The organism is Derxia gummosa DSM 723, from assembly GCF_000482785.1.
GTDB lineage: Bacteria > Pseudomonadota > Gammaproteobacteria > Burkholderiales > Burkholderiaceae_E > Derxia > Derxia gummosa.
Window position 1 is genome coordinate 1 of the sequence record NZ_AXWS01000001.1, and the last position, 56713, is coordinate 56713.

The window sequence follows — 56713 nt, forward strand, 5'->3', positions numbered from 1 at the left end:
TGGAGAAGGCGGTGCGCCCGCCGTGGGTGGTGGTGTCGGCGGTCGTGCCTTCGAGGCCGGCGGTGGCGCCGGACTGGTCCCAGGCGCGGTAGGTCAGGCTCGCGCTGTCGGCGTTGTTGCCATCGGGCACGAAGCGCAGATGGTCGCTCGCGCGCAGCAGGAGGGCGGCCGAATCGCTCACGCTGCCGACGGCGGTCCAGGTGGTGCCGTCGAGGCTGTATTCCCAGCTGCCGTTGCCGGCGTCGAGGCCGGTGATGGCGATGCCCTGCACCGCGCCGGTGTTGCCGTCGGTCACGCTGCTGCCGAGCAGGTCGGCCACGGTCTGGCCGGCGTTGGCGCTGTCGTCCTCGGTGATGCCGGTGAAGGCGGGCGCCGTCGGCGTCAGCACCGGCGCCTTGGGCGATTCGGTGACCGTGACCGACACCGTGTCGGTATTGCTGCTGAACGCCGACGAAGGCCCGGTTCCGAGCGTCAGCGACCAGCCCGCGAGCGTGCCCACATCGCCACCCGTGTCATCGACGATGTACAGGCTCCAGTTGCCGTTGACGCTGCCGCCCTGGAACGCCGACAGCGAGGTGCCGAAGCTGCCGCTCACGCCGGTGAAGGTATCGACGGCCAGGCCCACATTGGTCGGCCGGTAAGTGCCGCTGCCCGTGGCCGAGATCATCGTGCCCGCGGCCGAATCGCTGAAGGTGAGGTTGGCGTTGGACGGCCGGCCGCTCACGTCGGACATCAGGATCACGCCCGTGCCGTCCGGCCCCACGAGCAGGATGTCGAGGTCGGCGGCGAAGGTGTGGGTCAGGCCGGTGAGCGTGACCGACACGTCGGTGATCGTGCCGACGCCGCCGACGCTGATGGTGAGCGGATAGGGCGAGGCCGGCCCGGACGTGCCGCTGACCGGAATGACCGCGCCCGAACTGGAGGTATAGGTGGTCGAGTGGGTCAGGTCCGCGCGGCTGCCGGCGCTGCCCTCGGTGCCGTCCCAGGCATGCAGGCCGAGCGCGGCCGACGTGGTGCCGGTGACGCCGGCCGAGGTCTGGAAGAACAGCCGCGTGCTGCCGTCATTGGCCAGCAGCAGCGCCGACGATTCGCTCACCGCGCCGAGCGCGTTCCAGCTGCCGCCGCCATCGGTCGTGTAGTACCAGGTGCCGAGCGCCTCATCGGCGCTGCTGATGGCGACGCCGAGCGGCGTGTCGCCGTCGATGTCGCTCACGCCGCCCATGAAGTCGGCCAGCGACGAGCCGACAGCGCCGACCGGGGCGCCGGAGTCTTCTTCGACCGTGAGGGTGAGCGTGGTGTCGGCCAGCACCGGCGCGTCGTTGACCTCGGCCACGCTGATGTCGGCCGTGAGCGTGCCGGTCGAGAAGGCGGTCGAGGCGCCGGTGTCGGCGGTGGCGGGCGTGCCGTTGACCGAGGCGCTGCCGGTCGAGCCGTCCCAGGCGACGAAACTGACGCTGGGCCGGGTGACGGTTTCGCCATGCACGCCGTCGCCGACGTAGCGCAGGCGGGTGGTCGCGTCGAGCAGCACGGCGGCGCTCGCGCTGGCGCTGCCGACGTTGGTCCAGCTGGCGCCGTCGGTGCTGTACTGCCAGTGGCCGTTGCCCGAGGCGGCGGTGATGGCGATGCCGAGCGTGTCGCCGTCGGCGTCGGCGGTGCTGTAGTTGCCGAGCAGGCTGGCGACGGCGACCGGCGTGGAGGCGGTGTCCTCGTCGGTGGACGGCAGCGAGTAGCTGCCGCCCGAGGCCGTCGGCGCATCGTTGACCGGCGTGACGGCGATGTCGCGCGTCTGCCTGCTGCTGCCGGCCGCGTTGTCGGCGACGGTCACGCTCAGCGTGCGGGTCGCGCCGCCGGGGTTGTCGCCGCTGTTGCCGAAGGTGAGGGCGCGCACGATGGCCTGCACGTCGGCATCGGTGGCGCTGGCGTTGAGAGTGACGACGAGGCTCGCCGCCGCGCTGCCGCTCACCGTGGCGCCGCTGAGCGTGCCGCTGCCGGCGGAAAGCGTGCCGACGGCGGTGCCGCCCACGCTCACCGTCGTGCCCGCCAGGGCGACGCTGCCGCTCGTGTCGAGCGCGAGCACGTCGCTGCTGTTGCCGTTGGCCGTGAGGGCGAGCGTCACGCTGCCGCCGTTCCAGTTGCTCTCGGCATCGCTCACCGTCGCGCCGCCGCTCACGGCGATGGCGCTGCCGTTCTCGGCGAAGCTCGCGTTGCCGCTGTCGAGGACGAGCGTGGGCGCGACGTTGGGCGTGGCGATGGTGATGACCAGCGCCTGGTTGACGTAGTAGCCGCCGCTGTCGGTGGCCCGCACCATCACGTGATAGGTGCCGGCGGCCAGCCCGCCAGCGCCGACGCGCAGCGTGTTGCCGCTGATGGTGAACAGACCGTTGTCGGCATCGTTGCTGCCGTTGCCGAGCGCCAGCGAGAAGGTGAGGGTGTCGCCGGCGTCCGGGTCGGTGGCGGTGAGCGTGCCCACCGTCGCGTTCGCCGTGGCGGTGCTGGCGTCGAGGCCGCTGCTGCTCAGGCTGACCCGCGTCGGCCCGTCGTTGACGTTGCTCAGCGTGACGGTGAAGGTCTTGTCGGTGCTCAGGCCGCCCTGGTCGGTGCTGCGCACCGTCACGCTGTAGCTGTTCTGCGTCTCGTAGTCGAGCGTGGCGCCCGAGGCGAAGCGCAGCGTGCCGCCGCTGATGTCGAAGCTTGCCTGGTCGGCGCCGCCGACGATCGTGTACGTGAAGGTATTGCCCGAATCGGGGTCGGTCGTGCCGAGCGTGCCGACCGTGGCCGGCGTGCTGCTGTTCTCGGCCACCGTGGTGTTGCTGAGCGTGATGTCGGTCGGCGCGTCGTTAGTGGGCGTGACCGTGATGCTGCGGCTGGCCGAAGCGCTGGCGTTGAGCGCGTCGGCCACGGCCACCGTCACGGTGCGTGTGCCGCTGCCCGGATCGTCCGAGCTGTTGGCGAAGGTGAAGGCGCGTACCAGCGCCTGCACCGCCGCGTCGGTCGCGCTGCCGTTGAGCGTGACCAGCAGCGCCGAGCTGGCGCTGCCCGTGACCGTGCTGCCGCTGAGCGAGCCGGTCGCGGCGCTGAGCGTGCCGATGGCGGTGCCGCCGTAGCTCACGGTCGTGCCCGACACGGTGATGCCGCCGCTCGCGCCGATGCCGAGCACGTCGGTCGCGCTGCCGTTGACGCCGAGCGAGAGCCGCACGGTGCCGCCGTTCCAGTTGCCGTCGGTATCGCTGGCGGTGGCGCCGCCGCTGACGACGATGGCGCTGCCGTTCTCGGTGTAGCTGGTGCTGCCGCTGTCGAGCGAAAGCGTGGGCGTGTGGTTGGGCGCGGTGATGAGGCCGAAGCTGCCGGTCGTGGTGCCGATGGAATTGGTGGCGGTCTCGGTGGCCGTCAGGTCCACGCCGTTCCAGTTGTTGCGGTCGGTGATGCGCGCGAGCCAGCCCGCGCGGTCGGTGCCGACGGTGCTGCCGTTGTACTGGAGGTTGTTGTTCAGCGACTGCTGCGGAAAGCCGACGGCAGTGCTGCCGTTAACCAGGGCGTTCTGGCTGCCGGTGCCGTTGGGCAGCATCGACAGCGCGTCGCCGTTGGACGACACCTGCTGATTCCAGCCCGAGCTGTCCACCGTGTAGGGCGAGCCGCCCTGCGAGGTGTTGACGCCGAAGATGAAGTAGGGATTGGCGGGCGAGTCCTGGTAGATGAAGACGCTGTCGCCGTTGGCGTTGAACACATAGTTGGAGTTGGACCAGCCCGAGGTGGCGTAGTCGCCGGCCGAGATCGTCGTGCCGTCGGTGATGTTGGTGATCGCCGCGCCGCCGCTCGACGGATAGATGAGCACCTTCACCACGTCGCCGGCCTGGAGCGTGCTGCTTAGGGTCCAGACCAGCCGGCCTTCGCTGGTGTTGGGGCTGGCCTGGAAGGCGCCGGTGCTGTTGTCCCAGCCGAGGTCGGTCAGGGCGATGGTGGTGCCGGCCGGCACGTCCACCAGCGACATCAGATAGACCTCGCCCTGGCTGACGGGATTGGCGCGGCCCCAGCCGATGATGACGATGTCGCCCGCCGCCAGCGTGTTGAGCAGATGGTCGTAGCCGGCGGCGCTCGTGGCGTCGAGCAGCTGGCCGTGGTTGATGTCGCCGTTCGCGTATTCGAGCGTCCAGTTGCCGCCCAGCGAGGCGGCGCCGGTCCAGTCGGTGGAAGCGGCCACGTCGGCGCCGGTGAGGCGCGCGAATTCGTCGATGAAGGCACGGCCGTCGGCGCCGTCGGCGGTCTTGCAGCCGTACACGAGGATGTCGCCGTCGGCGGCGAGCGCGGCGCCGATCGCGGCGAGCTGCGTGGAGTGCGCATCGAGCGCGGTCCGGTCGACCCAGGTGTTGCCCAGGCGCAGGGCGGCGGTCGTGCCCTCGGTCACGATCTGGATCGAACCGATGCCGCCGCGCCCGGCCAGCGCGGCCGAGAGCTGGGCGAGGCCGTCGCTGTCGGCGTTCAGGCGGATGACCTCGGTGCCGGCCGGCAGGGCCGCGACGATGGCGTCGGGCTCGTCCACCGAGGCGTCGATGACGACGATGGCCGTGCCCGCGTCGGATTTGCCGAGCTGCAAGGCGTCGGCGCCGAGCGTGGCGAGGCTGGTGATCGTGGCGGCGGTGGTGTCGGCGCGGGCCGGCGTGTCGGCGCCGCTGCTGGTGTCGGTGGCGCTGCGGGTGGCCTGGTCGTGGCCCGAGCCGCTGGTGCCGCCGGTCTGGTCGTCGGCCGTGCCGGCGATGGTCGCGCCGCTGCCTTCGGCCACGTTGGCGTCATGCGGCCGCGCGGTGCTTCCAGCTGCCGCGGTGACGGCGTCATGCGTGGCCTCGGCGGCAGCGTCGGCCACGACCGCGACCGACGCGTCGAACATCATGCGCGGCTCCAGTGCCAGCATCAGCGGCCCCCGAGGCGGGCTGGCGGTGCCGGCAGGTGTCTTGCACCGGCTTCCGGCGTCGTCGGACTTGCCGCGTGCGTGCTTGCTGAACCAGCTGGCCATCGTCTTGCTCCTGCGCATCCTTGCGCGCCGTGCCACCGTGCGTCAGTGGCTCCGTCGTGAAAATCGGGTTGGACGGCCGCTACGCCGGCGGCCGTCCGCCGCGGTCAGCCGCGGCTCGGGAAGATGCCTTGCAGGGCGATGATGAAATTCACCCCGAGGTAGGGCGGCAGCGTCGGGATCTGGGTCGAGGCCGGGCCGCCGGTGGCCTGCTGCACCACGACCGAGTTGGGCGCGAGCGTGACCTTCTCGGGGCCATCGGGGGCGAAGCTCGAATAGACGACGCCGTTGTCGGTGTCGGTCGCGCCGGCGAGGTAGCTGCTGGCGTCGGGCTTGTTGGAGCTGCCCGCCGGGAGCACGGCGCTGGCGGCCGCGTGGGTGTGCGGGCCCACGGGCGTGTTGCCGGCGGTGAGGGTGAAGTTCTCGCTGCCGGCCTTCTCGCCGAGTTGGCGCGGCGTCAGCCCGGGCGGCGCGCTGGACAGCGTCGCGCCGATCGGCACGCGGCTGCGCAGGTCGGGCAGACCGAAGGTCTGCACGCCGTTGCCGCCGAAGCTGGTGCCGAGCAGCGCGAACAGCGGCGTGTTCTGCGCGATGGACAGCAGGCTGCCATCGCAGAAGGCCCAGCCGTAGGGGGCGAAGTTGAATCCGGCCATGCGGATCTCGCCGATGAAGGGTTCGCTCATGTGTTGTCTCCTGATGCTTGCGACACGTGGGTGTGGACGACGGCCTCAAGTACCGGCCGCCCATCGGCGCCGGGTCGCACCGGCGTCAACAGCAGTTGCCAGACCTCGCCGTCGGGCGCGGTCACGCGATAGTTGGCCTGCATGGCCCATGCGCCATCGACGACGAATTGCGCGCGGTAGCAGCGGTACCCGGCATCCATCGGCAGGCCGTCGGTCACGTGGTCGAGCCGGGCGGCGAAGCTGCCGGCCCCGGGTGCGGCGAAGTCGAAGTCGCGGCCGATCAGCGCGCGCAGGCGGGAGGCGTCGGGCAGGTTCATGCGGGGCGAGCAGGAGCGTTGGTGGGCGCCCGGCGGGCCGCACGCAACATGCGCAGATAGAAGCCGCTGTCGTCATGCGGCGCGAAGCCGTGGCGCTCGTACAGGCGGCGCGCCGGATTGTCGGGTTCGACCGCGAGCGACATCTCCAGGCCCGCGTCATCGGCCAGTGCGCTCAGCCGGCCGAGCAGCGCGCCACCCAGGCCCTGACCGCGCGCGGGCGCAATGAGGCTGATGTCGATGAGCGTGAGCACGCCGTCATGGATGCGGGCATACAGCCGGCCGATCGGCTGGCTGCCGCGTTCGAGCATCAGAAAGGCCGCGTCGCCGAAATGCGCGTGGTAGTAGCGGTGCTGGCAGAGGAACTGGTCGGCCAGGAAAGCCTGCTGGCGCGCCGGGGTCCAGCCGGTGGCGGCGACCTCGCGGGCACGCAGGCTGGCGTAGAGCGCGGCGAGGAAGGGGAGGTCGGCGTCGGTCGCGGGGCGGGCAACGAGGCCGTTCAGTGGCGGGGTTTCCGAGCAGAGTGAGTGCGCGAAGACAATGTCGTCTGCGAGGGCAACGGATTCGATCGAGAGCAAGGAAGAACTCGGTGCGGGCGAAAACCAGCGCACTCTGCTTGCCACTGCTCCGCACGAGACGTGCAGAAATTCACACTTTTGCCGAGATTGCGGCAGTTACTGTGTCTTTTCCAGAATTGTAACTTTGCTTGATTTTATGAATGCAATTTGCCGCATGGCGAGCTTTGCCGTGGCGGCGACTTGCCGGCCGACGGGAAGCCGGCCGTGCCATCGGAGGCTGCCGGGAGCGCCTCGCCGCCGATGGCATTGCCCGCCTGATGGCGGGCAGAGGCAGCTCAGGCGCCAGCAGCGCGCGCGCGGGCGATGAGGCCAGCCGTCGAGCTGTCGTGCTTGCCGGCGACGGCGCCAGGCAGCAGCTCGGGCGCAATGCGCGCGGCGAGCTGCTTGCCCAGTTCGACGCCCCACTGGTCGTAGCTGTTGACGTCCCACACCGCGCCCTGCACGAACACCTTGTGCTCGTACAGCGCGACCAGCGCGCCGATCGCGCGCGGCGAGAAGCGGTCGACCAGCAGCGTCGTGCTCGGCCGGTTGCCGGTGAACACCTTGTGCGGCACCAGCGCCTCGACCTCGACCCCATGCTGGCCGGCGGCCGCGAACTCGGCGCGCACCTCGTCGGCGCTCTTGCCCATCATCAGCGCCTCGCTCTGCGCGAAGCAGTTGGCGAGCAGCAGGCGATGGTGGTCGGGCAGGTTGTGGCCACCGTCGAGCGCAGCGATGAAGTCCACCGGAATCACGTCCGTGCCCTGGTGGATGAGCTGGAAGAAGGCATGCTGGCCATTGGTGCCCGGCTCGCCCCAGATGACCGGGCAGGTGCCGGTGCTCACCGGTGTGCCGTCGCGCGTCACGGCCTTGCCGTTGCTCTCCATCTCCAGCTGCTGGAGATAGGCCGCGAGCCGGTTCAGATCCTGCGCATAGGGCGCGATGCACTGGCTCGTCGCGCCGAAGAAGCCCCGGTACCACACGCCCAGCAGCGCGAGCAGCGCCGGCAGGTTGCGCTCCAGCGGCGCGGTGCGGAAATGCATGTCCATCTCGTGCGCGCCCGCCAGCAGCTCGTGGAAGCCCTGGGCGCCGACGGCCAGCATGATCGGCAGGCCGACCGCCGACCACAGCGAATAGCGCCCGCCGACCCAGTCCCAGAAGCCGAACATGTTGCGCGTCGCGATGCCGAATTCCTCGACCTTCTCGGCGTTGGTCGACACGGCCACGAAGTGCTTGGCGATGTCGGCATGCGTCGCGCCGCTGGCGAGGAACCAGTCGCGCGCGCTCTTCGCGTTGGTGAGGGTTTCGAGCGTAGTAAACGTCTTCGAAATGACCACGAACAGCGTCGTCTCGGGATCGAGATCGCGCAGCGCCTTGGCCAGATGCGCGCCGTCGATGTTCGACACGAAGTGCATCGTCAGGCGCGGATGCAACGACGAGCGCAGCGCCTCGACCGTCATGCACGGACCGAGATCGGAGCCGCCGATGCCGATGCTTACGATGTCGGTGAAAGGCTTGCCGGTACGGCCGGTACGCGCGCCCGAGCGCACGCGCTCGGCAAAGCCCGCCATGCGGTCGACCACCTCGTGCACGCCGGGCACCACGTCCTCGCCATCGACGCAGATCTGCATGCCGACCGGCGCGCGCAACGCGACGTGCAGCACGGCGCGGTTCTCGGTGTGGTTGATCTTCTCGCCGGCGAACATCGCGTCGCGCAGCGTCTCGACGCCGCGCGCGCGGCCGAGGTCGGCCAGCAGCTTCACCGTCGTCTCGTCGACGTGGTTCTTGGAGAAGTCCATGAACACGCCGGCGGCTTCGAGCGAGAACTTGTCGAAGCGCTCCGGGTCAGCGTCGAACAGGGAGACGAGGTTTCGGTCTTGCCATTGCGCGTGATGGTCGCGCAGGGTCTGCCAGGCGGCAGACTGGACGAGCGGTGTCATGGAGGTTTCGGAAGAAGGGACTGGGGAATGCCGTAAGTCCGCGAATCTTGAGGGATGGCATGAGGAAACACCATGTCGTAGTGGCTACTCATGACAAGCGGACGTGCGGCCTGCCGCGAGCGCGCGTGAGTGAACCCGCGCGTAAACCCGGTGGTACTCGCGGGCTGGCGCGTCCCAGCCGAATTCGCGCTGCATCGCTTCGCGCTGCATGCGGCCCATGCCCGGCCGATGGTTGAAGGTGAGCAGCGCGCGCCGTACCGCGCCGAGCAGGCTGCGCACCGAGCTGTCCGGAAACAGAAAGCCGGTGACGCCGTCGTCGATGGTGTCGCGCAGGCCGCCGGTGCGGTGCGCGATGGGCAAGGCACCGAAGCGCTGGGCATACATCTGCGTCAGGCCGCAGGGCTCGAAGCGCGAGGGCATCAGAAAGAAATCGCTCGCCGCGAACAGGTTGTGCGCGACCGGCTCGTCATAGCCGATGCGCACCGCGACGCTGCCCGGATGCCGGTGTGAAAGCGTATGCATGCGGCGTTCGAGCGCGGCGTCGCCGGTGCCCATCACCACGAGTTGGCCGCCGGCGCGCACCAGCGTCTCGCAGGCGTCGATGACGAGATCGACGCCCTTCTGCCAGACCATGCGCGCGATCAGGCTGAACAGCGGCGCGGGGCGCTGGGCGAGGCCGAGCCGCTGACGCACGGCGCGCGCGTTGCGCTGCTTCTCGTCGCGCGTGGCGAGGTCGAAGCGGCGCACGAGATACGGGTCGTCGCGCGGATGCCAGCTGTCGTCGGCGCCGTTGACGATGCCGGTGAGCCGACCGGTGTCGCGCAGCCCGCCGAGCAGGCCGTGCAGGCCGCAGCCGAGTTCGGGCGTGGTGATCTCGTCGGCATAGCTCGGGCTCACGGTCGTGACCTCGCTTGCGTACCAGAGCCCGGCCTTGAGGAAGCCGAGCTGGCCATGGAATTCGGCGCCCTCCATGGCGAAGCCGGCTTCGGGCACGCCGAGCGCCCCGAGCCGTCCCGCCGGGAACAGTCCCTGGTGCGCGAGGTTGTGGATGGTGGTGACGGTGGGTACCGGCTGGCGGCCATCGTTCCAGGCGACATAGCCGGGCGCGAGCGCGGCGGGCCAGTCGTGCACATGCATGACGTCGGGCTGCCAGTCGAGGCCGGGCAGTCCGTGGGCAAGCTGTGCCGCGGCGAGCGCGAGGCGGGCGAAGCGGATGTCGTTGTCGGCCCAGTCGCGGCCGGCGAGGTCGGTGTAGGGCGTGCCGGGCCGGTCGTAGAGCCCGGGGCAGTCGATGACGAGCAGGTCGTGCCCGTCGGGACCGCGCGCGCCGAGCAGACGTGCGGGCGGAATCTCGGCCAGGCCGGGCAGGTCGGCGACGGGCGCGGCCTCACGCAGGCCGGCGAGCACGCCGGGATAGCCCGGCAGCAGCACCCGCACTTCGTCGCCAGTCACCTGCTCCAGCGCGCGAGGCAGCGCCGCGCTCACATCGGCCAGCCCGCCGACCTTGACCAGTCCCGCCAGCTCGCTGGTGACGAAGAGGATCTTCATTGGAGGAGTCGTCCCGTAATCGCAGGCCCACTGCCTGCGTCGCGATCGTTATCGCATCGGGTTGCAACTCCCTGTATCCGCCGACATGTCGGCGTGCAGTGGGACGACGCCTACCGCGTGTAGGCGCGCGTGCGTCGGACAGCGAGGCAGTCCGACAAGACGCGCGGCCGGCTGCGTCAGGAGGTCCGCGCGGCGCGCCGCCGGACGGACCAGCGCGCCGGCATCGCGCCGGCCGCCGCGCGCCTCAGCGCTGCTCGTCGCCGATCTCGCCGACGTTGAAGTACTGCGCCTTCGGGTGCGACAGATAGAAGCCGCTCACCGACGACGCCGGCGTCATCGCGAAGCTCTCGGTCAGGCCCATGCCGATCGCGGTGGCGTCGAGCGCGGCGAACATCTCGCGCTTGACCTCATGGCGCGGGCAGGCCGGATAGCCGGGCGCGGGGCGGATGCCGACGTACTTTTCCTTGATGAGCTCTTCGTTCGTGAGCGCCTCGTCGGGCGCATAGCCCCAGAGATCCTTGCGCACGCGCTCGTGCATTGCCTCGGCGAAGGCTTCGGCGAGGCGGTCGGCCAGCGCCTTGACCATGATCGCGGAGTAATCGTCGTGAGCCGCCTCGTAGCGCTCGGCGAGCTTGTCGGCGCCGAGGCCGGCCGTGACGGCGAACACGCCGATGTAATCCCGCACGCCGGAGTCGAGCGGCGCGATGTAGTCGGCCAGGCACTTGTTCTCGACGCCTTCGCGCTTGGCGGTCTGCTGGCGCAGGTTCTTCCAGCGGAACAGCACGTGGGCCTCGTCGCGCGCGTCGTCATCGGTGTAGAGCGTGATGGTCTCGGCGCCGTCGCTGTTGGCGGGCCAGAAGCCGACGACGGCGCTGGCATTGAGCTGGCGGCCGTCGATGAGCTTCTTGAGCATCGCCTGCCCGTCGGCGAACACCTTGCGCGCCGATTCGCCCACGACCGGATCGTCGAGCAGCGCGGGGAAGGCGCCGTGCAGATCCCAGGTCTGGAAGAAGGGGCCCCAGTCGATGTAGCGCGCCAACTCGGCGAGGTCGTAGTTGCGGAACTCGCGGCGGCCGAGGAACTTCGGCTTGACGGGCGCGGCGGCGCGCCAGTCGATCGCCGGCTTGTGCGCGCGCGCCTCGGCCAGCGGCAGCAGCGGCGTGGCCTTCTTGTTGGCATGCGCGGTGCGCACGCGGTCGTACTCGGCCTCCAGCTCGCTGATGTAGCGCGCCGCGCCTTCGTCCGACAGCAGGCTCTGGGCCACGCTCACGCTGCGCGAGGCGTCGGGCACGTACACGACCGGCCCGTCGTAATGCGGCGCGATCTTGACGGCGGTGTGCACGCGCGAGGTGGTCGCGCCGCCGATGAGCAGCGGGATCTTCTTCACGCGGAAGAAGTCGTCGCGCTGCATCTCGGTGGCGACGTAGGCCATCTCCTCGAGGCTCGGCGTGATGAGGCCGCTCAGGCCGATGATGTCGGCGCCCTCGACCTTGGCCTTGGCCAGGATTTCGGAGCACGGGACCATCACGCCCATGTTCACGACCTCGAAGTTGTTGCACTGGAGCACGACGCTGACGATGTTCTTGCCGATGTCGTGCACATCGCCCTTCACCGTGGCGATGACGATCTTGCCCTTGCTGCGCACATCGCCGCCGGCGGCCTCGATCTGCCGCTTCTCCTCCTCGATGAACGGGATGAGGTGGGCGACGGCCTGCTTCATGACGCGCGCGCTCTTCACCACCTGCGGCAGGAACATCTTTCCCTGGCCGAACAGGTCGCCGACCACGTTCATGCCGGCCATGAGCGGGCCTTCGATCACCTCGATCGGCCGGCCGCCGCGTGCGGCGATCGCGGCGCGGGCTTCCTCGGTGTCTTCGGTGATGAAGTTGGTGATGCCGTGCACGAGCGCGTGCGAAAGACGCTGCTCGACCGGCACCGGGTTGTCGGGCGTGCCGCGCCAGTCGAGGTTTTCTTCCTTCTTGCCGCCCGCGCCCTTGAAGCGCTCGGCAATTTCCAGCAGACGCTCGGTCGCGGTCTTCGGCTCCTCGCCTTCGGCCTGCTTCGGCACGCGGTTGAGGACCACGTCCTCCACACGTTCGCGCAGCTCGGGGTCGAGATCGGCATACACGCCGAGCTGGCCCGCGTTGACGATGCCCATCGTCATGCCGGCCCGGATCGCGTGATAGAGGAAGACGGTGTGGATCGCCTCGCGCACCGGCTCGTTGCCGCGGAAGCTGAAGCTCACATTGCTCACGCCGCCGCTGATGCGCGCATGCGGCAGGTTGGCCCGAATCCAGCGGCAGGCCTCGATGAAATCGACCGCGTAATTGTCATGCTCCTCGATGCCGGTGGCGATCGCGAAGATGTTCGGGTCGAAGATGATGTCCTCCGGCGCGAATCCAACTTTCTCGGTCAATACCTTGTAGGCGCGCGCGCAGATTTCGGTCTTGCGCGCGAAGGTATCGGCCTGGCCCTTTTCATCGAACGCCATCACGATCACCGCCGCGCCATATCGGCGGCAAAGCTTGGCCTGATGAATGAAATTGGCCTCGCCTTCCTTGAGCGAAATGGAATTGACGATGCTCTTGCCCTGAACGCATTTCAGGCCGGCCTCGATCACTTCCCATTTGGACGAATCGATCATGATCGGCACCCGCGCGATATCGGGTTCGCTCGCGATCAGATTGAGGAATCGCGTCATCGCCGCCTTGGAATCGAGCATGGCCTCGTCCATGTTGACGTCGATGATCTGGGCGCCGTTCTCGACCTGCTGACGCGCGACCGCGAGTGCTTGGTCGTACTCGCCATTGAGGATGAGGCGCGCGAACATCTTCGAACCCGTGACATTGGTCCGCTCGCCCACGTTGACGAACAGGGTGTCGTCATCGATCGACAGGGCTTCGAGGCCGGACAGGCGCAGCGGACGGCTGCGGCGCGGCGGGACGGAATTGGCGGGGTTGGCGAGCACGGAATCGGTCATGGCGGCATCCCGAAAGAGCGGGTGGGGCGAGTGGCGGATGCGGCAATTGGCAAGGCCGGCATTGCCGCCGCAATTGCGCGCGCTTCAGTGCGGCAAAGGCGGCGAAGAATAGCACAGGGTCGAATGGCGAATTGCCGGAGGAATTGACGGGTGGCGTGGCAATCGGCGGCGGATTGTGATGCGGTTTGCTGGTGCAATTGCCGAATCGGTCGGCGGACGAAGAATCGTTTGCCATGGCCAGTTTTGATGCCTGCTTTCGGCACTGTCGACGCATTGCACGCCGCGTATCGCGAATGCCGCCCCTGATCCTGTTCGGGGCGGCATCGGAGAGCGAATGGAATTTCCTCCGGCTGCGCTGCACGCAAGGATTGGCAGCGTTCGATCCGCCCGGCATCGGAAGGCGTGCGCGCAATAGGTGGAATGATTCGGTGCGCCGACAATTGAAGTGCGGCTGATCATTGCTCAGCAATTCGGCAATTCGGCAATTCGGCAATTCGGCAATTCGGCAATTCGGCAATTCGGCAATTCGGCAATTCGGCAATTCGGCAATTCGGCAATTCGGCAATTCAGCAATTCAGCAATTCGGGCAGTCGGCATCACCTCACCCCCGCCCTCGGACATCCCCTTCCCGCCGCGCCGCCGTGACCACGCCATTTCGTCACGAAGTGCTCGCGCGCTTTTGCCCTGCATCCGCCCCGACAAATCCATAGCGCGAATTGCCGCACGGCGGCATCGCGGAGGGCGCGACAAGATGCGGCGCAATTCCGTTCATGCCGGTCGCCCCGGAAATCCCATGCCCCAGCTCCCGTCCGCGCCCGCCGCCGGCCCGTCTTCCGCCGACCAGCCGCCGCTCGTCATCGGCATCCCGACCTACCGCCGCCCGGGCCAGCTGCGCGAGCTGCTCGACACCCTGCTGCCCGAGCTGCGCGAACATCCGGCGCTGGTGATCGTGGCCGACAACGATTGCGGCCAGGAAGCGCACGCCGTCATCGTCGAGTTCAACCGGCAATGGCCGCTGGCGGTGTGCGTGCCGGTGCCCGAGCGCGGCGTGGCCCAGGTGCGCAACACCCTGGTGCGCGAGGCCGGAGCGCGTTGCCCGGGCTGGCAATGGCTGCTGATGCTCGACGATGACGGTCTGGCCACGCCGGGCTGGCTCGGCACGCTGCTGCGCGCGGGCGTCGCGCACAAGGCGGATCTCGTCGGCGGGCCGGTGGAGGGCGTGCTGCCCGAGGGCTCGGGCGTGCTGGCGCGCAACAGCGTGTTTGCGTCGCGCCGACGCTGGAAGACCGGCCCGGTGCCGACGCTCAACACCACGCAGAACCTCGGCATCGCGCGCTCGGCGCTCGCGCTCATCGGCGAGCCGCTGTTCCGGCGCGAATACGGCGCGTCGGGCGGCGAGGACTACGACCTGTTCCGCCGCGTGGCGCGGGCGGGCGGCAAGCTCGTGTGGTGCGACGAGGCGGTCATCAACGAACCGGCGCCGGCCAGCCGGCTCACGCCGCGCGCGCTGCTCTACCGCTATGCGAGTACCGGCGTCTACATGGCGCTGATCGACCGCAGCTATGACGGCGGCAACCAGGTGTGGACGCAGGCGGTCAAGGGGCTGGTGGGCGCGCTGCTCGCCACGGCCAAGGGACTCGCGCATCTCGATCCCGACAAGGCCGCGCGCGGGCTGCTGATGTCGGCCCACATGGTCGGGCGCATCGGCGGGCTGCTCGGCGCGAAGTCGTCGCGCTATGTCGAGCCGGCGGTGAAGAAGGCCTGAGCCGCAGCGACCTTGGTGCGGCCGAGATCAAGCGGGCGACCATGCTGCCGCCGACTGCCGACTGCCGACTGCCGACTGCCGACTGCCGACTGCCGACTGCCGACTGCCGACTGCCGACTGCCGACCGCCGACCGTGGGCAGCGTCTGGTCGGCGGTCCGTGCCGGTGGGCACGGCTTGCCGCGCAGTCGATCTCAGGTCGCGGTCTGCTCCAGATCGGGCACGCGGCGCGGCGTCACCGTCGCCACCGCCTGCGCGATCGCCGCGATGTGCTCGGGCGTCGTGCCGCAGCAGCCGCCGGCGATGTTCACGAAGCCGGCCTCGGCAAATTCCTTCAGCAGCCGCGAGGTCACGTCGGGCGTCTCGTCGAAGCCGGTGTCGCTCATCGGATTGGGCAGGCCGGCGTTGGGGTACACGCAGATGCGCGTGTCGGCGATCTTGCTCAGCTCGGCGATGTAGGGGCGCATGAGCGCCGCGCCGAGCGCGCAGTTGAGGCCGATGGTGATCGGCCGCGCATGGCGCACCGAATGCCAGAACGCGGCGACGGTCTGGCCCGAGAGGATGCGGCCCGAGGCGTCCGTCACGGTGCCGGAAATCATGATCGGCAGCGTCGCGCCGCGTTCCTCGAACAGCTGGTCGATCGCGAACAGCGCCGCCTTGGCGTTGAGCGTGTCGAAGATGGTTTCGACCAGGAAGAGGTCGGCGCCACCGTCCCACAGGCCGCGTGCCTGCTCGTGATAGGCCGCGACCAGTTCGTCGAAGCTGACGTTGCGCGCGCCGGGGTCGTTCACGTCGGGCGAGATCGAGGCGGTCTTGGGCGTGGGGCCGAGCGCGCCGGCGACGAAGCGGGGCTTGTCGGCGGTCGAATACTTGTCGCACTCGGCGCGCGCGAGTCTGGCGGCGGCCAGGTTCATCTCGTAGGCGAGGTCGGCCATGTGGTAGTCGGCCTGGGCCACGGACGTCGCGCCGAAGGTGTTGGTCTCGATGATGTCGGCGCCGGCCGCAAGGTACTTTCCGTGGATCTCGGCGATGACCTCGGGCTGCGTGAGCACCAGCAGATCGTTGTTCCCCTTGAGGAAGAGCTGCTTGCCCGGCGCCAGGTCGGCCGGCTGCCAGTCGGCGAAGCGCGCGCCGCGATAGGCGGCCTCGTCAAGCTTGTAGCGCTGGATCATCGTGCCCATCGCGCCGTCGAGGATCAGGATGCGGCGCGACATGGCGTCGGCGAGGCGGGCGGCGAGATCGGACGTGGCGGTCATGGCGGTCGGCTTGTGTGGCTTGAGGAGCGGTGCCGGCGGTCGGCCGGGCGGGTCGGGGATTCTAGCGGGGCGTCATGGGCGGGGCGGCGCAAGCGCTTGCAGGGCTTGTTGCAACGACGGTGCCGGCACGGCCCCGCGCGGATCGTGGCCCCGAAAAGCCACCGCCCGCCGGTCTCGCGACGCGGCGGGCGGTGTGGACCCAGTCATCAGGGACCAGGTCGTCGCGGGCTGTGGATGCCCGCGGAGCTTCGCGCTCAGTGCAGCGCGACCGGCTGGGCCATGATCGGCTTGAAGCGGCCCAGGAATTCGTCGATATCGTCCATGCTCGGATGGGTGGCGATGAGTTCGTTCACCTCGGAGCGGAACTTCTCTGCCATCAGGCCCGCGATGTAGATCTCGCGCCGTCCGACCTTGTCCATGATTTCGTAACCGCCGAGCGTGCGCACCTCGGGCTCGCCCTTGGCCGGGGGCTGATCGGCGGCGCCGAAGGCGAACTCGACCACGCAATACAGATCGCTGTTGTAGATAAGGTTCATGCTGACTCCTGCGACCCGGGGTGACACGTTGGCCGGGTCATGCCTGTGTTACGGCCTACATGCAGGCAGCTTGAACGGCTTCAACCCTCAATTTGCCGTCGTCGGACAAGGCCGGCGCGTCAGCGTTGCATGATTGCGCAAGTTTCCGGCGTCGAGCAGCGCGATCACGGCCGGTGCGTGGGCGGCTTCGGCGATGACGAGTACCAGCCGGTCCGGCCGGGCGCGCAGCAGGCGCACGAGCGTGACCTGGAGCGTCATGCGGCCGCTGCAGCAGGCGCAGCCGGCGATGGCGTGGAGCTCGGGCGGGGGATGGCCGAGGGCTTCGGCGAGATCGGGTGGCGCGGCGAGCGCGCCGTCGAACAGGAATATCCAGCGCTCGCCGGCCGGGCGCGATTGCCAGTCGGCGAGCAGCGGGCCGTGCTCGGCCCGCGTGTAGATCGCGACTGGCGTCAGGACTTGCTGCCGCCGAGCGCGGCGTACTTGTATTCGCCGGCCAGGCTGTCGTCATAGCCGCCGCGATCGGCCGAGGCGACGCTGTCGCGCGCGGCGCCGACGCGGCGCGTGCCACGACCCAACTCGACGCCGAGCTGCTTGAGCTTGCGGTAGAGGTGGGTGCGTTCGAGGCCGGTGCGCTCGGCCACGCGGGTCATGCTGCCGTGCTCCTTCGCAAGGTGATGCTCGAAGTACAGGCGCTCGAACTCGTCGCGCGCGTCGCGCAGCGGCTGGTCGAGGTTGACGATGGGCGCGCTCTCGATCGGCAGTGCCGGCGCGATGCTGCGCGGCAGCGGCGCGGCGGGTTGCGCATCGAACTGCACCGAGGTGAGCGCGGGGGCGCTACCGGCCAGCGACACCGGCGTGGCCACCGTGGCGACCGGCGCGGGATGCGCGACGCGCAGCATCTGGCCGCGTTGCAGACCCTTCTGCACGGCGGTGAGCAGCTTTTGCATCGTGACCGGCTTTTCGAGGAAGTCGAGCGCGCCGTAGCGCGTCGCCTCGACCGCCGTATCAATGGTGGCGTGGCCGCTCATCATGATGACCGGCATGGTCAGGAGCTGCTGCGCGCCCCATTCCTTGAGCAGCGTGACGCCGTCGCACTCGGGCATCCAGATGTCGAGCAGGACGAGGTCGATGCGTTCTTCCTGGCGGATGTCGCGCGCCTTGGCGGCGTTCTCGGCGGTGAATACAACGTGACCCTCGTCGCCGAGAATTTCCGACAGCAGTTCGCGGATCCCGATTTCGTCGTCCACGACAAGAATGTTCGCCATGTAATTAGATCCTGCCGACTTCCAGAGCACCCGCCGCGCTGGCGGTGCGAAAACTGAATCAAGACTGCGCCGGAGCGAGTCTGGTGAAAAACAAGGTCACGATCGCGCCGCCGTCGTCGGCGTTGCCGGCCTCGATGCGGGCGCCGTGCTCGTCCGCGATCTTGCGGACGATGGCGAGTCCGAGGCCGGTGCCGCGAGGCTTGTTGGTGACATAGGGCTCGAAGATGCGCGCCGCGATGCGGGGATTGAAACCCGTACCCCTGTCGCGGACCTGAAGCCTGACTTCCAGCTTCCGTACCCGGTCGGACGCGGCGAATTGTAGCGCCTCGGTTTTGAGCACGATATGAGCGGGGTCGCCGTCGGGCGGCAGGGGGATCGGACCGCTTTCCGCGATGCGTGACGTGACGGCGTCCTGGGCGTTCTGCAGCAGGTTGTGGATGACCTGCCGGAGCTGGCCGGCGTCGCCGAGGATGGCGGGCAGATCGGGCGCCAGCTCGAAGCGCGCGGGCACGCCGCCGTACAGGGCGGCAACGTCTTCCACGACGCGGTTCAGGTCGACCGGTGCAAGCGTTGTCGGCGGCAGGCGGGCGTATTCGCGGAACTCGTCGACCATGTGCTTGAGCGCCGCGACCTGGGTGACGATGGTGCGCGCGCCCTTGGTCAGCACGGCGGCGTCCTCGGGCGAGAGCTTGTCGGCGAGCTTGTGCTCCAGCCGCTCGGCCGAGAGCTGGATCGGCGTGAGCGGATTCTTGATCTCGTGCGCGAGCCGTCGCGCCACCTCGCCCCAGGCTAGCGCGCGCTGGGCGGAAAGGATCTGCGTGATGTCGTCGAACACCATGACGAGCAGCATGCCGTCGGCGGTCACGAGCCGCGAGCCGCGCGCGAGCAGGGCGAGGTCGGCGGCGCCGTCGCGCTCGATCTCGAACTGCGACTGCCACGGTTCGTGGCTGTCGGCGTGGCTCGCGAAGGCGTCGCGCACCGCGTCGGCGATGCGGTCGAGTACCGGCAGCACCGCGAGCGCCGAGCCGATGCGCAGGCTGAGCGGCGCACCGATGATGGTCTCGGCGGCGGGATTGGCGCTCATGAGCCGCAACCGTTCATCGAACACGACCACGCCGGTCGAGATGTTGGCGAGCAGGCTCGACAGATAGGCGTTGGCACGCGCCAGTTCGGCCTCGCGCGCCTCGACCACGGCGCGCGCCTCGCCGAGCTGCGCGGTCATGCGGTTGAAGGAGTCGGTGAGGGCGGCGATCTCGTCGCGCGTGCCGGGCTCGGGCAGCGGCTTGAAATCGCCCTCGGCGACAGCGCGCGTGCCTTCGGCGAGGGCTTGCAGCGGCCGCGCGAAGCGGTTGGCGAGCAGCAGCGCAGACACCATCGCCGCAAAGGCCGCGAGCAGCAGCGTGAGCGTGAGCGCGATCGTGTAGATCTTGCGCAGGCCGTCGCGGCCGAGAGCGAGTTCGCGGTAGTCCTGGTACACGGCGGTGACGGCCTGGGCGTTATCGGCGAGGCTGGTCGGGACGTTCTGGACGATCTGGAGGTAGAGATCGTCGGCCGGCGCGACGAGGCCGCCGGTGAGACTCGCGGGCACCGGCACGATCACGCGCAGGCGCAGCGGCTGGGCGCCGGCATCGGCCGGGTCGTCGCCCTCGACGGTGGAGATCGTGGGTGTGACGCGCAGCCGCGAGAGGGTTTCGCGGCCGGGCAGGTCGGGCGCGAGCACGAGGCCACCGGCGGCGGTGGCGAGCACGCGGCCGGTGGCGGTGAAGAGCACGGCGTCGGTGGCCTGGGTCTGCTCGCGCAGGCGGTTGACGAGGGCGGCGCGGCCGGCGGGCGAGGCATCGGCCAGTTCGAGCGCGGCGTCGCGCGCCTTGTTGATCAGGTCGTTGCGCAGCGCGTCGAGCGAGGCCTGGCCGAGGCGCACGCCGGCTTCGAGCGCGGTATCGACGCGCAGGTTGAACCATGATTCAAGACTGCGCGCGAGGAACTGCACCGACACGGTGTAGATGAGCGCGCCCGGCAGCACGCCGACCAGCCCGAGCGTGAGCGCGAGCCGCGCCATCAGCCGCGCGCCGAAGCGCCGCCGCCGGTGCCGCTGCCAGAGCCGGAAGCCAAGCCATACCACCGTCGCGCCGAGCACCCCGAGCAGGCCGAGGTTGGCGTAGAGCAAATTGGTGTAGTTGCGCGTGAAGAAGGCCGAGTTGGACGCGGCGGTCACGTATAGGAAGTAGATGACGCCACCGAAGCCGGCGAAAGCGACGGCAAGGTAGCGCGCGGCGCGACGGCGCTTGGCGGCGCGGGTCGCGCGGCGGGCGGCGTCGAGGCGCGGGGCGGGCGTGGTGCCGTCGGCCTGTGTCCGGCGGGTGTCGGGCGCGGAGGAGGGCGAGGCAACGCGGGAGTCGGCGGGATCAGGCATGCGGGTCGGCCAGGGCAGAGCCGAGGCAGCCGGCTCGGCTGCCGTCAGGCGGTGAAATCGAAGCGCGTCCAGTCTGACGCGATGTTCCAGTCGCGGCCGGTGAGCGCGTTGAGCTGGAATGGCTTGGGCAGCTGCGTGGGGTCGAGCCGCAGCCGCAAGGCGGCGCTGTAGCGCTCGCCGTGGCGTAGCAGGCCCGCGTCGCCGAGGCGCCAGTCGCGCAGGTGGCCGAGGGCGCGCAGGGCTTCGTCGAGCGAGTCGAAGCGCAGCGCGAGCGCGCCATGGCTGCCCGGCGCGCCCGCGCCGACGCTGAGCCGGTACTGGCGCGTCATCGCGTTGTGCGACAGGCGCGCCGAGATCTGGGCCGAGACGGCGGTCTGGTCGAACCAGTACCAGCGCTTGCGCGTGACTTCGAGTTCGGTGACGAACCAAAGGGCGAGGCCGCGCTGCACCGCCTCGACGAGCACTGGCGTCAGCTCGATGTCGTGCTCGCTCTGGAGTACCCAGCCGTCGTCGTTCAGCTCAATGCGCGCGAGGCGGTTCTCGATGCCGTCGGCGCGCGCCGGACGCGGCGCGACCCCAAGGCCGCCGGCCAGTGCGGGCAGCGCGATCAGCAGCCGCGCGAGTCGGCGGCGGTCGAGATCGATTGCCGTTGTTCCGCCGGTGCCGCGCTCATCCGTGCGGGGACGGCTCGTGGCGGCCGCGCGCGCGCGAGCCGTGTCCGCGTCACGATGCCCGGATGCGGCGGACGATGCGCTGGCGTCTTCAGCCCACGGACGGCGCGCGCTTTTCGAGCAGCGCGTGGAAGAAGCCGTCGTGGTCATCGGACTGGGAGCTTGCGTGGTCGGGGGTGGGAAGCATCTGGCCCGGAGCGGGCAGGCGCGCGGCATCTGCGTGCCGGTCGATGAAGCGCTTGAGCTGGAGCTCGCCTTCCTCGGGGAAGACGGAGCAGGTGGAGACGAGCAATCTACCACCCGGTTTCAGCAGCGGCCAAAGCGCGTCGAGGATGCCCGAAGCCAGTGTTGCAAGCTGGTCAACGTCGGTTGAGCGACGTAGCCAGCGGATGTCGGCATGACGCCGCAGGATGCCGCTGGCGGTGCAGGGCAGGTCGGCGAGGATGCGGTCGAAGGGCTGGCCGTCCCACCAGTCGGCGGGGCGGTCGGCGCTGGCGGCGCGGGTGGTGACGCGGGCGGCGCGCTCGCCGAGGCGGGCGAGGTTTTCGGCCACGCGGGCGAGGCGGTCGGCGTCGCTGTCGAGGGCGAGCAGCTCGCAGTCGGCCAGCTCCAGCAGGTGCAGCGTCTTGCCGCCGGGCGCGGCGCAGGCGTCGAGCACGCGGTCGCCGGGTTGCGGCGCGAGCAGTTCGGCGGCGAGCTGGGCGCCGGCGTCCTGGACCGAGACGGCGCCGCTGTCGAAGCCGGGCAGGGCGCCGACGGGCACCGGGCGGTGCAGGCGGACGGCGCCGGGTGCGGTGGCGAGCGCGTCGGCGCCGATGCCGGCCTCGGCCAGCCGTGCCAGATAGGCCTCGCGCGTGCCCTGGGCGAGGTTGACGCGCAGCGTCATCGGCGGCGGGCGGTTGCCGGCCTCGGCGATGGACTGCCAGTGCTGCGGATGCGCCGCCTTGAGCCGGTCCAGCCACCAGCGCGGCAGATTCCAGCGCGCTTCGGGATGGCTGCGCACGGTGTCGAGCAGCTCGGCGCGTTCGCGCAGGAAGCGGCGCAGCACGGCGTTGACGAAGCCGCGCTCGCCGGGCTTAACCGCCTCGACGGCCTGATCGACCAGAGTGTGCTCGGTGTAGGGCGCGTCGGGCTGGACCGCGAGCGCGAGCGCGACGACGAGCAGCTCGCGCAGGTGGGCGGCCGGGCGGCGCGTGGCGAGCTTGTCGAGCAGGCCGTCGGCGAGGCCGCGCTGGCGCATCGTTCGGTAGGCGATGTCCTGCACGGCGCCACGGGCGGCGGCGTCGAGCCGTGCCTCGACGGCGAGGGCAGCGAGCGCCTGCGGCAGCGCGGTGCCGGCGCGCACGCGGGCCGACAGTTCGGCGGCGAGCGCGATCTGGCCGGCGAGGGTGGAGGGATTGACGGCGGCGGTCAGGCGCGGGAGCGCGGCGTCGTGGCCCCGGGCGGGGCGGGTGTTGCTGGTGCGGGGATGCGGAGCGGCTGGGTGCTGGTCGGCGCGGGCTTCGTCGTCGACGGCGCGGCCCGGCTTGCCGGTGGCGCGCTGGCCGGCCAGCGCGCCGTCATCGCCGAGACGGCTGTCCACAGACGACAAGCCCGCGCGGGGCGCGGGCTGGCGGGCGGGATGGCGGCGCGCTTGCGGCGCCGGCTTCTTGGGATGGACGGGCGAATTCAAACCGGGTAGACCCCGCTGCGCTGCATTTCCATGAGGCGCGCGATGCGCTCCTCGGTGGACGGGTGGGTGCTGAACAGGCCCGACAGCCCGCCGCCCGAGAGCGGATTCATGATCATCATCTGCGCGGTCTCCGGATGCGCTTCGGTCGTGTGGAGCGGCATGCCCTGGGCATACCGGTGGATCTTTTCGAGCGCCGAGGCGAGCGCCTGCGGGTCGCCGCTGATCTCGGCGCCGCCGCGATCGGCCTCGAACTCGCGCGCGCGGCTGATCGCCATCTGGATCAGGCTCGCCGCGATCGGCGCGAGAAACATGACGAGCAGCCCGGCGATCGGGTTGGCCGGCCGGCCCTCGCTGTCGCGCCCGCCGAAGAACATGGCGAAGTTGGCCAGCATCGAGATCGCGCCGGCCATGGTCGCGCTGATCGTGCTGATGAGGATGTCGCGGTGCTGCACATGCGCCAGTTCGTGGGCCATCACGCCGCGCAGTTCGCGCTCGGTCAGGATGCCGAGGATGCCGGTGGTGGCGGCGACGGCGGCGTTCTCGGGGTCGCGGCCGGTGGCGAAGGCGTTGGGCGAGGCTTCGTCGATGAGGTAGACGCGTGGCATCGGCAGACCGGCGCGCCCGGCCAGGTCGGCCACGATCGCGTAGAAGCGCGGCGCCGACACGGCATCGACCTCGCGGGCGTTGTACATCTTCAGCACCATCTGGTCGCTGTACCAGTAGCTGAAGAAGTTCATGCCGCAGGCGATCAGCAGCGCGATGAACATGCCCTGGCGGCCGCCGAGCACGGCACCGATCGCCATGAACAGCGCGACGATGCCCGCCATGAGCACGGCGGTCTTCAGGTAATTGAACATGAGGGACTCCTGCGTGAAAGGCGGCGCGCCTGCCCGGAATCGCGGGCGCCCGGATTAGATGCCCCAGCCCGGCGGCCTTTCAACGTACGCAGTGGTTTCAATGCTGCGGAGTCAGCGCGAGTTTGCAACCAAGCGCGACAAAGCCGGCGCCCACGCCGCGCCCCAGCCAGCGCCCGAGGCCGGGCTTGCTGCCGAGGCCGCGCACCAGCCGCCCCGCCATCCAGCCGACCGCCGCGTTGTGCACCGTGCTCATGAGCACGAACACCACGCCGAGCGACAGGAAGGCCACGGCGTTGGACGGCGCGTCATGTGCGACGAACTGCGGGAAGAAGGACAGGAAGAACACCACCACCTTGGGATTGAGCAGGTTGGTGAGCGCGGCCTGGCGCAGCAGTACGGCGGTCGGCATGGCGGCCGGAGCGCCGGCGGTGCGGCCCTGCCCGAAAGCCGGAGTGGCCGCCGATGCGGCGGCGGACCGGGCGCCCGCGGTTGGCGCGGCGTGCGGGCCGGCGGCGTCGGCCATGGCTCGGTCGCTTCCGCTCGATTCGCGCGCGAACAGCATCTTCAGCCCGAGCCAGATCAGGTAGGCCGCGCCCGCGAGCTTGATCACCGTGAAGGCCGTGGCTGACGCCGCGACGATCGCCGTCAGCCCGAAGGCCGCGAGCAGCACATGCGCGCAGCAGCCGATCGAGATGCCCAGCGCGCTCATCACGCCCGCGCGCGGCCCCTGCGCGAGGCTGCGGCCGACGATGAAGGCCGTGTCCGGCCCAGGCGTGAGGTTGAGCATCATCACCGCGACGACGAACCAGCCGAGGTCGGTCACGCCGAGCGCGCTCATGCGGACTCCCGCGCGGCGCTCGTGAAGCGCATGCCGGCGCGCAAGGGATGGCCGGCGAGGAAGTCGCGCGCGGGCAGGCGCTTGCCGCCCGGCTTTTGCAGCGCGGTCACGCGCAGCGCGCCGCTGCCGCAGGCGACGAGCACGCCGTCGGCGTCGGCGGCGAGGATGCTGCCGGGAGCGGCGCCACCGGCCGTCGCGGCGGCGGTGGCTTCCGCGGGTGCGGCAATGGTCGGGTCGACATCGCCCGCCGGCACGACGGTCGCCTGCCAGAACTTGATCGCCACGCCGTCGCACTCGGCGCTCGCGCCCGGAAACGGGTCGAAGGCGCGGATGCGGCGGGCGATCACCTCGGCTGGCTCGGCGAAGTCGATCGCGGCTTCGCTCTTGGCGATCTTGGCCGCGTAGCTCACGCCGTCGGCGGGCTGGGGCACGGCCGCGAGCGTGTCAAGCCGCGCGAGCGCCTCGACGATGGCTTCACCGCCGAGCGCCGCGAGCCGGTCGTGCAGCTGTCCGGTGGATTCGTCGGCCCCGATGGACAGGCGGCGTTCGAGCAGCACGGCGCCGGTGTCGAGGCCGACGTCCATCTGCATGATCGCGATGCCGGTCTCGGCGTCGCCGGCCTCGATCGCGCGGTGGATCGGCGCCGCGCCGCGCCAGCGCGGCAGCAGCGAGGCGTGGATGTTGATGCAGCCGCGCGCCGGCAGGTCGAGCACTTCCTGCGGCAGGATCAGGCCGTAGGCGGCGACGATCATCACGTCGGCGGGGGCGGCGGTCGTGGTCGATGTCGCCGCCGAGGCCACTTCGCTACCCGCCGCTTCGGTAAGCGCCGCGCCGGCAGCGGCCGGCGGCACCGGCTTGCCGAACTCCGCCGCCAGCCGCCGCTGCGCCTCGGCGCCCTCCGCGCCGTGCTTCGGGTGCGTCAGCCGCAGCGTCTGCGGCTGGAACACTTCGATGCCGTGCTTCAGCGCGAGCGCCTTCACGGGCGAGGGTTGCAGCTTCATGCCGCGACCGGCGGGCCGGTCGGGCTGGGTGAGCACGAGCGTGATCTCGTGACCGGCCGCGATCAGCGCGTCGAGCGCGCAGGCGGCGAATTCGGGCGTGCCCGCGAAGACGATGCGCATGCTCAGTCGCGTCCACCGCGTTCGCGCTGGGCCTTCTGCATCCGCGCCTTCACGCGGTTGCGCTTGAGCGGCGACAGGTAGTCGACGAAGACCTTGCCGAGCAGGTGATCCATCTCGTGCTGCACGCACACGGCGAGCAGACCGTCGGCGTCGAACTCGTGCGGCTTGCCGTCGAGACCGAGAGCGCGCACCCGCACCCGCGACGGGCGCCTGACCTCGTCGTAGTAGCCGGGTACCGACAGGCAGCCTTCTTCCCAGACCTTGAGGTCGTCGCTCGCCCAGACGATCTCGGGGTTGATGAGCACGCGCAATTCGCTCTTGTTCTCCGAGGTGTCGATGACGATGACACGCTCATGCACGTCGACTTGCGTCGCCGCAAGTCCGACGCCGGGGGCGTCGTACATGGTCTCGGCCATGTCGGTGACGAGCTGGCGGATGCGGTCGTCGACCACGGTGACCGGCTTCGCGACCTTGTGCAGGCGCGGATCGGGATATTCAAGAATGGTGAGCAGTGCCATGGCGGTATCGGGTGCAACGCGCGGGACGGGGATTTGATTGCCCGGTCAGGCGGTTATCGGCAGAATCTTCGACAAAAATCGCAACAAAATCGCTCGGGCGCGAACCGCATCTGGCAATTCCGCCGCTTCGGCTTCCGCTGTCTCGATATGCCTTCAGCCTTTCGCTTCATTGCTTGCGCCAGTCCTGCCGCGAGCCGCCGGACGGGCGGCTGAAGCGTGGCGGCGCCGTGCATTCATCAGTCGCCGGTGGGCGCGCGCCAATGCCGGGCGCCGCGCCAGATCCGCGTCATCTTCGATCATCCGACAACCATCGCGCGGGAAACTGCGGCCAACGCCACGCGGGCCGTCCGGCTCGCGATCCGAGGGATTGAATGAAAAAGTCTAGCACCGCGCTTCTGGGCGCCGCGCTCGCCATCGCCACCTCGCTCCAGGCCGCACCGGCGGTCGAGTACCCGGTCACGCCGCGCCAGCGCAACGTCGCCGATCAGGTGGCCCAAGCCGGCGTACCGCTGTCCGAACTCGCGCTCAATGCCCCCGACAGCTACACCGTCAAGCCGGGCGACACGCTCTGGGGCATCTCCGGGCTCTTCCTCAAGAGTCCGTGGCGCTGGCCCGAGCTGTGGGGCATGAACCGCGACCAGATCCGCAATCCCCACCTGATCTATCCAGGCCAGATCCTGATGCTGGAGAAGTCCAACGGCCGCGCGCTGCTCAAGCTCGGCACGCCGGTGGGCGGCGCGGGCGGCACGGTCAAGCTGTCGCCACACATCCGGGTGTCGGGCGCAGCCGATGGCGCGATCCCGAGCATCAATCCGCGCGACATCGAGCCTTTCCTGAACCGGCCGCTCATCGTGACCGAGGAAGGCATCGCCGCTTCGCCGCGCGTGGTCGCCACACAGGAAGACCGGGTCATTACTGGCACCAACGACATCGTCTATGTGCGCGGCATGCCGTCCGGCGGCGGCCGCAGCTGGCAGGTGTACCGCCCGGCGGCGCCGCTGCGCGATCCCGAGACCAATCGCGTCATCGCCTACGAGGCCGTGTATTGCGGCGTGGCCGACGTATCGAGCAATGGCGATCCGGCGACGCTGCGCATCAAGGAGGCGCGCGAGGAGATCCGCGTCGGCGACCGTCTCGTGCCGACCGAATCCAGCGACTTCCCGACCTACATGCCGCATGCGGCCAGCACCGTCATCGACGGGCGCGTGGTCTCGATCTACAACGGCGTCGATCAGGCGGCGACCGGCATGGTGATCGCGCTCAACCGGGGCGCGGCCCAGGGCGTGGAGCGCGGCCATGTGTTCCGCCTGCTCAATTACGGCGGCTACATCGTCGATCGCACCGCGGCCAACGGCGGCGAGCGCGTGCGCCTGCCCGACGAGCCGGTCGGCGACGTGTTCGTGTTCCGGGTGTTCGAGAACATCAGCTACGGCCTGATCCTGCGCTCGACCAATACGACGCGCATCGGCGACCGCTTCGTCTCCAAGCTCGACTGAGCCGGTGGCGGCCCTGCCCGAGGCGCGTCGCGCCGAGCTGGCCGCCTGGTTGCGGCTGATGGCGACCGAAGGCGTCGGCCCGGTGGCCGCGCGCGAACTGCTGGCGGCGCTCGGGCCGCCCGAGCAAATCTTCGCGCTGGGGTCGGCCGCGCTGGCGCGCGCCGCCGGCGACAAGCTCGGCCGCGCGCTCGCCTCCGCTCCCGATGCCGACGCGCAAGCGCTGATCGAACGCACGCTCGACTGGGCAGCCCAGTCCGACCGGCATCTGATCACGCTGGCCGACGCCGACTATCCGCGGCAGCTCCTCACCATCGCCGACCCGCCGCCGCTGCTGTGGGCGATCGGCAATCTCTCGCTGCTGCGCACGCCGGCCATCGCCATCGTCGGCAGCCGCAACGCGACGGCCCAGGGCATCGAGAACGCGCGCGGCTTCGCGGCCAATCTCGCGGGCGCCGGACTGACCGTCGTGTCGGGCCTCGCGCTCGGCATCGACACCGCCGCGCACGAGGGCGCGCTCGATGCGGGTGCGACGATCGCCGTGATCGGCACTGGCGCCGACATCGTCTATCCGGCGCGCAATCGGGCGCTCGCGCATCGCATCGCGGCGGGCGGGCTGATCCTGTCGGAGCAGCCGCTCGGCACCGGCGTGCACAAGGCGAGCTTTCCGCGCCGCAACCGAATCATTTCCGGGCTGTCGCTCGGCGTGCTGGTGGTCGAGGCGGCCGCCGGGTCGGGCTCGCTCATCACCGCGCGGCAGGCGATCGAGCAGGGGCGCGAGGTGTTCGCGATTCCGGGTTCGATCCACTCGGCGCTGTCGAAGGGCTGTCACCAGCTCATCCGCGAGGGCGCCAAGCTGGTGGACGAGTCGCGCCACATCCTCGACGAACTGCTGCCGATCGGCTTCCAGCCCGATCCGGCGTCCGCAACCCGCGGGCGCCGTGCATCTGCCCGGGCGGCGCCTTCGCCCGAGCAGGTGCGCGCGGCGCTGGCGCGGTCGGTCGGCCGGCCCGACGTGGCGTCCGAACGGACGGTTGCCCCGGATGCTCCGGGCGACACCAACGGGCCGACCGGCATCGCCGCAGGTGACGCGCTTCCGGTATCCCACCCCTGGCTCGACGCGGCCGGCGTGGAGCCCTTCACCGTGGACGGGCTTGCCGAGCGCTGCGGCGCCGACGCCTCGGCCCTGCTCACGGCCCTGCTCGACTGGGAACTTGACGGCCTCGTCGCCCGCCTGCCGGGCGGTTTTTTCCAGCGCCTGCAACGTCCGGTCTGACTCCGCAAAGCGCCGCCAAACGGCGGCTTTTCATCGGTTGCCGCTCAGGGTTTTCGCGGGTAGAGTCGTTCGCATGTTCGACGTCCTGATCTATCTGTTCGAGAACTACTTCAATCCGAGCGCATGCCCGGACGCCGACGTGCTGGCCAAGAAACTCACCGCCGTCGGCTTCGAACGCGAAGAGATTGACGAGGCGCTCGACTGGCTCAACGGCCTGTCCAAGGCCAGCTCGGCTCCGGTGCCGATGGCGCTTGCCGCCTCGGCCGGGCACCGGGTCTACACCGCGTGGGAAATCGACCAGCTCGGTGTCGAGGCGATCGGATTCGTCAGCTTTCTAGAATCAGCCGGTGTCATCGATCCGGCTCAGCGCGAACTCATCATCGAGCGCTCTGTCGCCGTCGGCGAATCGCCGATCGGCGCTGAACAGTTCAAGGTCATCGTCCTCATGGTGCTCTGGAGCCAAGAGGCCGAGGTCGACGCGCTCATCCTCGAAGAGCTGCTCGACGACGGCTCGCCGCGCGAATTGCACTGACGTCGGCCTGCCGAGCAGGCCATCCCGCACACGAACGATGCCCGGCACCCGGTGACATGCTTTTGCATGACGGATACCGCTGCCATCATGGGGCGCGTTGTGCCGAAATTTTGAAACCGCCTACACTTGGCCCCCCTTGCGGGGTGGCCGGTATGCGCGCCGCCCATCTTTCGAGTCTGGCGTTCAACATGTCCAAGAGCCTGATCATTGCCGAAAAGCCCTCGGTCGCGAACGACATCGCGAAAGCCCTGGGTGGATTTGCCAAGCACGACGGTTATTTCGAATCGGACGACTACATCATTTCGTCGGCGGTCGGCCATCTGCTTGAAATCTTTGCGGAAGATGACCCGAAACGCGGCAAATGGAGTTTCACCCATCTGCCCGTCATTCCGAAGGAATTCGGCCTTCAGCCGATTGCCAAGAATGAAGATCGGCTCAAGCTGCTCAGCAAGCTCATTCGCCGCAAGGACGTCACCGCACTCATCAATGCCTGTGACGCGGGCCGCGAAGGCGAATTGATCTTCCGCTACATCACGCAGGCGGCGAAGGCCAAGCAGCCCGTGCGTCGGCTCTGGTTGCAATCGATGACGCCGGCCGCGATCCGCGAAGGCTTCGGCAAGCTGCGCAGCGACGAGGACATGCAGCCGCTGGCCAATGCCGCGCGCAGCCGCAGCGAAGCCGACTGGATCGTCGGCATCAACGGCACCCGCGCCATGACCGCCTTCAACAGCAAGGGCGGCGGTTTCTATCTGACGACGGTGGGCCGTGTGCAGACGCCGACGCTCGCCGTCGTGGTCGAGCGCGAAAAGAAGATCAAGAGCTTCGTCGCGCGCGATTACTGGGAAGTGAAGGCCGAATTCGTCGTCGGCGCCGGCACCTACGAAGCCAAGTGGTTTGACCCGAAATATAAGAAGGACGAAGCCACGGCGCGCGCGGCCAAATTGCCCGGCGCGCCCGAACCCGAGCATCTGCGCGACAACCGCATCTGGTCGGTCGATGAAGCGAAGGAAATCGTCGCGGCCACGCGTGGCAAGCGCGGTGTCGTTACCGAAGAAGCCAAGCCCTCGTCGCAATTGTCGCCGCTGCTGTATGACCTGACGTCATTGCAGCGCGAGGCGAATTCACGTTTCGGTTTCTCGGCCAAGACGACGCTGTCGATTGCCCAGGAGCTGTATGAAAAGCACAAGGTCCTGACCTATCCGCGTACCGATTCGCGCCATCTGCCCGAGGATTACCTCAAGACCGTGCGCTCGACCTTCGAATCGCTCGCGGGTCAGAACAATTACTTCAAGTTCTGCAAGCAGGCGATCGACGGCAATTACATCAAGCCGAACAAGCGGGTTTTCGACAACACCAAGATCAGCGATCACTTCGCCATCATCCCGACGCTCGAAACGCCGAAGAACCTCGGCGAGGTGCAGCAGAAGATCTATGACCTCGTGGTCAAGCGTTTCATCGCCGTGTTCTTCCCGGCGGCGGAATTCATGGTGACCACGCGCATCACGAAGATCGAGCATCACCATTTCAAGACCGAAGGCAAGGTAATGGTGAATGCGGGCTGGCTGGCCGTCTATGGCCGTGATGCCCAGGGCGAGGACGCCAATCTGGTCGCCGTCGGCCCGAACGAAAAGCCGCTGGCCGACAGGGTTGACGCGATCGCGCTGCAAACCAAGCCGCCCGCGCGCTACAACGAAGCGACGCTGCTGTCGGCAATGGAAGGCGCCGGCAAATTGCTCGATGACGATGAATTGCGCGAGGCAATGGCACAGAAGGGCCTCGGCACGCCGGCGACGCGCGCGGCGATCATCGAAGGTCTCATCAATGAAAAGTATCTGATCCGCGATGGCCGTGATCTGGTGCCGACGGCCAAGGCCTTCCAGTTGATGACGCTGCTGCACGGTCTGGGCGTGAGCGAATTGACCCATCCCGAATTGACCGGCGAATGGGAATACAAGCTGGCGCAGATGGAGCGTGGCCAATTGGCGCGTGAGGACTTCATGCGCGAGATCGCGCAGATGACTCAGCTCATCGTCAAGCGCGCGAAGGAATACGACAGCGACACGGTGCCCGGTGATTACGCCGTGCTGCATACGCCCTGCCCGAATTGCGGCGGCACGATCAGGGAAAACTACCGGCGTTTTGCCTGCGAGAAATGTGCCTTCTCGATGACGAAGGTGCCGGGCGGCCGGCAATTCGAGATTCCGGAAGTCGAGGAGTTGCTCGAAAAGCGCGAGATCGGTCCGCTGCAAGGCTTTCGTTCAAAGATGGGTCGGCCCTTCGCGGCAATCCTGCGCATCGTCCAGGATGACGCGCTCAAGACCGAAACCGGCAATGCCTTCAAGCTCGAATTCGATTTCGGTCAGGACAATGCCGAGGAGGAATCGGGCGAGGAAGTCGATTTCTCGGGCGAGCAGCCGCTCGGCACCTGCCCGAAATGCGGTGGCAAGGTGTTCGAGCAGGGCATGAATTATGTGTGCGAGAACCAGCCGGCCAAGCGCTGCGATTTCCGCTCGGGCAAGGTGATTCTCCAGCAGGAGATCGCGCGCGAGCAGATGACCAAGCTGCTGACTGAAGGCAAGACCGATCTGCTGGTCAATTTCGTTTCCAACCGCAATGGCCGGAAGTTCAAGGCCTTCCTGGTGCGGCAGGACGACGGAAAGATCGGCTTCGAATTCGCGCCGCGCGAACCGAAACCGGCCGGCAAGACCGCCGGGCGCGCCGCCGCCAAGAAAAGCCCGGGCAAGCGCGAAACCGCCGATGCAGAGTGAGGCGGACGGCGCGATGACGGTGGGCGGTTCAGTGGGGCGACGTGATGTCTGAGCTGGCGCAGGCAGGCGCTGCGCGGCGGGGAGTCACCGAGGTTTTCGACCGCCGCTATGCCGACCTCTGCGTCGCACTGGAGAGCGATTCGCGCCGGCGCCATCTGCCGGGGCAGGCGGGCCTGGACGGTGCGGCGGTCGATTTCTCGCACAACGACTATCTTGGGCTCGCGCGCGATCCGGATGCGATCGCGGCGCTGTGCGAAACCGCGCGGGCGCGCGGCGTGGGCGCGACCGGGTCGCGGCTGCTGTCGGGTGACTGGCCCGAGCATGCCGCGCTCGAAGCGGCGATCGCGGCGGCCAAGGGCACCGAGGCGGCGCTGGTGTTTCCATCGGGCTATCAGGCCAATGCGACCGCGCTCGCCGCGCTGCTCGACCGCAAGACGCTCGGCGCCGAGCCGCTGCTGTTCGCCGACCGGCTCAATCACGCGAGCTTGCATCACGCCTGCCAGCTCGCCGGCGTGCATCAGCTGCGCTACCGGCACAACGATCTCGGCCATTTGGGCGAACTGCTGGCGAAGCATGCCGACGATGCGCGCCCCAAGTTCATCGTGGCCGAGACCATCTTCGGCATGGACGGCGACTCGCTCGACATGCCGGCGCTGGCGGCACTGGCCGACGCGCACTCGGCCTTCCTCTGGCTCGACGAGGCGCATGCGACCGGCGTCGCGGGCGCGACCGGCCAAGGCCTCGCCAGCGGCTGGATCGGTGGACGCGGCGCGGCCATGGGTACCTTCAGCAAGGCGATCGGCGCCCAGGGCGCCTATGTGGCGTGCAGCCGCGCGGTGCGCGACTACCTGCTCAACCGCTGCACCGGTTTCATCTATTCGACCGGCATCGCGCCGGCGATGGCGGCGGCCGTGCATGCGGTGTGGAACAAGCTGCCCATGCTGGACCAGACGCGGGCGCGGCTCATGGCGCGCGCCGATGCCTTTCGCAAGCGTTTGCAGGCCGCCGGCCTCGATACCGGAAGCTCCACCACGCACATCGTGCCGGTCATCGTCGGCAGCGATGCGCGCGCGCTCGAACTCAAGGCCTGGCTCGCCGCACGCGGGATGATCGTGTCGGCGGTGCGGCCGCCGACGGTGCCGCCCAACACGGCGCGCATCCGCATTGCGTTCGCGGCCTCGCACGGCGATGCGCAGGTCGATGCGCTGGCTGACGCCATCCTCGACTGGCACGCCACTCGGGGCGCCTGATGCCGCGCTTCCTGCTCTGTCACGGCTGGGCCCACGACGGCCGCAGCCTCGATGCCCTGGTCGCCGCGCTGCGCGAGCGATTTCCCGCATCCGAAATGCGGGTTCAGGAGCTTGGCTTTGCCGGCGAGCCGGTGGACGCGCTGGCAGAGACAGCCGGCCGCGACGATGGCGAGTGGATCGGCATCGGGCATTCCTGGGGCTTCGCGCAATTGCTGACCCCTGCCGCGCCGCGCTGGAAGGCACTGGTGTCGATCAACGGCTTCCTGCGCTTCTGCCGCGCGCCGGGCCGACGCACCGGCACACCGGCGCGAGCGCTCGACGCGATGCTCGCGCGACTGGCGGTCGATCCCGAAGGCTGTCTTGGCGACTTCCGCGCGCGCTGCGCGACCGTGGGCGATGTGAAAGATGGGACGATGTCCGGCGAGTCCGCAACGATTGCCGTCGGCGGCAGGTCCGACGTCGAGATCGCCGCGTATGCGCAGGACGTCCCGCCGCTACCCGGCAGTGCCCGGCTGGCCCGTCTGACCACGGCCCTGACCGCCTTGCGCGACAGCGACTTCGCCCCGCCCGTCGGCACGCCGCTGCTCGCGCTCGCCGCCACCGGCGACCTGATCGTCCCGCCCGATCACGCCCGCGCCCAGTTCGATCCGGCGCAGGGCGGCTGCGCGACGGAACTCCTGATGCTGGCCGGCGGTCATCTCCTGCCCGGCACCCATCCCGCAGCCTGCGCCGACGCCATCGCACGTTTCGTGAGCACGCTGCCCGCCACCGCATGAACCGCCGCATCCCGATCGTCGCCGACCGCTTCTCCGCCGCCGCCGCCCGCTACGACAGCATCGCCCGCGCCCAGCACGAGGCTGCTGCCCGCTTCGCCGACTGGCTCGCCGCGCGCAGTACTGGCGATCGTCCGGCGCGCATTGCCGAGCTGGGTTGCGGCACCGGCTTCTTCACTGCGCATCTGCTCGACCGCTGGCCCGACGCGACCGTGCTCGCCACCGATGTCGCGCCCGCGATGGCCGCGCGCTGCGCCGAGCGCTTCGCCGACGAGCCGCGCCTGGAAACCGGATGCGCCGACGCAGCCCGCGCGCGCTTCTCGCCCACGCCCGACTGGGTCGTCTCGACCATGTGCCTGCAATGGGTGCGGCCGCTTGAAGCAGTGCTCGACATGCATCTTTCGCAATGTCGCGTGCTCGCCTTCAGCCTGCTGCTCGACGGTTCCTTCGCGGCCTGGCGCGACGCCCATGAACGTGCCGGCCTCGACTGCGGCCTCCAGCCCATGCTCCGCGCCGACGATCTTGCCGCCTTGTGCGCCCGGCTCGCTGCTGCCCACGGCCGGCGCTGCGAGTTCGAACAGGTGAGCATCGATGAGCCGCATGCCGACGGACTTGCCTTCGCGCGCGCGTTGCGCGGCATCGGCGCCGATGTCGCGCGCGCGGATCATCGCCCGGTCCCGTTGCGGCGCGTGCTGGCCGCCTGCGCCACGCCGCTCGTCATGAACTACGAACTCGCCTTCGTGAGGATCGCGCCATGAAAGCCCTCTTCGTTTCAGGCACCGACACCGGCGTCGGCAAGACGCTCGCGAGCGCCTGGATCGCCCGCCACTGGAACGCGACGTACTGGAAGCCGGCCCAGACCGGTACCGCCACCGATGACGGCGATGACAGCGGCAGCGTCGCGCGCCTCGCTGGCGTGCCCGTGCTGCCCGAGGCCTTCCGCTTTGCCGCGCCAGAATCGCCCGCGCGCGCCGCCGAGCTGGAGGGACGGCGCATTGATCCCACCGCCTTCGTGCTGCCCCGCGCGCCACGTCTCGTCGTCGAGGGCGCGGGCGGCCTGCTCGTGCCGGTGACCGACGACTTCCTCATGATCGATCTCGCGCGCCGGCTCGACCTGCCGGTACTGCTGGTCGCGCGCAGCGGCCTCGGCACGATCAACCACACGCTGCTGTCGGCCGAGGCGCTGCGCGCGCGTGGCATGCGGCTGCTCGGCGTCGTGATGAGCGGTGAGCCCAATGCCGCGAATCGCGTCGCGATCGAGCGTCATGGTGCGCTGCCGGTGCTGGCCGAGTTGCCCCGGCTCGGGACGGGTGATCTCGCCGCGCAACTGGGTGCGCTGCCGTTGCCGTGTGCCCTGCGCGCCGCGCTGGATGAGCTGGACGAGGTGGCCGGCTAGCCTGGTGGCCTACGCCTACGCCTACGCCTACGCCTACGCCTATGGCGATGGCGATGGCGATGGCGATGGCGATGGTGAGCGCGGATGTCATGCCGCTGCTCGCGTCTCTGTGAGGCCAGGCAGTCGCAATCCTCAGCCTTCGGCGATGAACATCCCGCAGTCCAGCTCGAAGCTGCAATCCGGCTGCATCTTCCAGGCCGCGCGTACCGCCTCGGGCGCGCCAGCCCACAGATCGCGGATCGCCGCAATGCGCACGGTAGGCGTGCGCATGCGCGCGACCCAGCCGTCGAAGGCGATCGGCAGTCGCCATTGCGACGTCTCCGTCACCGAGAAGCCGGCGGCCGCCAGCAGCGTCCGCCATTCCGTCGCCGTCCGGTTGCGCACATGCGAGCGGTCGCGCAGCAGTTCGATCGCCTGGAGATGGGAGTCGATCAGCGGGTCCGGATGGCCGAGCACGTCGATGACGACCAGCCGCCCGCCCGGCGCGAGTACCCGACGGATCTCGCCCAGCGCCGCGTCCAGGTCGGTCCAGTGATGCGCCGACATGCGCGTCACTACGGCGTCGAAGCTCGCATCCTCGAACGGCAGACGCTCCGCCGCCGCGCGTGCGACGACCAGATTCGTCAAGCCGCGCCGCGCTGCCTCGTCGGCGACAACCGCGAGCATCTCGGGTGTCGGGTCACAGGCGGTCACGCGCGCCGCCTTCGGAGCGATCGCGAACGCCGCGTGCCCGGCGCCGCAGCCCAGGTCGAGTGCCCGTGCCTGCCCGTCGGCAGGCATCAGATCGGCGAGGCGCGCAAGGTCGGCGCCGGTCGCATGGACGCCGCTGCTCAGATAGCTCGCGGCGCTTGCGCCAAATTGCTCGGTTGCGACGACGCTGCCGGTAGAGGCGGCGGTGCGGGCTTGCATCATGACTTTCCTCCTTGTGAACCGACATGCTGCCGCCCCTTCAAGACTGGTAACAGGCCTGTACTTATCCTGTTATAAGAACCGCCAGCCATCACGTCGCGTCCACATGCCTTCCATCTCCGATTCTTCCGCCTCGCCGTCGCTCGGCGCCTTCCTGCGTGACCATCGTGAGCGCATCGCGCCCGCCGCCGTCGGCCTGTCGGCGGGCGGGCGCCGGCGCACGCCGGGCCTGCGCCGCGAGGAGCTGGCCCAGCTCGCCGGTCTCAGCCCTACCTGGCTCACCTGGGCCGAGCAGGGCCGGGATGTGGCGCTGTCGGCCGATGCACTGGCGCGGCTCGCCAATGCGTTGCGGCTCACCGTGGCCGAGCGGCGTTATCTGTTCGAGTTGGCCGGGCGACGCGATCCAAGTCAGCCGCCGCAGCCCGATGCCGTGCCGGCAGAGCTGCTGGCCGCTGTCGACGCCGTGCGCCATCCCGCCTATCTGCTTGATCGACAATGGACGGCCCTGGCCGCGAATGCCGCCGCGCGCAGCCTGCTCGCGGGCTGGCTCGATCGCCGTGCCACCGAGCGCAACCTGCTGCGCTTCATGTTCCTGAACCCGACCGCACGCGGACTCGTGCCCGACTGGCCCGATCGCGCGGCCCGCCTGGTGGCCGAGTTCCGCGCCCACAGCGCTGGTCACGTCGCCGCTCCGCCAACCAGCGACCATGTTGCAAGCCTTTGCAGCGCCAGTCCCGAGTTCGCCCGGCTCTGGTCGTCGCAGGACGTACTGGCGCGCGATGGCGGCCGGCGCCTCTTCAACCACCCGGTTCGCGGCCCGCTCGCCTACGACCAGATCACACTCGCGCCCACCACCGCGCCAGGCGCTCTGCTGGTCATGCTCCTGCCCGTCACCTGACCGATGCACGTTCCCCACGCCATGACCGTTCCCGACTGGCTCGCCCTCGACCGTGCCCATTGCTGGCATCCCTTCACCCAGGCCAGGACCGCGCCCGTGCCGCTCGCCATCGTGCGCGGCGAGGGTGCCTGGCTGCATGCTGCCGACGGCCGCCGCTATCTCGACGCCGTGTCGAGCTGGTGGGTAAACCTGCATGGCCACGCCCATCCCGCGATCGCGGAGGCGATCGCCGAGCAGGCGCGCACGCTGCCGCACACCATGTTCGCGGGCATCACGCATGAGCCGGCGGCCAGGCTCGCCGCCGAACTGGTCGCGCGCGCGCCGGCACCGCTGTCACACGTCTTCTTCTCCGACAACGGCTCCACCGCAATCGAGGTCGCGCTCAAGATCGCCTGCCAGTACTGGATCAACCAGGGGCAGAAGAGGCATCGATTTCTCGCCTTTGAAGGCGGCTATCACGGTGACACCTTCGGCGCGATGGCGGCTGGGCGCTCCTCGGGCTTCTACGCACCGTTCGAGGACTGGTTGTTCTCCGTCGACTTCATGCCCTGGCCGCAAACCTGGATCGACAAGCCCGGCCTGGACGACGAGGAAGCCGCTGTGCTGGCCCGGCTCGATGCCTGGCTCGACCGGCATGGTCACGAGCTGGCGGCCTTCGTGTTCGAGCCGCTTGTGCAGGGCGCATCGGGCATGCGCATGGCGCGCGCCCCCTTTCTCAGGACCGTGTGCGAGAAGGTGAGGGCATGCGGCGTGCCCGTCATCTTCGACGAGGTCATGACCGGCTTTGGCCGCACCGGACGCATGTTCGCGGCCGAGCACATCGGCTTCACCCCCGACCTGCTGTGCCTGTGCAAGGGGCTCACCGGCGGCTTCCTGCCGATGGCGGTCACGCTTGCAACGCCGGCCATCCACGACGCCTTCCTTGGCGACGGCGTCGATCGGGCGCTGCTGCACGGTCATACCTTTACCGCGAATCCGCTCGGCTGCGCGGCGGCGCTTGCGTCGCTCCGGCTGTTCGACAGCGAAGACACGATGCAAAGGATTGCAAGCCTGGAGGCGATGCAGGCACAGCGGCTTGCAGCGCTGGCTTCGCATCCGCTTGTCAGCCGCAGCAGGCAATGGGGCACGATTGCCGCCTTCGACCTCGTGCCTGCCGGTGCGGCCAGCGCCGGCTACGGTTCTGCCTCGGGACGTGCGCTGCGCGAGGCCATGATCGCGCGCGGCGTGTTGATGCGGCCGATGGGCGATGCGATCTATGTCCTGCCGCCGTATTGCATCTCGGTCGCCGACCTGGACTTTGCCTACGGACAGTTGCGTGAGGTTCTCGATGAACTGGCGGGCGCAGATTCGCGCGGCGTGGGGGCGACTGACTTGTTCTGACCGTGCGGCCGCCGGCTGCGGCGGGCGCTTCTCGCGCGAGGGAGACCGGGGCGTGAAAGACGCAAGCTCAGCGTCGTCCCGGTCCCCGGTCCGGGCCGCCAAGTCCGTGTCCGGGATAGCCGTCGCCGCGTCCGAAATGCGGGCCGTCGCCGTCACGCGGCCTCTGACCGGGGCGCGGCCAGCCATCATTGCGTCGCCCGAATCCCGGCCCGTCATGGCCGTAGCCTCGGCCGAAGTCATGATGATGGTCGTGGCCGAAGCGTGGTCCGCGCGGCGGCCCGATGTGGACGGGCGGTGGCATCACCACGGGCGGGCGCGGCGGCATGACGATGACCGGGGGCGGCACGTAGTAGTAGCTGCGCGGCGTCGAGTAGTAGATGTCGCTGCGATAGACCTCGGTCCGATAGGGCGGCGACTCGTAGACCGCGCAGCCGCTCAACGAGGTCAGGACGATGAAGGGCAGGACGGTGCGACGCATGACAGAACCCTGAAATGAAAGGCGGGTTTCCTCACGCTAGCGATTGCGCACAGGGTGGGGCGTTTCATGCGCGCTACTGCTGTAACCGAGCCAGCGCCCTTTGCGAGGCGCGTGATCGGTGCCTGAAGGCGCCTGAAAACGCGATGTGCGGACGAAGCGGCATATCGCGCCCCCCGAAATGAAAACGCCCTGTCAGCTTGTGGCTGACAGGGCGTTTCCGAATGCTGGTTGCGGGGGCAGGATTTGAACCTACGACCTTCGGGTTATGAGCCCGACGAGCTGCCAGACTGCTCCACCCCGCGTCTGAAGAGGCCGGACTATAGCCTCTTGCGACCATGAGCGCAAGGGTTTGCATGAAATTCGATGGCCGGCGCACTCAGCGGACGGTTGCGAGAGCCTCTGCAGCATTGACGGTCGGCTCGCATGCGGTGAGCCGGTGCGATTCCTTCGGGTCGCGGAACACGAGCGGATGCACGGCCGGATTGCCTGGCCGCTGTGCGCGCGCCACCGCTTCATCGACCACGCCGCGCTTCGGCGACTTGGCACAGACCGGGTCGGTCGCATTCGCATCGCCGGCGAGCATCAATGCCTGGCAGCGGCAGCCGCCGAAGTCCTTCTCCTTCTCGTCGCAACTGGCGCAGGGTTCCTGCATCCAGGCCGTGCCGCGATAGCGCTCGAAACCGTCGCTGCGATACCAGATGTCGGCGACAGACACGTCGCGCACGTTCGGGAAGGCCTGGCCTGGCAGCATGCGCGCCGTGTGACAGGGCAGGGCCGTACCGTCGGGAGTGATGGTCAGGAAGATGCTGCCCCAGCCATTCATGCATTTCTTTGGTCGGTTTTCGTAGTAGTCGGGCACCACGTAGAAGATGCGCATGCGGTTGTCATGCGTGGCGCGCCAGTCGTTGGTGATCCGCTCGGCGCGTTCGAGCTGTTCGCGCGAGGGCAGCAGATGGTCGCGGTTGAGCAGGGCCCAGGAGTAGTACTGGCTGTTCGCGAGTTCGACGTACTCGGCGCCGAGCGAGTCGGCCATCTCGATGATGCGGTCGATGTAATCGATGTTGAGCCGGTGGATCACGCAGTTCATCACCATCGGCCAGCCGTGGTCCTTGATGATGCGCGCGACTTTCTGCTTCAGGTCGAAGGTGCGCGTGTGAGAGAGGAAGTCGTTCAGCTCGCGGGTCGAGTCCTGGAACGACAGCTGGATGTGGTCGAGCCCGGCCGCCTTCAGCGCCGCGGCGCGCTGCTCGGTAAGGCCGACGCCCGAGGTGAGCAGGTTGGTGTAGAAGCCGAGCCGGTGCGCCTCGGCGATGAGCACTTCGAGGTCGTCGCGCAGCAGCGGCTCGCCGCCCGAGAAACCGCACTGCACCGCGCCGGCTGCGCGCGCCTCGCGCAGCACACGGAGCCAGTCCTCGGTGGACAGCTCGGCGTCGTGATGCGCGAAATCGACCGGGTTGTAGCAGAACACGCAATGCAGCGGGCAGCGGTAGGTGACCTCGGCTAGCAGCCACAGCGGCGGGCCGGGACGCGGGCGCGCGTCGGCGCCGGGTGCCGCGGACTGAAGGCTGCGAACATCGCCGGCAGGGCCCGTGCCCGCCGCGTCGCTCGCGCCGCCAACGTGACTTGCATTGCCCGCCGCGTCGCTGGCCTTGCCGCCGCGTGCCGCCGCCAAAGATGCAATTGCGGTGCTGCTTTCAGGACAGCTCATGCTCGTTGTCTCCGTGTAAGCGGCTCAGCCTTCGATCCAGCGCTTCTCGCGCGCGATGTCGAGAAAGCCGAGCACGTCGCGTTCGAGACCGGTGGCGTTGAAGGCGGTTTCGAGGTCGGCCACGATCTGGACAACGCTGAGTTGGCCGTCGCAGCGCTTCATGATCTCGCCCGCGCTCTGGTTGAGCCTGACCATGCCCTCGGGATAGAGCAGCACCCAGCTCTGCTGCGCTTCCTCGTATTGCAGGCGGAACAGCCGGCTCACGCGCGGCGTGGCGGCGAGGCGAGCCGCGTCTGCCTGCACGCCGCGCGTGTCTGCGGGCGCGACCGGCAGCGTGGCGTCGGCGTCGGCGGCACTCATCGCCCGGCTCCGAGCGCCGAGATGCCTTCGCGGAACAGCGCCTGATCGCAGTCGACGCCCTGCACGCCGTAGCGCAGCGCCATCGAGTCATTCATTGCCCACAGGATGTCGAGCTTGAATTGCAGTATTTCGAGTGCGCGTTCCTGCTGCTCGCGGGTGCGGAAGTAGTCGAGCGTCACGGCCAGACCCTGCTCGACATCGCGGCGCGCCTGGCTCACGCGGTTGCGGAAGTACTGAAGTCCGGCGCTCTCGATCCACGGGTAATGCTCGGGCCAGGTGGCGAGGCGCTGCTTGTGGATCTCGGGCGCGAACAGCTCGGTGAGCGAGGAGCACACGGCCTCCTGCCACGGCGCGCGGCGCGCGAAATTCACGTAGGCATCGACCGAGAAGCGCACCGCCGGCGTGACATGGCGCAGGTCGGTGATTTCCTCGCGCGTGAGACCGGTGGCGATGCCGAGCCTGATCCACGCCTCGATGCCGCCTTCGTCCTTCACCGTCTGGCCGTCGCTGCCCGTCAGCTCGAAGCCGTCATGGTCGAGCATGCGCTGGATCCAGCCGCGCCGGATGTCGCGGTCGGGGCAGTTGCTCATCACCGCCGCGTCCTTCACCGGGATCGCGATCTGGTAGTAGAAGCGGTTGGCCACCCAGCCACGGATCTGCTCGGGCGTCGCCTTGCCCGTGTTGAGCATGACGTTGAACGGATGGTGGATGTGGTACGCGCGGCCCTTGGCGCGCAGTTGCGCCTCGAACTCTTCGCGGTTCCAGGCGAGGGCGAATCCGGCGGGTGCGTTCACAGTTCGATCTCCATGCCGTCGTAGGCGACCTCGATGCCGTGGGCGGCCAGCACGGCGCGCTCGGGGCTTTCCTCGTCGAGGATGGGGTTGGTGTTGTTGATGTGGATGAGCACCTTGCGGGTACTCGCGGGCAGCCGGTCGAGCCACTCGATCATTCCGCCGGGGCCGCTCTGCGCCAGATGGCCCATCTGCACCGCGCGCTTGGGGCTGGCGCCGAGGGCGATCATCTCGTCGTCGGTCCAGAAGGTGCCGTCCACCAGCACGCAGTCGGCGGCCTGCATCGCGGCCCATACCGCCGGTTCCATCTCGCCTAGGCCGGGCGCGTAGAACAACCTGCGGCCGCTCGCGCTGTCGGTGATGGTCACGCCGATGTTGTCGCCGGGGCGGGGATGGTCGCGGTGCGGCGAATAAGGCGGCGCGTTGCTGATGAGCGGCAGCGCGCTGAACCCGAGGCCGCGAACGCGGGCGATCTCGAAAGCGCTTGCATCCGTCGGCACCTCGTTCCAGTCGAGGCCGCAGTAGTGCGACAGCAGGCCGAACAGCGGGTTGCCGGTGCTCAGATCCTCCCTGACCGGCGCGGTACACCACAGCGGCCAGGGCTTGCGGTGCTCGCGCAGCATGTAGAGGCCGGTGGTGTGGTCGATCTGGGCGTCGATGAGGACGATGGCCTCGATGGCCGTGTCGCGCAGGTCGCGCGCCGAATGCAGCGCCGGGAAGCCGCGCAGTTGCGCGAGCACGTCGGGCGAGGCATTGAAGAGAACCCAGCGCTCGCCGTCGCCGCTCGCGGCGATCGACGACTGGGTGCGGGCCGTGGCGCGGACCGTGCCGTTGCGCAGGCCGGCGCAGTTTCGGCAATTGCAGTTCCATTGCGGGAAGCCGCCGCCGGCGCCCGAGCCGAGGATGCGGATAAGCATGTGTCGCCCTCGAAATCCCGTCGTTCAGACAAAAACAAGGGGCGGCCGGCAGGTGTTTGCCGGCCGCCCCGCGTGGCCAACGATCAGCGGTTGGCGATGTACATCGTGATTTCGAAGCCGAAGCGCAGGTCGGTCGCGGTGGGGGTGGTCCAGGTCATGGTGGTCTCCTCGGGTTGGAAAGTTGCCGGGTGGGTCCCGGTGCGGAAGGAGATTGCCGCTTGCTGCGCCGCACGCGCTTGGCGAAAGGCTTGAATCACGGCTCATGATTTTCTTGAGCCAGTCGCTCGACGGCCACCGGCTTGCAAGCGCTTGCGGGATTACCCGGTGCTGTTGCCGAGATAGCTGCGGGTTGACCCCGAGTCACGCCCCGCCTCGACAGAAATCGCCCCGCCTGCGATAACCGCGCGCCATGAGTCTTCGCCTGCGCATCCAGCTCGTCATCACCGCGCTCACGCTCGCGTTCGCGGCGGCGCTGCTCGTCCAGCAGGTGCAGGACACGCGGCGTTCGGTGCATGAGGAGATCGAAACCTCCAGCCGCGTGACCGCGCAGCTGCTCGCCCGCGTGAGCTGGGTGTACGAGCAGGCCGGGTTGCCCGGCATGGTCGGCTTTCTCGAACGCCTGGGCCGCGTGCGCGCGACGGAGATCGAGTTGCGCGACGCGGGCGGCAAGCCCCTCTATGCCTCGCCGCCGTCGCCGTACAAGGCCGGGCGCGATGCGCCCGCGTGGTACGCACGCATGGTCGCGCCCAGCATCGAGACGCGCGAGATCGAGTTCGCGGGCGGAAAGATGTTCGTGCATGCCGATTCGTCGCGCGCGGTACTCGACGGCTGGGACGACCTGCTGCGCACGCTCGCCCTGGTGGCGGGTGGCCTCGCGGGCGCCAACCTGCTCGCGGTGTGGATCGCCTGGCGCATCACGCGGCAGTTGCAGGTGGTGATGGACGGGCTGCGCGCGATGGAAGGCGGCGACTACCGCACCCGCCTGCCCGAGCTGCCCGGCCGCGAAGGCCGGCTCATGAGCCATGCCTTCAACGCGATGGCGCGCGCGGTGGAAGACAACGAGGCCCAGCGCCTCGCCGCCGCCGAGGCGCGCGCCCGGCTCGACGAGAATCGCGCGCTCGCCCACGGCACCGAGCGTCGCATCGAGGAGGAGCGCGCCGCGATCGCGCGCGAGCTGCATGACGAGCTGGGCCAGCAGATCACCGCGGTGCGCAGCCTTGCACTGGTGCTGGAGAAGCGCGTCGGTACCGATGCCGATTCCGCCGCCGCCGCGAAGCTCATCGGCGAGACGGCGGCGCAGATGTACACGAGCGTGCATGAGCTGATCCCGCGCCTGCGTCCGCTCGCGCTCGACCGCTTCGGACTCGTGGATGCCCTCGGCGATCTGGTCGATGACCTGCGGCTCGCCAATCCTGGCATCGGCTTCGAGTTCGGCGCCGCGCCGCTGCCCGACACGCTGCCGGGCGAAGTCGCGACCGCCGGCTACCGCATCGCGCAGGAGGCGCTGGCGAATGCGGTGCGCCACGCAGGCGCGAGCCAGATCGCGCTGACCGTGCGGGTCGAGGCCGATTCCGCCACGCCGGAGGGCGACGCTTGCGGCGCGGCGCCGGATGCGCTCTGCATCGACATCAGCGACGACGGTGCCGGCCTCGCGTCGGACGCGCGTCAGCGGCCCGGCCACTGGGGCCTGCTCGGCATGCGCGAGCGCGCCGAAGCGCTCGGCGGCCGGCTGCTCATCGCATCGTGCGAGGGGGCGGGCACGCGCATCGGCGCGCGACTGCCGCTGGACGTCTGCGCCGCGTCCGGGGGCGGGTTCGCGGCCGGCGTCACCCGCGACGCCCCGCCCGCCGTGACGGCCTCCGCCGGCCTGCCTCCCGCCGGAACCGGCGCCGACCCGGCCGTATGATCGGCCGATGGACAAGATCAAGGTCATGCTCGTGGACGACCATGCGGTGGTGCGCATGGGCTTCCGGCTGCTGCTGCAATCGACCGACGACATCGCCGTCGTGGCCGAGGCCGACAGCGGCGAATCGGCCTACCAGAAGTTCATCGAGGTGCAGCCCGACGTGGTGGTGATGGACATCGCCATGCCCGGCATGGGCGGCATCGAGGCGATGCGGCGCATCGTCGCGCGCGACAAGGCGGCGCGCATCCTCGCGTTGTCGGCGCATGAAGACACGAGCCATCCCAAGCGCGCGCTCCAGGCCGGCGCGCTCGGCTATCTGAGCAAGCGCGGCGCGCCCGAGGCGCTCATCGACGCGATCCGCGACGTGGCGCGCGGCCGGCGCGTGCTCGATGCCGCCATCGCCCAGCGCATGGCGGTGCAGGACATCGGCGGCGAGCGCGGCCCGGTCGACCAGCTCTCCGCGCGCGAATTCGAGGTGTTCGTGCAGCTCGCGCGCGGCCAGACCGTCGCCCAGATCGCCGAGGCGCTCAAGCTCTCGCCGTCGACGGTCGGCACCCATCTCTACAACGTCAAGCAGAAGCTCGGCGCGGCCAATCAGGCGGAGATCACGCTGATCGCCCTGCGGGCGGGCGTGATCGGCGTCGAGGGCAGCTGACGCTCGGGCGAGGCAACCGAGCCGTCGCCGGTCGGCTGCGAACCCGTCGGGCGTCGTGCAGCGCCGTTCCCGGCGCTCCCAATGAAATTCCGGCGCCCGAAATGAAAACGGCCCGCGAGGGGCCGTTTCGTGCGTGGCGCGGCATGTCGTCCGCGCCGTCATCGCCGTATTGCAGCTCAGCAGCTCGGCAGATCGCTGCGACCGTAGGTGTCTTCGAGGCGAACGATGTCGTCCTCGCCCAGATAGCTGCCCGATTGCACCTCGATGATTTCGAGCGGCACCTTGCCCGGGTTGGCCAGGCGGTGGACCTGCCCGATGCTGATGTACGTGGACTGGTTTTCCGACAGCAGGAAGCTGTCCTCGCCGCGCGTGACGCGCGCCGTGCCGCTCACGACGATCCAGTGCTCGGCGCGGTGGTGGTGCAGTTGCAGCGACAGCGTCGCGCCCGGGTTCACGACGATGCGCTTGACCTGGAAGCGCGGGCCGTTGTCGATGCTGTCGTACCAGCCCCAGGGGCGATAGACCTTGCGATGCGCGACGGCTTCGGACCGGCCGCTCTTCTGGAGCTGGCCGACGATGTCCTTGACCTTCTGCGTCTCGTTCTTGTTGGCGACCATCACCGCGTCGGGCGTCTCGACGATGACGAGGTTGTCCACGCCCACGCAGGCCACCATGCGCGATTGCGCGAGCACCAGCGTGTCGGTGGTGTCGGTCGTGAGCACATCGCCGCGCGTGACGTTGCCGCCTTCGTCCTTCTCGGCCACTTCCCACAGCGCCGACCAGGCGCCCACGTCGGACCAGCCGCAATCGAGCGGCACGACCCAGGCCGGGATGCCGGTGCTGGTGTCGGTCGGCAGCTTTTCCATGACGGCGTAGTCGATGGAATCGGACGGGCTGGCCGAGAACTTGTCCTTCGGGATGTGCAGGAAGCTGCCGTCACGCTTGCCGGCGGCATAGGCCAGCTGTACCGCCTCGGCGATGTCGGGGCGGAAGGCGGCGATCGCCTTGAGCCAGACCGAGGCGCGGGTCATGAACAGGCCGCTGTTCCAGACGAAACGGCCCGAATCGACATAGCGCTGGGCGGTTTCGGCATCGGGCTTTTCGACGAAAGTCGCAATCGGGCCGGGCGTGCCGAGATTGTCGGCCTTGATTTCGATATAGCCGTAACCCGTTTCGGGGTGATCGGGAATGATCCCGAAAGTCACGATTGCCCCGTTTTGCGCGGCGGGAATTGCGGCGCGCAATGCATTCTGGAATGCGGAGATATCGGCAATGACGTGATCGGAAGGCATGACCAGCATCAGCGGGTCTTCCGACGGATCGAGACCGGCTTCGAGCGCGGCCAGCGTGATTGCCGGCGCGGTGTTGCGGCCGATCGGCTCCAGCAGGATCGATTCGGCGGCGCTGCCGATCAGGCGCAGCTGCTCGGCGATGACGAAGCGGTATTCCTCGTTGCTGACCACGATCGGCTTGCCGAGGCGAACGCCGTCGCATTTGAAGCCTTCGGTGCGCAACGCCGTGCATTGCAGCAGCGTGTTCTCGTCGTGCAGCGGCAGCAGCTGCTTCGGATACTGGGCGCGCGACATCGGCCAGAGCCGGGTGCCGGAACCGCCCGACAGGATCACCGGGACGAGCAGTCCGGTCTGGGTGGCCGCGGCGCTGGCGCCGGCGGGCGCTTCGATGAGGATTTCGCCCATGATTTCCCTGATGGCAAGAATGAGGAGTGGATCGGGAATTGCCGGAGCACGGAATTGGCGGGCGCGTGAGCATTTGCCCGCCGACTTGCGCGATCCGGAATTGCGTGGTGACGAATGGTCGAGATCACCGCATGTGCGGCGATGCTAGCGCGGTGCAGCATCGCGCAAATACCTGAAACGTCCTGATTCCGGCCGGTTCCGCCGAATCATGCACACCTCTCGCGCGCCATCGGGAGGCAATTCACATCGTGCGCAAACCGAGGCGGGAAAACAGTGCTTCGTCGCGTTCCGACTCGGGATTGCCGGTGGTCAGGAGCTTGTCGCCATAGAAAATCGAGTTGGCGCCGGCGAAGAAGCACAGGGCTTGGATCTCGTCGCTCATCTGGGTGCGGCCGGCCGACAGGCGCACGAAGCTGGTCGGCATCGTGATGCGGGCGGCGGCGATGGTGCGCACGAATTCGAAGGGGTCGAGCTTGTCGACGCCGGCGAGCGGCGTGCCCTCGACGGCAACGAGGTGGTTGATGGGCACCGACTCGGGCGGCTCGGCCATCGAGGCGAGTTCGGCGATGAGGCCGGCGCGCTGCTCGCGCGATTCGCCCATGCCCACGATGCCGCCGCAGCACAGCTTGAGGCCGGCGCCGCGCGCCTTGTCGAGCGTGTCGATGCGGTCGTCGAAATTGCGCGTGTGGATGATGTCGGCGTAGTGCTCGGGCGCGGTGTCGATGTTGTGGTTGTAGTAGTCGAGGCCGGCGGCGCGCAGCGTCTCGGCCTGGCCTTCGTCGAGCAGGCCGAAGGTGCCGCAGGTTTCGAGGCCGAGGCCGTGTACGGCCTCGATGATGGGCACGAGCTTTTCGAGGTCGCGCGCATTGGGGCCGCGCCAGGCGGCGCCCATGCAGAAGCGCGAGGCGCCGGCGGCCTTGGCGGCCTGGGCGGCGGCCACGACGGCGTCCTTGTCCATCATCTTGGTGGCTTCGACGCCGGCGTCGTGATGGGCCGATTGCGGGCAGTAGCCGCAGTCTTCCTCGCAGCCACCGGTCTTGATGGACAGCAGCGTCGAGCGCTGGATCGCGTTGGGGTCGAAGTTGGCGCGATGCACCTGGGCGGCGCGGAACAGCAGGTCGTTGAACGGGAGTTCGAACAGCGCGAGCACCTCGGCACGGGTGATGCGGGCGCTGCGCTTGTCGGCGTCGATCTGCTTCGGTGAGCGGACGAGCTGGATGGTGCTGTGGGTCATGCGGTGTCGCGGCGCCGGGCGCCGGGTGGGTGAGGGCAACCGCCGTATTGTGCGCCGCGAGTGGCGGGCGGGACCGGCAAGTCCGCGCCGACGGTCGGGAGACGGCGGTCTGCCGTCAGGGCGCGGCAGAACCGCTCGCCGGTCGGATCAGCCTGCCTTGCGCGTGGTCTTGCGGGGCGAGGCCGCCTTCTTCATATCGCTGCCACGGGCTTTCTTTGCGGCCTTGCCGACGGCGTCTTTCGCGGGTTCGCCGGCAGTCGATTTCCGTGCCGACTTCTTCCCGGCCTTGCCCGCGGCGGCGCGAGCCTCGGCGGCCGAGGTCTTGCCCTTGAGCGCGAGCATCGTGCCGCGGCACTCGGGGTTGCCGCAGAGGCAGAGGTAGTCGGCGCGCATCTGCTTCGTGATGCGGCCGTCGATGACCAGACCGTAGTCGAAGAACAGCTCGCTGCCGGCCGGGATGTCGCGCAGCGCCTCGATGAACACGCGCTGCCCCGTCGGGGCGTCTTCCGTCACGGCAATGCAGTTGGGCGCGCAGGAATGGTTGATGTAGCGCGCGCTGTTGCCACCGACGCCACCGTCGATCACGCCGCCTTCCACGTCGAAGTAGAAGGTGTGGAAGGGGTTGGCCGGGTCATGCGGATGGCGCGCGAGGGCTTCGTCCCAGGAGATGCGCTCGCCCTTGTATTCGATGATCCGTTCGTCCTTGGCGAGGTCGCGGGCGGCGAACACGCCGCGCCCGTGCACCTTCGACTGGCGCACGATGATCTTGCGTTGAGCTGCTGGCATTGGGGCTTGGGGAGGGGCCGGACGGGCTGCCCGGCGTCGCGGCGGATTCTAGTCGGGGGCGGTCCTGCCGCCGCCGGGCCCCGACGTGATGGCGGCGGGGCCGTGCGCGCGCTCGTACGACGGCGCGTGCTTCGCGTTCAGCGCCCGGCGCGCGCGCCCTCGACCACGCGGCGCATGTCCTCGATCGAGCAGGGCTTGCCGATGAAGCCGTCGAATCCGGCTGCGAGGCAGGTATCGATGTCGCTCTGGAAGGTGTTGGCGGTGAGCGCGATCACATGCTGATGGCCGCCGTTCGCGGCCTCGCGCTCGCGCAGCAGGCGGATCGTGGCAAGACCGTCGAGCACCGGCATCTGCATGTCCATGAACACCACGTCGAAGCCGATCTCGGCCAGCCGGTCGAGTGCGATCTGGCCGTTCTCGACGGTCTCGACCTCGCAGCCGAAGCTTTCGAGCTGGGCATGGGCCAGTTCGCGGTTGATCGGGTTGTCCTCGACCACGAGCACGCGGGCAGGAGCGGAGCTGGGAGCGGGGCTGGACATGGCGGGCGGGAGCGGTGCGGAGCGCGACAGAGTCCACACGCTAGCGCAGGGGCGCGGCGCATGCACTCCGGATCATTGCGCGCGATCCAGTCGGAGCGATGCGAGTCGCGCCGGAAGCGACACCGTGCCGACCTGCGGCACGTTCAGTCATGCAGCCGAGAGCCCGACGGCAGATGCGCCATGAGGAAGTCCATCTGGTCGCTCAGGATGCGACGGTTGCGCAGGATGAAGTCTTCCCACAGCGTCGGCACGTAGGGCGTGTAGAGCAGCGGCATGTGCGCCTGCTCGGGCGTGCGGTTGGCCTTCTGGTGATTGCAGGTGCGGCAGGCGGTGACGACGTTCATCCAGTGGTCGCGGCCGCCCTGGGCGATCGGCACGATGTGCTCGCGCGTGAGCACGTCGGCGGCGAAGCGTCCGCCGCAATAGGCGCACACATGACGGTCGCGCGCGAACAGCTTGCCGTTGGTGAGGCCCGGCCGCAGCAGGAAGGGGTTGATGCGCGGGACGCCCTTGGTGCCGATGATCGAGTTGACCTCGATGACCGACTGGCGGCCGGTACGGGCGTTGTGCCCGCCCCGGAACACGGCGACTGGACTGCCAATTTCCCAGCGAACGTCGCCGGCGGCGTAGTGCAGCACCGCGGCTTCGAGCGATATCCAGGACTGTGGCAGGCCCTGGGAACTGAGCTTCAGGATTTTCATGCGAGCACCCCGACCGGATCGCATGCGCGGGAGGTGTGCGCATGCGTGAACCCGGGCGGCAAATCTACCCGGGTTGTGTTGCATTTGACAGGCAGCGGGGGTGCTTGTTTCAAGACTCGTGCCAGCCGGCGTCAGCCGGCCCGCAGCACCGCGAGGACGGCCTCGGCGGTGCTCGCCTCGATCTTGCCGGCCACGTCGATGGCGAGATGCTTCACCACGCCGTCGTCCACGATCATCGCGTAGCGCTGCGAGCGCACGCCGAGGCCCTTGGCCACGAGATCGAGGTCGAGGCCGAGCGCGGTCGTCCAGGTGGCGCTGCCGTCGCCGAGCAGGCGCACCTTGCCGTGCGCGCCCTGCTCGCGGCCCCAGGCGCCCATGACGAAGGCGTCGTTGACGGCCACGCAGAGGATGTCGGCCACGCCCTCGGCGCGGATCGCCTCGGCCAGCCGGATGAAGCCGGGCAGATGGGTCTTGCTGCAACCGGGCGTGAAGGCGCCGGGCACCGCGAAGATCACCACCTTGCGGCCGGCGGTCAGGTCCTTGACCGTGAAGGCGTTGGGACCGACCACGCAGACGCCCTCGGGCGCGTCGTAGTACTCGTACAGGGTGCCGTCGGGCAGGGTGTCGCCGACCTTGATCGTCATGAGGGGCTCCTCGGTTTGTCGGAAAGCCGACCAAGCTACACCGGCATTCCGGCCCTCATCGCGGCGGCCCCGCGCGGGCGAGGGCAAATCCGGATCGGTTGCGGCGTGGCGTGCGGACTCGGGGGCTGCCCGCTCCGCCGCGCTCAGCGCCCGAGCCCGGCGCGCAGCCGCGCGATGCCGTCGCGCAGCCGGTCGGCGTCGTTGGCGAGGCACCAGCGGATGAAGCCCTCGCCTTCCGGCCCGAAGGCCACGCCCGGCGCGACGCCCAGCCGCTGCTCGCGCACCAGCCGCTTCGCGAGGCCGAGGCTGTCGCGCTCGCCGTCCAGCCGGAAGAACGCGTACATCGCGCCCGGCGGCAGCGCGACCTGCACGCCGGGGATGTCGGCCAGACCAGCGCAGAGCAGATCGCGCGCGGCGCGGAAGCGCTCGACCTGCGCCTCGATCACGCCCTCGCCGAGTCCGATCGCCGCCAGCCCCGCCGCCTGCACGAAGCCCGGTGCGCAGCTCGTGTTGTATTCGACGAGCACGCCGAGCCGTTCCATCGTCGCCGGCGGCGCCACCAGCCAGCCGAGCCGGAAGCCGGTCATGCGCCAGCTCTTGCTGAAGCTGTTGACGCTGAACAGCAGGTCGTCGGGCTCGGCGGCTTCGAGAAAGCCGGGCGCGACCGCGAAGCCGCGCGCGTTGCGGGCGTCGGCCGGCGCGGCCGTTGCGCTGGCCGACGCGGTTGTCGCGGCGCCGCTGGCCAGCGCGGCATCCGCCGCCGCGCCGCCCGCCGGCCGCGCGTCATGCCCATACCAGACGCGGTCGTACACGTCGTCGGCGACGATCCAGATCCGGTGCCGGCGGCAGTGGGCGAGGATCGCGTCGCGTTCGGCGGCGGTCAGCGCCCAGCCGGTCGGGTTGTTGGGCGAGTTGATGACCAGCGCCCGCGTGCCGGGCACCAGCGTGTCGAGCAGCCGGTCGAGGTCGAGCGTGAAGCCGCGCGCCGGGTCGAAGGCGAGCGGCATGCGCACGACCTCGGCGCCGAGGATCGCGGGCGCCTCGGTCAGGTTGGGCCAGACCGGCGTGACGATCACCACCCGCGCGCCCGGATCGAGCAGGTACTGGTGGGCGAGCATCAGCGCCTGCACGCCGGCCGAGGTCACGCACACGCGGCCGGCATCGATGGGCCTGCCGTGCAGCCGCGACAGATAGCCGGCGATGGCCTCGCGCAGCTCGATGCGGCCAAGGTTGTGCAGATAACGCGTGTCGTCGGCGCCGAGCGCGGCCTGGGCGGCGGCGATCACGCGCGGATCGGCCGGCAGGTCCGGCTCGCCGAACCAGAACGGCAGCACGTCGAGCCCGAAACCGGCGTTGGCGACCTCGCGGATGCGCGAGCCTTCGAGGCCGGCGACGGCGGCGCGCGCGGGCGGGAAGGGTTGGCGGGCGGAGGCGAGACGGGTGTCGGGGGCGTTCACGTTGGGGCTCGGCGGGAGAAGGGTGTCGGCGTGACGGTCGCGGCGCGCGACGGCACCGGACCGGGCAGTCGCCCGTGGCGGCGGATGCGGCCGGCACCAGGGCGGCGCGGCGCAGTGTGCAGCATGCGTCCGGCCCATCGGCGCCATGCAAAAGCCGCATCCCCGGGCGTACGGACTTGCGCGCAAACTCGCGGGCCCGCCGTCTATCGCCATCCGGATTGCCCATGCTCCCGCCGTTGCGCCACCGCCTTTCGCTCACCACCGTCCTCGTCTGCGGCGGGCTCGTCGTCACGCTGGCGATGGGCATCCGTCACGGCTTCGGCTTCTGGCAGCTGCCGATCACGCAGGAGCGCGGCTGGTCGCGCGAAACCTTCGCCTTCGCGCTCGCGGTGCAGAACCTGCTGTGGGGCGCGAGCCAGCCCTTCGCCGGGATGCTGGCCGACCGCTACGGCGCCTTTCGCGTGCTGGCGCTGGCGGTGCTCTGCTACGCGGGCGGGCTGGTGCTGATGGCGCTCGCGCCGAACGTGCCGCTGTTCGATCTGGGCGCGGGCGTGCTCATCGGCGTCGCCTGCTCGGGCACGACCTACTCGCTCGTGTACGGCGTCATCGGCCGCACGGCGGCGCCCGCGAAGCGCAGCCAGGCGCTCGGCATCTGCGCGGCGGCGGGCTCGTTCGGGCAGTTCGCGATGGTGCCGCTGTCGCAATGGCTCATCCATCACCTCGGCTGGCAGGAGGCGCTGTTCGGCCTCGCGGCCTGCGCGCTGCTGATGCTGCCGCTCGGCCTCGGTCTGCGCGAACCGAAGGCCGAGGCGCCCGCGGGCGGCGCGGCAGTGCAGTCGCCGCTCGCGGCCGCGCGCGAGGCCTTCGCGACGCCGGCCTTCCGCTGGCTGATGGCGGGCTATTTCGTGTGCGGCTTCCAGGTGGTGTTCATCGGCGTGCACCTGCCGGCCTATCTGCGCGACAAGGCGATGGACCCGCAGGTGGCCGTGTGGGCGCTGGCGCTGATCGGGCTGTTCAACATCTTCGGCACGTGGACGGCGGGGCAGCTCGGCGCGCGGCTGCCCAACAAGTTCTTGCTGTCGGGCATCTATGTGCTGCGCGCGCTGATCATCGCCGGCTGGCTCGCGCTGCCGCTCACGGCCGCGTCCACCTATGTGTTCGCGGCGGCGATGGGCTTCCTGTGGCTGGCGACGGTGCCGCTCACGAGCGGCGTGATCGCCACCGTGTTCGGCGTGCGCTACCTCGGGATGCTGTCGGGCTTCGTGTTCTTCAGCCACCAGGTCGGCAGCTTTCTGGGCGTGTGGCTCGGCGGCTGGCTGTACGACCGGCGCGGCAATTACGACGTGGTCTGGGCGATCACGATCGCGCTCGGCGTGTTTGCCGGGCTGGTGAACCTGCCGATCCGCGAGCGGCCGATGGCGCGGCTGGCGGCGGGCGCGGCGTGATCCTCGGAGCCGGGTGATGCCGCGGACCGCCGCCGGGCGCGAGGTTCCGGCCGACATGGCGGTGGCGCCGCCAGCCGCGCCGCGCGGCCTGACGGCGCCGGACGCGGCGACCTCGGTGCCCGCGCACGGCCTTGCGTGCCGCAGGTTGTGGCGCATCGCCGGCTGGCTCGCGGCGCTTGGGCTGATCGGCGCCACGCTCGCGGCCTGGCGCCAGCCGGGACTGGTGCTGGATCTGTTCGGGCAGATCTATTCGTGCATGTGAGGCGGCCGCGCGACCGAGGCGCGCGGCGACTCCGGGTCGTGCGTCCACCGGCGACCGGGCCGGCCGGCGCGCCGGCGCATCAGTCCTTGCGCGGCGTGCGCATCAGCACGAACTCCTCGCCGGCCGTGGGATGGACGGCGATCGTGCGGTCGAAGTCGGCCTTGGTCGCGCCCATGGTCACGGCCACCGCAAAGCCTTGCACCAGCTCGCCGGCATCGACGCCGATCATGTGCAGGCCGAGCACCTTGTCGCTCGCGCGGTCGACCACGAGCTTCATGTAGCTGCGCTCGTTGCGGCCCGAGATGGTGTTCTTCATCGGGCGGAAGTCGCTCTCGAACACCGTCACGTCAAAGCCCTTGGCCTTCGCTGCCTGCTCCGACAGGCCGATGCTGCCGATCGGCGGCTGCGAGAACACCGCGCTCGCGACGAGCGCATGGTCGATGTGGCGCGCCGCGCCGCCGAACTCGGTATCGACGAAGGCGCGCGCCTCGGCGATCGCCACCGGCGTGAGCGCGATGCGGTTCGTGACGTCGCCGACGGCGAAGATGCCCGGCACCGAGGTGCGCGAGAACGCATCCACCACCACCGCGCCGGTCTTCGCGTCGATCCGCACGCCGGCTTCCTCCAGCCCGAGGCCGGCCGAATTGGGCACGCGGCCGAGCGCGTTGAGCACCGCGTCGGCGCGCAGCTCGCTGCCGTCGGCGCCGCGCACGATGAATTCGCCGCCCGCCTTCTCGATGCTCGCCGGCGCGAAGCCGGCCGCGAGCGTGATGCCGCGATTGGTCATCTCGGTGGCGAGGCGGCGACGCAGGTCTTCGTCGAAGCCGCGCAGCGGCGCGTCGCCCCGGAAGGCGACCGTCACCGCGCTGCCGAAGCCCCGGAAGATGCCCGCGAACTCGACCGCGATGTAGCCCGCGCCCAGCACCAGCAGCCGCGCCGGCCGCTCGGCCAGATCGAGGATTTCATTGGACGTCATCGCCAGTTCGATGCCGGGGATGGCCGGCGCGGCGGGCTTGCCGCCGGTGGCGACGAGGATGCGCTCGGCCGTGTAGGCCTTGCCCGCCACCTCGACGGTGTGCGCGTCGATCACCCGGCCCCGACCTTCGACCAGTGCGACGCCCGAGTTGCCGAGCATCGTGCGGTAGATGCCTTCGAGGCGCGCGGTCTCCTTGCTCTTGGCGGCCTGGAGCGTCGCCATGTCGAAGCTGGCTTCGGGCACGGTCCAGCCGTAGCCGGCCGCGTCGCCGAAGGCGTCGCTGAACTGCGAGGCGTACATGAACAGCTTCTTGGGCACGCAGCCCCGGATCACGCAGGTGCCGCCGACGCGGCTGTCCTCGCAGATCGCGACGCGCGCGCCCTTGCTGGCCGCATAGCGGCTGCCCGACACGCCGCCCGAGCCGGCGCCGAGCGTGAACAGGTCGTAGTCGTAGCGGCTCATCGCTTGTTCTCCCCGTCGTCGCCGATCCAGGCGTGGTAGCGCAGGTCGGCCAGGTTGGCGACTTCGAGCGCGCGCTCGTGCGTGGCTTCGAGCACCACGGCCGGCGCGGCGCCGGCCTCCATCGCCTCGACCCAGCGGCTCGCGCACAGACACCAGCGGTCACCCGGCTTCAGGCCCGGAAAGCGGTATTGCGGCACCGGCGTGGAAAGGTCGTTGCCCGCCGCCTTGCTGAAGGCGAGGAACTCGGCGGTCATGCGCACGCAGATCGTGTGCTGGCCAAGGTCTTCCGGCGCGGTGTTGCAGCAGCCGTCGCGGAAGAAGCCGGTGAGCGGGCGGGTCGAACAGGTCTGGAGCGGGCCACCGAGCACATTGCGCGCGGTGCGGGCAGGAGAGGCGGGCATGACGAAGGAGGGCGAAAGGGTTTGCGGGATGTCGTGGACTTGCGACACGGCGGCGTGGCGGGATTTTGCGCTCTAATCGCATGCCCCGGCCCCGGCCGGGCTATCCCGCCTGAAACCCTACGCGCCCGATGCAGCAGACCTTCCTCTATCTGGCCTTTCTTGCCGGGCTGGGCGCCCTGATCGCCTGGGCCATCCGGCACCGGCTCCACCAGCATCGCGCCGCGACCGAGGAGCGCGAGGCCCGGCGCGCGCACAGCCTCGGCATCGATGCGCTGGTGCGTCGCCCGAGCGCGCGCGCTGCCTTCGGCGGCGCCGAGCCCGCGACCATCGAGGTGCCGCCGCCCACCATCCCGCATGCGGTCGCCGTCGCGGCGGCCCAGGCGCGCGGCGGCCAGGCCCCGATCGACGAACTGTTCGACGACATGGACGACACCCCGCTCATGCCCGGCGTACGTCGCGCCGCCGGCCCCGTCACCATGCCGCGTGCCGGCGCGGAACCCAACACCATCGCGGCGCGCGGCGCGCCCACGCGCACCGACGGCTCGGTGACGATCGCGCTCAACAGCATGCTCGTCACTTCGATCCAGCCCACGCAGATCCCCCGCCTCGACGGCAACAACCACATCCAGACCGATACCGTCAGCCTTGACTACGACGGCCTCATGCGGCTGGAGCGGGTGCG

At 69.5% G+C, this 56713-nt stretch carries 49 protein-coding genes, 1 tRNA gene and 1 pseudogene (1 of these 51 cut by a window edge); 17 read left to right on the top strand and 34 right to left on the bottom strand.

The genetic code is table 11. The annotated features are described in order from the left end of the window. From H566_RS27020 to metH, 7 genes are all read right to left on the bottom strand, one after another. The coding region (locus tag H566_RS27020; RefSeq protein WP_156924234.1) for a DUF4347 domain-containing protein at positions 1–5008 on the bottom strand (5008 nt) is incomplete at its 3' end. Positions 5009–5112: 104 nt separating this feature from the next. Next, entirely contained in the window at positions 5113–5688 is a 576-nt protein-coding gene (locus H566_RS0100010; protein WP_028309821.1) for a phage tail protein, read from the bottom strand. Beyond that, a complete protein-coding gene (locus H566_RS27025) occupies positions 5685–6005 on the bottom strand; it encodes a DUF6916 family protein (RefSeq protein ID WP_051377694.1) in 321 nt (106 codons plus the stop codon). The genes H566_RS0100010 and H566_RS27025 overlap by 4 nt, the downstream gene beginning before the upstream one ends. Beyond that, a complete protein-coding gene (locus H566_RS0100020) occupies positions 6002–6580 on the bottom strand; it encodes a GNAT family N-acetyltransferase (RefSeq protein WP_211238020.1) in 579 nt (192 codons plus the stop codon). Before H566_RS0100020 ends, H566_RS27025 begins: the two co-directional genes overlap by 4 nt. A 275-nt stretch (positions 6581–6855) precedes the next feature. Further along, a complete protein-coding gene (gene pgi, locus H566_RS0100025) occupies positions 6856–8499 on the bottom strand; it encodes a glucose-6-phosphate isomerase (protein ID WP_028309823.1) in 1644 nt (547 codons plus the stop codon). Between the two features lie 84 nt (positions 8500–8583). After that, on the bottom strand, positions 8584–10047 hold the full coding sequence (gene glgA, locus H566_RS21920; protein WP_051377696.1) for a glycogen synthase GlgA: 1464 nt from the start codon (positions 10045–10047) through the stop codon (positions 8584–8586). A gap of 244 nt (positions 10048–10291) precedes the next feature. Continuing rightward, the gene (metH, locus tag H566_RS21925) at positions 10292–13027 is read right to left on the bottom strand and encodes a methionine synthase (RefSeq protein ID WP_084544571.1); all 2736 of its coding nucleotides are present in this window, start codon (positions 13025–13027) and stop codon (positions 10292–10294) included. Positions 13028–13820: 793 nt separating this feature from the next. On the opposite strand from metH, the gene H566_RS0100040 reads away from it, so the two are divergent. Next, the gene (locus H566_RS0100040; RefSeq protein ID WP_028309824.1) at positions 13821–14792 is read left to right on the top strand and encodes a glycosyltransferase family 2 protein; all 972 of its coding nucleotides are present in this window, start codon (positions 13821–13823) and stop codon (positions 14790–14792) included. Between the two features lie 192 nt (positions 14793–14984). On the opposite strand, the gene H566_RS21930 is transcribed toward H566_RS0100040, so the two are convergent. Together H566_RS21930 and H566_RS0100050 are read right to left on the bottom strand one after the other, a co-directional pair. Further along, on the bottom strand, positions 14985–16046 hold the full coding sequence (locus tag H566_RS21930; protein WP_051377698.1) for a homocysteine S-methyltransferase family protein: 1062 nt from the start codon (positions 16044–16046) through the stop codon (positions 14985–14987). 254 nt (positions 16047–16300) lie between these two features. Then, positions 16301–16582 carry a BTH_I0359 family protein gene (locus H566_RS0100050; protein WP_028309825.1) on the bottom strand — a complete coding sequence of 94 codons (282 nt, stop codon included), beginning with the start codon at positions 16580–16582 and terminating at the stop codon, positions 16301–16303. A 129-nt stretch (positions 16583–16711) separates the two neighbouring features. Between H566_RS0100050 and H566_RS28695 the strand changes: the two genes are divergently transcribed. Then, positions 16712–17092, top strand: coding sequence for a hypothetical protein (locus tag H566_RS28695; protein ID WP_156924236.1), 381 nt, complete (start codon positions 16712–16714; stop codon positions 17090–17092). On the opposite strand, the gene H566_RS21935 is transcribed toward H566_RS28695, so the two are convergent. The 8 genes from H566_RS21935 to def all read right to left on the bottom strand — a co-directional run bounded on the left by H566_RS21935 (position 17032) and on the right by def (position 25937). Next, positions 17032–17847 carry a response regulator gene (locus H566_RS21935; protein WP_084544573.1) on the bottom strand — a complete coding sequence of 272 codons (816 nt, stop codon included), beginning with the start codon at positions 17845–17847 and terminating at the stop codon, positions 17032–17034. The two genes, H566_RS28695 and H566_RS21935, sit on opposite strands and share 61 nt — an antisense overlap. 58 nt (positions 17848–17905) lie before the next feature. Next, positions 17906–20260 carry a sensor histidine kinase gene (locus tag H566_RS21940; RefSeq protein ID WP_051377701.1) on the bottom strand — a complete coding sequence of 785 codons (2355 nt, stop codon included), beginning with the start codon at positions 20258–20260 and terminating at the stop codon, positions 17906–17908. A 44-nt stretch (positions 20261–20304) separates the two neighbouring features. After that, a complete protein-coding gene (locus H566_RS21945) occupies positions 20305–21081 on the bottom strand; it encodes a DUF4390 domain-containing protein (protein WP_084544574.1) in 777 nt (258 codons plus the stop codon). Then, complete coding sequence (gene rsmB, locus H566_RS0100075; RefSeq protein WP_028309826.1) at positions 21023–22345, bottom strand: 16S rRNA (cytosine(967)-C(5))-methyltransferase RsmB; 1323 nt, start codon at positions 22343–22345, stop codon at positions 21023–21025. Before rsmB ends, H566_RS21945 begins: the two co-directional genes overlap by 59 nt. Positions 22346–22599: 254 nt before the next feature. Then, positions 22600–23460 carry a zinc metalloprotease HtpX gene (gene htpX / locus H566_RS0100080; protein WP_028309827.1) on the bottom strand — a complete coding sequence of 287 codons (861 nt, stop codon included), beginning with the start codon at positions 23458–23460 and terminating at the stop codon, positions 22600–22602. A 97-nt stretch (positions 23461–23557) separates the two neighbouring features. After that, a complete protein-coding gene (locus H566_RS0100085) occupies positions 23558–24298 on the bottom strand; it encodes a LysE family translocator (RefSeq protein ID WP_028309828.1) in 741 nt (246 codons plus the stop codon). Continuing rightward, positions 24295–25419 carry a methionyl-tRNA formyltransferase gene (fmt, locus tag H566_RS0100090; protein WP_028309829.1) on the bottom strand — a complete coding sequence of 375 codons (1125 nt, stop codon included), beginning with the start codon at positions 25417–25419 and terminating at the stop codon, positions 24295–24297. Before fmt ends, H566_RS0100085 begins: the two co-directional genes overlap by 4 nt. A 2-nt stretch (positions 25420–25421) precedes the next feature. Beyond that, a complete protein-coding gene (gene def / locus H566_RS0100095) occupies positions 25422–25937 on the bottom strand; it encodes a peptide deformylase (RefSeq protein ID WP_028309830.1) in 516 nt (171 codons plus the stop codon). 371 nt (positions 25938–26308) lie between these two features. On the opposite strand from def, the gene H566_RS0100100 reads away from it, so the two are divergent. The 8 genes and pseudogenes from H566_RS0100100 (at position 26309) to bioD (ending at position 35425) form a co-directional block, all read left to right on the top strand. After that, the gene (locus H566_RS0100100; protein ID WP_028309831.1) at positions 26309–27433 is read left to right on the top strand and encodes a LysM peptidoglycan-binding domain-containing protein; all 1125 of its coding nucleotides are present in this window, start codon (positions 26309–26311) and stop codon (positions 27431–27433) included. A 58-nt stretch (positions 27434–27491) separates the two neighbouring features. Then, positions 27492–28706 carry a DNA-processing protein DprA gene (gene dprA, locus H566_RS0100105; RefSeq protein ID WP_084544582.1) on the top strand — a complete coding sequence of 405 codons (1215 nt, stop codon included), beginning with the start codon at positions 27492–27494 and terminating at the stop codon, positions 28704–28706. 73 nt (positions 28707–28779) lie between these two features. Continuing rightward, entirely contained in the window at positions 28780–29238 is a 459-nt protein-coding gene (locus H566_RS0100110) for a Smg family protein (RefSeq protein WP_028309833.1), read from the top strand. Positions 29239–29426: 188 nt separating this feature from the next. Further along, positions 29427–31982, top strand: a pseudogene (locus H566_RS21950) (DNA topoisomerase III); the annotation flags it as partial. Positions 31983–32050: 68 nt separating this feature from the next. Beyond that, a complete protein-coding gene (locus tag H566_RS21955; RefSeq protein ID WP_084544575.1) occupies positions 32051–33256 on the top strand; it encodes an aminotransferase class I/II-fold pyridoxal phosphate-dependent enzyme in 1206 nt (401 codons plus the stop codon). Continuing rightward, positions 33256–34032: an alpha/beta fold hydrolase gene (locus tag H566_RS29290; protein WP_028309834.1), complete on the top strand. Its 777-nt coding sequence runs from the start codon at positions 33256–33258 to the stop codon at positions 34030–34032. Before H566_RS21955 ends, H566_RS29290 begins: the two co-directional genes overlap by 1 nt. Next, positions 34029–34787: a methyltransferase domain-containing protein gene (locus tag H566_RS29295; RefSeq protein WP_051377703.1), complete on the top strand. Its 759-nt coding sequence runs from the start codon at positions 34029–34031 to the stop codon at positions 34785–34787. Before H566_RS29290 ends, H566_RS29295 begins: the two co-directional genes overlap by 4 nt. Then, on the top strand, positions 34784–35425 hold the full coding sequence (gene bioD / locus H566_RS0100135) for a dethiobiotin synthase (RefSeq protein WP_028309835.1): 642 nt from the start codon (positions 34784–34786) through the stop codon (positions 35423–35425). The genes H566_RS29295 and bioD overlap by 4 nt, the downstream gene beginning before the upstream one ends. 132 nt (positions 35426–35557) lie before the next feature. Here bioD and H566_RS21965 read toward each other — a convergent pair whose 3' ends face one another. Further along, positions 35558–36334 (bottom strand): class I SAM-dependent methyltransferase, encoded by a 777-nt coding sequence (locus H566_RS21965; RefSeq protein ID WP_051377730.1) that lies wholly within the window; start codon positions 36332–36334, stop codon positions 35558–35560. Positions 36335–36440: 106 nt separating this feature from the next. Between H566_RS21965 and H566_RS0100145 the strand changes: the two genes are divergently transcribed. Continuing rightward, positions 36441–37232 carry a helix-turn-helix transcriptional regulator gene (locus H566_RS0100145; protein ID WP_028309836.1) on the top strand — a complete coding sequence of 264 codons (792 nt, stop codon included), beginning with the start codon at positions 36441–36443 and terminating at the stop codon, positions 37230–37232. 21 nt (positions 37233–37253) lie between these two features. Next, positions 37254–38612: an adenosylmethionine--8-amino-7-oxononanoate transaminase gene (gene bioA, locus H566_RS0100150; protein ID WP_028309837.1), complete on the top strand. Its 1359-nt coding sequence runs from the start codon at positions 37254–37256 to the stop codon at positions 38610–38612. A 67-nt stretch (positions 38613–38679) separates the two neighbouring features. Here bioA and H566_RS21970 read toward each other — a convergent pair whose 3' ends face one another. The 7 genes from H566_RS21970 to pqqA all read right to left on the bottom strand — a co-directional run bounded on the left by H566_RS21970 (position 38680) and on the right by pqqA (position 43024). Continuing rightward, entirely contained in the window at positions 38680–39090 is a 411-nt protein-coding gene (locus H566_RS21970) for a hypothetical protein (RefSeq protein WP_034409982.1), read from the bottom strand. A 225-nt stretch (positions 39091–39315) separates the two neighbouring features. Further along, a tRNA-Met gene (locus H566_RS0100160) sits at positions 39316–39392 on the bottom strand. A 74-nt stretch (positions 39393–39466) separates the two neighbouring features. After that, the gene (pqqE, locus tag H566_RS21975; protein ID WP_211238021.1) at positions 39467–40798 is read right to left on the bottom strand and encodes a pyrroloquinoline quinone biosynthesis protein PqqE; all 1332 of its coding nucleotides are present in this window, start codon (positions 40796–40798) and stop codon (positions 39467–39469) included. A gap of 24 nt (positions 40799–40822) precedes the next feature. Then, the gene (pqqD, locus tag H566_RS0100170; RefSeq protein ID WP_028309838.1) at positions 40823–41101 is read right to left on the bottom strand and encodes a pyrroloquinoline quinone biosynthesis peptide chaperone PqqD; all 279 of its coding nucleotides are present in this window, start codon (positions 41099–41101) and stop codon (positions 40823–40825) included. A gap of 53 nt (positions 41102–41154) precedes the next feature. Beyond that, entirely contained in the window at positions 41155–41952 is a 798-nt protein-coding gene (gene pqqC / locus H566_RS21980) for a pyrroloquinoline-quinone synthase PqqC (protein ID WP_051377705.1), read from the bottom strand. Further along, a complete protein-coding gene (gene pqqB, locus H566_RS0100180) occupies positions 41949–42866 on the bottom strand; it encodes a pyrroloquinoline quinone biosynthesis protein PqqB (protein WP_028309839.1) in 918 nt (305 codons plus the stop codon). Before pqqB ends, pqqC begins: the two co-directional genes overlap by 4 nt. Positions 42867–42949: 83 nt before the next feature. After that, positions 42950–43024, bottom strand: coding sequence for a pyrroloquinoline quinone precursor peptide PqqA (gene pqqA, locus H566_RS21985; RefSeq protein WP_034410047.1), 75 nt, complete (start codon positions 43022–43024; stop codon positions 42950–42952). A gap of 251 nt (positions 43025–43275) precedes the next feature. Between pqqA and H566_RS21990 the strand changes: the two genes are divergently transcribed. Together H566_RS21990 and H566_RS0100195 are read left to right on the top strand one after the other, a co-directional pair. Then, entirely contained in the window at positions 43276–44772 is a 1497-nt protein-coding gene (locus tag H566_RS21990; protein WP_051377707.1) for a histidine kinase, read from the top strand. 7 nt (positions 44773–44779) lie between these two features. After that, positions 44780–45427, top strand: coding sequence for a response regulator (locus H566_RS0100195; protein ID WP_028309840.1), 648 nt, complete (start codon positions 44780–44782; stop codon positions 45425–45427). Between the two features lie 176 nt (positions 45428–45603). Here the strand turns inward: H566_RS0100195 and H566_RS0100200 are convergent, their stop codons facing one another. The 7 genes from H566_RS0100200 to H566_RS0100230 form a co-directional block, all read right to left on the bottom strand. Then, a complete protein-coding gene (locus H566_RS0100200; protein WP_084544578.1) occupies positions 45604–47124 on the bottom strand; it encodes a mannose-1-phosphate guanylyltransferase/mannose-6-phosphate isomerase in 1521 nt (506 codons plus the stop codon). A 241-nt stretch (positions 47125–47365) separates the two neighbouring features. Beyond that, a complete protein-coding gene (gene bioB, locus H566_RS0100205; RefSeq protein WP_051377709.1) occupies positions 47366–48358 on the bottom strand; it encodes a biotin synthase BioB in 993 nt (330 codons plus the stop codon). A gap of 147 nt (positions 48359–48505) precedes the next feature. After that, positions 48506–49144: an SET domain-containing protein gene (locus tag H566_RS21995; RefSeq protein ID WP_051377712.1), complete on the bottom strand. Its 639-nt coding sequence runs from the start codon at positions 49142–49144 to the stop codon at positions 48506–48508. Between the two features lie 137 nt (positions 49145–49281). After that, entirely contained in the window at positions 49282–49683 is a 402-nt protein-coding gene (locus tag H566_RS0100215) for a response regulator (protein WP_028309843.1), read from the bottom strand. A 143-nt stretch (positions 49684–49826) separates the two neighbouring features. Then, on the bottom strand, positions 49827–50384 hold the full coding sequence (locus H566_RS0100220) for an HNH endonuclease (protein ID WP_028309844.1): 558 nt from the start codon (positions 50382–50384) through the stop codon (positions 49827–49829). 131 nt (positions 50385–50515) lie between these two features. After that, entirely contained in the window at positions 50516–51028 is a 513-nt protein-coding gene (locus H566_RS0100225; protein ID WP_028309845.1) for a peroxiredoxin, read from the bottom strand. Positions 51029–51171: 143 nt separating this feature from the next. After that, positions 51172–52485 carry an aminotransferase class I/II-fold pyridoxal phosphate-dependent enzyme gene (locus H566_RS0100230; RefSeq protein ID WP_028309846.1) on the bottom strand — a complete coding sequence of 438 codons (1314 nt, stop codon included), beginning with the start codon at positions 52483–52485 and terminating at the stop codon, positions 51172–51174. Positions 52486–52709: 224 nt separating this feature from the next. Here H566_RS0100230 and H566_RS0100235 point away from each other — a divergent pair, with 224 nt between their 5' ends. Further along, entirely contained in the window at positions 52710–53930 is a 1221-nt protein-coding gene (locus tag H566_RS0100235; RefSeq protein WP_034409984.1) for an MFS transporter, read from the top strand. Positions 53931–53946: 16 nt separating this feature from the next. Next, positions 53947–54192 carry a hypothetical protein gene (locus tag H566_RS0100240; RefSeq protein ID WP_028309848.1) on the top strand — a complete coding sequence of 82 codons (246 nt, stop codon included), beginning with the start codon at positions 53947–53949 and terminating at the stop codon, positions 54190–54192. Positions 54193–54271: 79 nt separating this feature from the next. On the opposite strand, the gene gor is transcribed toward H566_RS0100240, so the two are convergent. Together gor and H566_RS0100250 are read right to left on the bottom strand one after the other, a co-directional pair. Next, complete coding sequence (gor, locus tag H566_RS0100245; protein WP_028309849.1) at positions 54272–55630, bottom strand: glutathione-disulfide reductase; 1359 nt, start codon at positions 55628–55630, stop codon at positions 54272–54274. After that, entirely contained in the window at positions 55627–56031 is a 405-nt protein-coding gene (locus H566_RS0100250) for a DUF2237 family protein (protein WP_028309850.1), read from the bottom strand. The genes gor and H566_RS0100250 overlap by 4 nt, the downstream gene beginning before the upstream one ends. A gap of 128 nt (positions 56032–56159) precedes the next feature. Here H566_RS0100250 and H566_RS0100255 point away from each other — a divergent pair, with 128 nt between their 5' ends. After that, on the top strand, positions 56160–56713 hold the 5' portion of the coding sequence (locus H566_RS0100255) for a restriction endonuclease (RefSeq protein WP_028309851.1). The gene runs 376 nt beyond the window's last position; 554 of the gene's 930 nt are visible here — the first part of the coding sequence; its start codon is at positions 56160–56162; the stop codon falls past the right edge of the window.

What these genes read in the sequence shown, in the direction of transcription:
- H566_RS21935 (WP_084544573.1), bottom strand. Translation starts at nt 17,847, where the DNA reads ATGGCGAACATTCTTGTCGTGGACGACGAAATCGGGATCCGCGAACTG.
- H566_RS0100100 (WP_028309831.1), top strand. Translation starts at nt 26,309, where the DNA reads ATGAAAAAGTCTAGCACCGCGCTTCTGGGCGCCGCGCTCGCCATCGCC.
- H566_RS0100240 (WP_028309848.1), top strand. Translation starts at nt 53,947, where the DNA reads ATGCCGCGGACCGCCGCCGGGCGCGAGGTTCCGGCCGACATGGCGGTG.
- H566_RS0100085 (WP_028309828.1), bottom strand. Translation starts at nt 24,298, where the DNA reads ATGAGCGCGCTCGGCGTGACCGACCTCGGCTGGTTCGTCGTCGCGGTG.
- H566_RS29295 (WP_051377703.1), top strand. Translation starts at nt 34,029, where the DNA reads ATGAACCGCCGCATCCCGATCGTCGCCGACCGCTTCTCCGCCGCCGCC.
- bioA (WP_028309837.1), top strand. Translation starts at nt 37,254, where the DNA reads ATGACCGTTCCCGACTGGCTCGCCCTCGACCGTGCCCATTGCTGGCAT.
- H566_RS0100200 (WP_084544578.1), bottom strand. Translation starts at nt 47,124, where the DNA reads ATGGGCGAAATCCTCATCGAAGCGCCCGCCGGCGCCAGCGCCGCGGCC.
- dprA (WP_084544582.1), top strand. Translation starts at nt 27,492, where the DNA reads ATGGCGACCGAAGGCGTCGGCCCGGTGGCCGCGCGCGAACTGCTGGCG.
- metH (WP_084544571.1), bottom strand. Translation starts at nt 13,027, where the DNA reads ATGACCGATTCCGTGCTCGCCAACCCCGCCAATTCCGTCCCGCCGCGC.
- gor (WP_028309849.1), bottom strand. Translation starts at nt 55,630, where the DNA reads ATGAGCCGCTACGACTACGACCTGTTCACGCTCGGCGCCGGCTCGGGC.
- pgi (WP_028309823.1), bottom strand. Translation starts at nt 8,499, where the DNA reads ATGACACCGCTCGTCCAGTCTGCCGCCTGGCAGACCCTGCGCGACCAT.
- H566_RS21945 (WP_084544574.1), bottom strand. Translation starts at nt 21,081, where the DNA reads ATGACCACGACGGCTTCTTCCACGCGCTGCTCGAAAAGCGCGCGCCGT.
- H566_RS21930 (WP_051377698.1), bottom strand. Translation starts at nt 16,046, where the DNA reads ATGACCGCCACGTCCGATCTCGCCGCCCGCCTCGCCGACGCCATGTCG.
- H566_RS0100195 (WP_028309840.1), top strand. Translation starts at nt 44,780, where the DNA reads ATGGACAAGATCAAGGTCATGCTCGTGGACGACCATGCGGTGGTGCGC.
- htpX (WP_028309827.1), bottom strand. Translation starts at nt 23,460, where the DNA reads ATGTTCAATTACCTGAAGACCGCCGTGCTCATGGCGGGCATCGTCGCG.
- H566_RS0100235 (WP_034409984.1), top strand. Translation starts at nt 52,710, where the DNA reads ATGCTCCCGCCGTTGCGCCACCGCCTTTCGCTCACCACCGTCCTCGTC.
- H566_RS29290 (WP_028309834.1), top strand. Translation starts at nt 33,256, where the DNA reads ATGCCGCGCTTCCTGCTCTGTCACGGCTGGGCCCACGACGGCCGCAGC.
- H566_RS21995 (WP_051377712.1), bottom strand. Translation starts at nt 49,144, where the DNA reads ATGCCAGCAGCTCAACGCAAGATCATCGTGCGCCAGTCGAAGGTGCAC.
- glgA (WP_051377696.1), bottom strand. Translation starts at nt 10,047, where the DNA reads ATGAAGATCCTCTTCGTCACCAGCGAGCTGGCGGGACTGGTCAAGGTC.
- H566_RS28695 (WP_156924236.1), top strand. Translation starts at nt 16,712, where the DNA reads ATGATTGCGCAAGTTTCCGGCGTCGAGCAGCGCGATCACGGCCGGTGC.
- H566_RS0100110 (WP_028309833.1), top strand. Translation starts at nt 28,780, where the DNA reads ATGTTCGACGTCCTGATCTATCTGTTCGAGAACTACTTCAATCCGAGC.
- H566_RS0100250 (WP_028309850.1), bottom strand. Translation starts at nt 56,031, where the DNA reads ATGCCCGCCTCTCCTGCCCGCACCGCGCGCAATGTGCTCGGTGGCCCG.
- H566_RS0100040 (WP_028309824.1), top strand. Translation starts at nt 13,821, where the DNA reads ATGCCCCAGCTCCCGTCCGCGCCCGCCGCCGGCCCGTCTTCCGCCGAC.
- def (WP_028309830.1), bottom strand. Translation starts at nt 25,937, where the DNA reads ATGGCACTGCTCACCATTCTTGAATATCCCGATCCGCGCCTGCACAAG.
- pqqB (WP_028309839.1), bottom strand. Translation starts at nt 42,866, where the DNA reads ATGCTTATCCGCATCCTCGGCTCGGGCGCCGGCGGCGGCTTCCCGCAA.
- H566_RS0100145 (WP_028309836.1), top strand. Translation starts at nt 36,441, where the DNA reads ATGCCTTCCATCTCCGATTCTTCCGCCTCGCCGTCGCTCGGCGCCTTC.
- H566_RS21990 (WP_051377707.1), top strand. Translation starts at nt 43,276, where the DNA reads ATGAGTCTTCGCCTGCGCATCCAGCTCGTCATCACCGCGCTCACGCTC.
- H566_RS0100225 (WP_028309845.1), bottom strand. Translation starts at nt 51,028, where the DNA reads ATGACGATCAAGGTCGGCGACACCCTGCCCGACGGCACCCTGTACGAG.
- bioB (WP_051377709.1), bottom strand. Translation starts at nt 48,358, where the DNA reads ATGACCCACAGCACCATCCAGCTCGTCCGCTCACCGAAGCAGATCGAC.
- fmt (WP_028309829.1), bottom strand. Translation starts at nt 25,419, where the DNA reads ATGCGCATCGTCTTCGCGGGCACGCCCGAATTCGCCGCCTGCGCGCTC.
- H566_RS21940 (WP_051377701.1), bottom strand. Translation starts at nt 20,260, where the DNA reads ATGCCTGATCCCGCCGACTCCCGCGTTGCCTCGCCCTCCTCCGCGCCC.
- H566_RS0100215 (WP_028309843.1), bottom strand. Translation starts at nt 49,683, where the DNA reads ATGTCCAGCCCCGCTCCCAGCTCCGCTCCTGCCCGCGTGCTCGTGGTC.
- H566_RS21955 (WP_084544575.1), top strand. Translation starts at nt 32,051, where the DNA reads ATGTCTGAGCTGGCGCAGGCAGGCGCTGCGCGGCGGGGAGTCACCGAG.
- H566_RS0100220 (WP_028309844.1), bottom strand. Translation starts at nt 50,384, where the DNA reads ATGAAAATCCTGAAGCTCAGTTCCCAGGGCCTGCCACAGTCCTGGATA.
- H566_RS0100050 (WP_028309825.1), bottom strand. Translation starts at nt 16,582, where the DNA reads ATGAACCTTATCTACAACAGCGATCTGTATTGCGTGGTCGAGTTCGCC.
- pqqE (WP_211238021.1), bottom strand. Translation starts at nt 40,798, where the DNA reads ATGAGCTGTCCTGAAAGCAGCACCGCAATTGCATCTTTGGCGGCGGCA.
- H566_RS21965 (WP_051377730.1), bottom strand. Translation starts at nt 36,334, where the DNA reads ATGCAAGCCCGCACCGCCGCCTCTACCGGCAGCGTCGTCGCAACCGAG.
- H566_RS21970 (WP_034409982.1), bottom strand. Translation starts at nt 39,090, where the DNA reads ATGCGTCGCACCGTCCTGCCCTTCATCGTCCTGACCTCGTTGAGCGGC.
- H566_RS27025 (WP_051377694.1), bottom strand. Translation starts at nt 6,005, where the DNA reads ATGAACCTGCCCGACGCCTCCCGCCTGCGCGCGCTGATCGGCCGCGAC.
- H566_RS0100010 (WP_028309821.1), bottom strand. Translation starts at nt 5,688, where the DNA reads ATGAGCGAACCCTTCATCGGCGAGATCCGCATGGCCGGATTCAACTTC.
- bioD (WP_028309835.1), top strand. Translation starts at nt 34,784, where the DNA reads ATGAAAGCCCTCTTCGTTTCAGGCACCGACACCGGCGTCGGCAAGACG.